Source organism: Anaeromyxobacter sp. K, from assembly GCF_000020805.1.
In the GTDB taxonomy this organism is placed as follows: domain Bacteria; phylum Myxococcota; class Myxococcia; order Myxococcales; family Anaeromyxobacteraceae; genus Anaeromyxobacter; species Anaeromyxobacter dehalogenans.
The window spans coordinates 2,578,862-2,633,348 of the sequence record NC_011145.1 but is presented as its reverse complement, the minus strand read 5'-3'; the positions used below and the strand labels follow the sequence as shown (position 1 = coordinate 2,633,348).

General features: G+C 74.9%; 54 protein-coding genes and 2 tRNA genes (2 of these 56 cut by a window edge). 41 read left to right on the top strand and 15 right to left on the bottom strand.

Annotated elements, in window-relative coordinates; translation table 11 throughout:
• On the top strand, positions 1 to 283 hold the 3' end of the coding sequence (locus ANAEK_RS11810; RefSeq protein WP_012526367.1) for a hypothetical protein. It extends 374 nt beyond the left edge of the window; only the last 283 of its 657 coding nucleotides appear in the window; its start codon lies off the left edge, out of view; the stop codon is at positions 281 to 283.
• A 72-nt stretch (positions 284 to 355) separates the two neighbouring features.
• On the opposite strand, the gene ANAEK_RS11805 is transcribed toward ANAEK_RS11810, so the two are convergent.
• Positions 356 to 1,717, bottom strand: coding sequence for an alpha/beta hydrolase-fold protein (locus ANAEK_RS11805; protein WP_232288195.1), 1,362 nt, complete (start codon positions 1,715 to 1,717; stop codon positions 356 to 358).
• Positions 1,718 to 1,832: 115 nt separating this feature from the next.
• On the opposite strand from ANAEK_RS11805, the gene ispH reads away from it, so the two are divergent.
• The 8 genes from ispH (at position 1,833) to ANAEK_RS11765 (ending at position 10,578) form a co-directional block, all read left to right on the top strand.
• Positions 1,833 to 2,723, top strand: a complete 891-nt coding sequence (gene ispH, locus ANAEK_RS11800; protein ID WP_232288194.1) for a 4-hydroxy-3-methylbut-2-enyl diphosphate reductase — start codon at positions 1,833 to 1,835, stop codon at positions 2,721 to 2,723.
• 221 nt (positions 2,724 to 2,944) lie between these two features.
• The gene (locus tag ANAEK_RS11795) at positions 2,945 to 4,651 is read left to right on the top strand and encodes a 30S ribosomal protein S1 (protein ID WP_011420576.1); all 1,707 of its coding nucleotides are present in this window, start codon (positions 2,945 to 2,947) and stop codon (positions 4,649 to 4,651) included.
• Between the two features lie 105 nt (positions 4,652 to 4,756).
• On the top strand, positions 4,757 to 5,905 hold the full coding sequence (gene sppA, locus ANAEK_RS11790; RefSeq protein WP_012526364.1) for a signal peptide peptidase SppA: 1,149 nt from the start codon (positions 4,757 to 4,759) through the stop codon (positions 5,903 to 5,905).
• Positions 5,906 to 5,930: 25 nt separating this feature from the next.
• Positions 5,931 to 6,428 (top strand): HIT domain-containing protein, encoded by a 498-nt coding sequence (locus tag ANAEK_RS11785; protein ID WP_012526363.1) that lies wholly within the window; start codon positions 5,931 to 5,933, stop codon positions 6,426 to 6,428.
• Positions 6,425 to 7,534, top strand: coding sequence for a lipopolysaccharide assembly protein LapB (locus ANAEK_RS11780; RefSeq protein WP_012526362.1), 1,110 nt, complete (start codon positions 6,425 to 6,427; stop codon positions 7,532 to 7,534). The genes ANAEK_RS11785 and ANAEK_RS11780 overlap by 4 nt, the downstream gene beginning before the upstream one ends.
• Positions 7,535 to 7,606: 72 nt before the next feature.
• Positions 7,607 to 9,403, top strand: coding sequence for an arginine--tRNA ligase (locus ANAEK_RS11775; protein ID WP_012526361.1), 1,797 nt, complete (start codon positions 7,607 to 7,609; stop codon positions 9,401 to 9,403).
• 71 nt (positions 9,404 to 9,474) lie between these two features.
• The gene (locus ANAEK_RS11770; RefSeq protein WP_012526360.1) at positions 9,475 to 10,191 is read left to right on the top strand and encodes an SPOR domain-containing protein; all 717 of its coding nucleotides are present in this window, start codon (positions 9,475 to 9,477) and stop codon (positions 10,189 to 10,191) included.
• Positions 10,192 to 10,221: 30 nt separating this feature from the next.
• Positions 10,222 to 10,578: a cupin domain-containing protein gene (locus ANAEK_RS11765; protein ID WP_011420582.1), complete on the top strand. Its 357-nt coding sequence runs from the start codon at positions 10,222 to 10,224 to the stop codon at positions 10,576 to 10,578.
• A gap of 156 nt (positions 10,579 to 10,734) precedes the next feature.
• Here ANAEK_RS11765 and ANAEK_RS11760 read toward each other — a convergent pair whose 3' ends face one another.
• A complete protein-coding gene (locus tag ANAEK_RS11760) occupies positions 10,735 to 11,013 on the bottom strand; it encodes a hypothetical protein (protein ID WP_041454069.1) in 279 nt (92 codons plus the stop codon).
• Positions 11,010 to 12,602: an NAD(P)/FAD-dependent oxidoreductase gene (locus tag ANAEK_RS11755; protein ID WP_012526358.1), complete on the bottom strand. Its 1,593-nt coding sequence runs from the start codon at positions 12,600 to 12,602 to the stop codon at positions 11,010 to 11,012. The genes ANAEK_RS11760 and ANAEK_RS11755 overlap by 4 nt, the downstream gene beginning before the upstream one ends.
• Before the next feature lie 242 nt (positions 12,603 to 12,844).
• On the opposite strand from ANAEK_RS11755, the gene ANAEK_RS11750 reads away from it, so the two are divergent.
• The 5 genes from ANAEK_RS11750 to secG all read left to right on the top strand — a co-directional run bounded on the left by ANAEK_RS11750 (position 12,845) and on the right by secG (position 16,555).
• Positions 12,845 to 13,063, top strand: a complete 219-nt coding sequence (locus ANAEK_RS11750; RefSeq protein ID WP_232288193.1) for a hypothetical protein — start codon at positions 12,845 to 12,847, stop codon at positions 13,061 to 13,063.
• 162 nt (positions 13,064 to 13,225) lie between these two features.
• Complete coding sequence (gene gap, locus ANAEK_RS11745; RefSeq protein ID WP_012526356.1) at positions 13,226 to 14,227, top strand: type I glyceraldehyde-3-phosphate dehydrogenase; 1,002 nt, start codon at positions 13,226 to 13,228, stop codon at positions 14,225 to 14,227.
• Between the two features lie 8 nt (positions 14,228 to 14,235).
• A complete protein-coding gene (gene pgk, locus ANAEK_RS11740; protein WP_012526355.1) occupies positions 14,236 to 15,426 on the top strand; it encodes a phosphoglycerate kinase in 1,191 nt (396 codons plus the stop codon).
• A gap of 2 nt (positions 15,427 to 15,428) precedes the next feature.
• Positions 15,429 to 16,190 carry a triose-phosphate isomerase gene (gene tpiA, locus ANAEK_RS11735; protein WP_012526354.1) on the top strand — a complete coding sequence of 254 codons (762 nt, stop codon included), beginning with the start codon at positions 15,429 to 15,431 and terminating at the stop codon, positions 16,188 to 16,190.
• Positions 16,187 to 16,555 (top strand): preprotein translocase subunit SecG, encoded by a 369-nt coding sequence (secG, locus tag ANAEK_RS11730; RefSeq protein WP_012526353.1) that lies wholly within the window; start codon positions 16,187 to 16,189, stop codon positions 16,553 to 16,555. The genes tpiA and secG overlap by 4 nt, the downstream gene beginning before the upstream one ends.
• 110 nt (positions 16,556 to 16,665) lie before the next feature.
• Here the strand turns inward: secG and ANAEK_RS11725 are convergent.
• From ANAEK_RS11725 to ANAEK_RS11715, 3 genes are all read right to left on the bottom strand, one after another.
• Positions 16,666 to 16,747 (bottom strand) — tRNA-Leu (locus ANAEK_RS11725).
• A gap of 91 nt (positions 16,748 to 16,838) precedes the next feature.
• A complete protein-coding gene (gene fdxA / locus ANAEK_RS11720) occupies positions 16,839 to 17,162 on the bottom strand; it encodes a ferredoxin FdxA (protein ID WP_011420590.1) in 324 nt (107 codons plus the stop codon).
• A 33-nt stretch (positions 17,163 to 17,195) separates the two neighbouring features.
• Positions 17,196 to 18,512 (bottom strand): inositol-3-phosphate synthase, encoded by a 1,317-nt coding sequence (locus ANAEK_RS11715; RefSeq protein ID WP_012526352.1) that lies wholly within the window; start codon positions 18,510 to 18,512, stop codon positions 17,196 to 17,198.
• A gap of 189 nt (positions 18,513 to 18,701) precedes the next feature.
• Between ANAEK_RS11715 and ANAEK_RS11710 the strand changes: the two genes are divergently transcribed.
• From ANAEK_RS11710 to ANAEK_RS11675, 8 genes are all read left to right on the top strand, one after another.
• The gene (locus tag ANAEK_RS11710; RefSeq protein ID WP_012526351.1) at positions 18,702 to 21,038 is read left to right on the top strand and encodes a TIGR02266 family protein; all 2,337 of its coding nucleotides are present in this window, start codon (positions 18,702 to 18,704) and stop codon (positions 21,036 to 21,038) included.
• 1 nt (position 21,039) lies between these two features.
• Positions 21,040 to 21,414: a hypothetical protein gene (locus ANAEK_RS11705; RefSeq protein ID WP_012526350.1), complete on the top strand. Its 375-nt coding sequence runs from the start codon at positions 21,040 to 21,042 to the stop codon at positions 21,412 to 21,414.
• A 66-nt stretch (positions 21,415 to 21,480) separates the two neighbouring features.
• On the top strand, positions 21,481 to 22,230 hold the full coding sequence (locus tag ANAEK_RS11700; protein ID WP_012526349.1) for a ThiF family adenylyltransferase: 750 nt from the start codon (positions 21,481 to 21,483) through the stop codon (positions 22,228 to 22,230).
• Positions 22,227 to 22,505, top strand: coding sequence for a sulfurtransferase TusA family protein (locus ANAEK_RS11695; RefSeq protein ID WP_012526348.1), 279 nt, complete (start codon positions 22,227 to 22,229; stop codon positions 22,503 to 22,505). The genes ANAEK_RS11700 and ANAEK_RS11695 overlap by 4 nt, the downstream gene beginning before the upstream one ends.
• A gap of 22 nt (positions 22,506 to 22,527) precedes the next feature.
• Positions 22,528 to 23,220, top strand: a complete 693-nt coding sequence (locus tag ANAEK_RS11690) for a ThiF family adenylyltransferase (RefSeq protein WP_012526347.1) — start codon at positions 22,528 to 22,530, stop codon at positions 23,218 to 23,220.
• 309 nt (positions 23,221 to 23,529) lie between these two features.
• On the top strand, positions 23,530 to 24,282 hold the full coding sequence (cysC, locus tag ANAEK_RS11685; protein ID WP_012526346.1) for an adenylyl-sulfate kinase: 753 nt from the start codon (positions 23,530 to 23,532) through the stop codon (positions 24,280 to 24,282).
• Positions 24,283 to 24,318: 36 nt separating this feature from the next.
• Positions 24,319 to 25,173 carry an ATP-dependent sacrificial sulfur transferase LarE gene (gene larE / locus ANAEK_RS11680; RefSeq protein ID WP_012526345.1) on the top strand — a complete coding sequence of 285 codons (855 nt, stop codon included), beginning with the start codon at positions 24,319 to 24,321 and terminating at the stop codon, positions 25,171 to 25,173.
• Positions 25,174 to 25,354: 181 nt separating this feature from the next.
• Positions 25,355 to 25,579 (top strand): ribbon-helix-helix domain-containing protein, encoded by a 225-nt coding sequence (locus ANAEK_RS11675; RefSeq protein ID WP_012526344.1) that lies wholly within the window; start codon positions 25,355 to 25,357, stop codon positions 25,577 to 25,579.
• 105 nt (positions 25,580 to 25,684) lie between these two features.
• On the opposite strand, the gene truA is transcribed toward ANAEK_RS11675, so the two are convergent.
• The gene (truA, locus tag ANAEK_RS11670) at positions 25,685 to 26,503 is read right to left on the bottom strand and encodes a tRNA pseudouridine(38-40) synthase TruA (RefSeq protein WP_012526342.1); all 819 of its coding nucleotides are present in this window, start codon (positions 26,501 to 26,503) and stop codon (positions 25,685 to 25,687) included.
• A gap of 83 nt (positions 26,504 to 26,586) precedes the next feature.
• On the opposite strand from truA, the gene ANAEK_RS11665 reads away from it, so the two are divergent.
• The 4 genes from ANAEK_RS11665 (at position 26,587) to ANAEK_RS11650 (ending at position 31,251) form a co-directional block, all read left to right on the top strand.
• Positions 26,587 to 27,516, top strand: a complete 930-nt coding sequence (locus ANAEK_RS11665; RefSeq protein WP_012526341.1) for an AgmX/PglI C-terminal domain-containing protein — start codon at positions 26,587 to 26,589, stop codon at positions 27,514 to 27,516.
• Positions 27,517 to 27,523: 7 nt separating this feature from the next.
• Complete coding sequence (locus tag ANAEK_RS11660; protein ID WP_012526340.1) at positions 27,524 to 28,138, top strand: hypothetical protein; 615 nt, start codon at positions 27,524 to 27,526, stop codon at positions 28,136 to 28,138.
• Positions 28,139 to 28,249: 111 nt separating this feature from the next.
• Entirely contained in the window at positions 28,250 to 29,533 is a 1,284-nt protein-coding gene (gene clpX / locus ANAEK_RS11655; RefSeq protein WP_012526339.1) for an ATP-dependent Clp protease ATP-binding subunit ClpX, read from the top strand.
• A gap of 296 nt (positions 29,534 to 29,829) precedes the next feature.
• Positions 29,830 to 31,251, top strand: coding sequence for a DUF6600 domain-containing protein (locus ANAEK_RS11650; RefSeq protein WP_012526338.1), 1,422 nt, complete (start codon positions 29,830 to 29,832; stop codon positions 31,249 to 31,251).
• A gap of 77 nt (positions 31,252 to 31,328) precedes the next feature.
• On the opposite strand, the gene ANAEK_RS11645 is transcribed toward ANAEK_RS11650, so the two are convergent.
• Positions 31,329 to 32,858 carry an Hsp70 family protein gene (locus tag ANAEK_RS11645; RefSeq protein ID WP_012526337.1) on the bottom strand — a complete coding sequence of 510 codons (1,530 nt, stop codon included), beginning with the start codon at positions 32,856 to 32,858 and terminating at the stop codon, positions 31,329 to 31,331.
• A gap of 136 nt (positions 32,859 to 32,994) precedes the next feature.
• Between ANAEK_RS11645 and ANAEK_RS11640 the strand changes: the two genes are divergently transcribed.
• Positions 32,995 to 35,256: a PrkA family serine protein kinase gene (locus ANAEK_RS11640; RefSeq protein ID WP_012526336.1), complete on the top strand. Its 2,262-nt coding sequence runs from the start codon at positions 32,995 to 32,997 to the stop codon at positions 35,254 to 35,256.
• A gap of 83 nt (positions 35,257 to 35,339) precedes the next feature.
• The gene (locus tag ANAEK_RS11635; protein WP_012526335.1) at positions 35,340 to 36,191 is read left to right on the top strand and encodes a S1C family serine protease; all 852 of its coding nucleotides are present in this window, start codon (positions 35,340 to 35,342) and stop codon (positions 36,189 to 36,191) included.
• A 40-nt stretch (positions 36,192 to 36,231) separates the two neighbouring features.
• Here ANAEK_RS11635 and ANAEK_RS11630 read toward each other — a convergent pair whose 3' ends face one another.
• Positions 36,232 to 36,870 carry a hypothetical protein gene (locus ANAEK_RS11630; RefSeq protein ID WP_012526334.1) on the bottom strand — a complete coding sequence of 213 codons (639 nt, stop codon included), beginning with the start codon at positions 36,868 to 36,870 and terminating at the stop codon, positions 36,232 to 36,234.
• A 76-nt stretch (positions 36,871 to 36,946) separates the two neighbouring features.
• Here ANAEK_RS11630 and ANAEK_RS11625 point away from each other — a divergent pair, with 76 nt between their 5' ends.
• Positions 36,947 to 37,441 (top strand): dCMP deaminase family protein, encoded by a 495-nt coding sequence (locus ANAEK_RS11625; protein WP_011420608.1) that lies wholly within the window; start codon positions 36,947 to 36,949, stop codon positions 37,439 to 37,441.
• On the opposite strand, the gene ANAEK_RS11620 is transcribed toward ANAEK_RS11625, so the two are convergent.
• The gene (locus ANAEK_RS11620) at positions 37,419 to 38,828 is read right to left on the bottom strand and encodes a CapA family protein (RefSeq protein WP_232288191.1); all 1,410 of its coding nucleotides are present in this window, start codon (positions 38,826 to 38,828) and stop codon (positions 37,419 to 37,421) included. The genes ANAEK_RS11625 and ANAEK_RS11620 overlap by 23 nt on opposite strands.
• 220 nt (positions 38,829 to 39,048) lie before the next feature.
• Between ANAEK_RS11620 and ANAEK_RS11615 the strand changes: the two genes are divergently transcribed.
• Positions 39,049 to 39,921, top strand: a complete 873-nt coding sequence (locus tag ANAEK_RS11615; RefSeq protein WP_232288190.1) for a histidine kinase dimerization/phospho-acceptor domain-containing protein — start codon at positions 39,049 to 39,051, stop codon at positions 39,919 to 39,921.
• Positions 39,918 to 41,327 carry a sigma-54 dependent transcriptional regulator gene (locus tag ANAEK_RS11610; protein WP_012526331.1) on the top strand — a complete coding sequence of 470 codons (1,410 nt, stop codon included), beginning with the start codon at positions 39,918 to 39,920 and terminating at the stop codon, positions 41,325 to 41,327. The genes ANAEK_RS11615 and ANAEK_RS11610 overlap by 4 nt, the downstream gene beginning before the upstream one ends.
• Here the strand turns inward: ANAEK_RS11610 and ANAEK_RS11605 are convergent.
• Entirely contained in the window at positions 41,324 to 42,628 is a 1,305-nt protein-coding gene (locus ANAEK_RS11605) for a diguanylate cyclase (RefSeq protein WP_012526330.1), read from the bottom strand. The two genes, ANAEK_RS11610 and ANAEK_RS11605, sit on opposite strands and share 4 nt — an antisense overlap.
• A gap of 284 nt (positions 42,629 to 42,912) precedes the next feature.
• Between ANAEK_RS11605 and uxx1 the strand changes: the two genes are divergently transcribed.
• The gene (gene uxx1, locus ANAEK_RS11600) at positions 42,913 to 43,128 is read left to right on the top strand and encodes a UXX-star selenoprotein family 1 (protein WP_012526329.1); all 216 of its coding nucleotides are present in this window, start codon (positions 42,913 to 42,915) and stop codon (positions 43,126 to 43,128) included.
• Between the two features lie 55 nt (positions 43,129 to 43,183).
• Here uxx1 and ANAEK_RS11595 read toward each other — a convergent pair whose 3' ends face one another.
• Together ANAEK_RS11595 and ANAEK_RS11590 are read right to left on the bottom strand one after the other, a co-directional pair.
• Positions 43,184 to 43,909 (bottom strand): M48 family metallopeptidase, encoded by a 726-nt coding sequence (locus ANAEK_RS11595; protein WP_012526328.1) that lies wholly within the window; start codon positions 43,907 to 43,909, stop codon positions 43,184 to 43,186.
• A gap of 100 nt (positions 43,910 to 44,009) precedes the next feature.
• A tRNA-Leu gene (locus tag ANAEK_RS11590) sits at positions 44,010 to 44,093 on the bottom strand.
• Positions 44,094 to 44,217: 124 nt separating this feature from the next.
• On the opposite strand from ANAEK_RS11590, the gene ANAEK_RS11585 reads away from it, so the two are divergent.
• The 3 genes from ANAEK_RS11585 to ANAEK_RS11575 are packed head-to-tail and all read left to right on the top strand — an operon-like array spanning position 44,218 to position 47,454.
• The gene (locus tag ANAEK_RS11585; protein WP_012526327.1) at positions 44,218 to 44,580 is read left to right on the top strand and encodes a hypothetical protein; all 363 of its coding nucleotides are present in this window, start codon (positions 44,218 to 44,220) and stop codon (positions 44,578 to 44,580) included.
• 25 nt (positions 44,581 to 44,605) lie between these two features.
• On the top strand, positions 44,606 to 45,883 hold the full coding sequence (locus ANAEK_RS11580) for an ABC transporter substrate-binding protein (protein ID WP_012526326.1): 1,278 nt from the start codon (positions 44,606 to 44,608) through the stop codon (positions 45,881 to 45,883).
• Positions 45,880 to 47,454 (top strand): sensor histidine kinase, encoded by a 1,575-nt coding sequence (locus ANAEK_RS11575; protein WP_012526325.1) that lies wholly within the window; start codon positions 45,880 to 45,882, stop codon positions 47,452 to 47,454. Before ANAEK_RS11580 ends, ANAEK_RS11575 begins: the two co-directional genes overlap by 4 nt.
• A 51-nt stretch (positions 47,455 to 47,505) precedes the next feature.
• On the opposite strand, the gene ANAEK_RS11570 is transcribed toward ANAEK_RS11575, so the two are convergent.
• Positions 47,506 to 47,835 carry an FmdB family zinc ribbon protein gene (locus ANAEK_RS11570; protein WP_012526324.1) on the bottom strand — a complete coding sequence of 110 codons (330 nt, stop codon included), beginning with the start codon at positions 47,833 to 47,835 and terminating at the stop codon, positions 47,506 to 47,508.
• A 40-nt stretch (positions 47,836 to 47,875) separates the two neighbouring features.
• Complete coding sequence (locus ANAEK_RS11565; RefSeq protein WP_012526323.1) at positions 47,876 to 49,543, bottom strand: helix-turn-helix domain-containing protein; 1,668 nt, start codon at positions 49,541 to 49,543, stop codon at positions 47,876 to 47,878.
• 83 nt (positions 49,544 to 49,626) lie between these two features.
• Between ANAEK_RS11565 and ANAEK_RS11560 the strand changes: the two genes are divergently transcribed.
• From ANAEK_RS11560 to ANAEK_RS11535, 6 genes are all read left to right on the top strand, one after another.
• A complete protein-coding gene (locus tag ANAEK_RS11560; RefSeq protein WP_012526322.1) occupies positions 49,627 to 50,235 on the top strand; it encodes a hypothetical protein in 609 nt (202 codons plus the stop codon).
• A 101-nt stretch (positions 50,236 to 50,336) separates the two neighbouring features.
• Positions 50,337 to 50,840: a Fur family transcriptional regulator gene (locus ANAEK_RS11555; RefSeq protein ID WP_012526321.1), complete on the top strand. Its 504-nt coding sequence runs from the start codon at positions 50,337 to 50,339 to the stop codon at positions 50,838 to 50,840.
• Positions 50,837 to 52,903: a ferrous iron transport protein B gene (feoB, locus tag ANAEK_RS11550; RefSeq protein ID WP_012526320.1), complete on the top strand. Its 2,067-nt coding sequence runs from the start codon at positions 50,837 to 50,839 to the stop codon at positions 52,901 to 52,903. The genes ANAEK_RS11555 and feoB overlap by 4 nt, the downstream gene beginning before the upstream one ends.
• Positions 52,904 to 52,914: 11 nt before the next feature.
• Complete coding sequence (locus ANAEK_RS11545) at positions 52,915 to 53,133, top strand: hypothetical protein (RefSeq protein WP_012526319.1); 219 nt, start codon at positions 52,915 to 52,917, stop codon at positions 53,131 to 53,133.
• A complete protein-coding gene (locus ANAEK_RS11540) occupies positions 53,130 to 53,807 on the top strand; it encodes a metal-dependent transcriptional regulator (protein ID WP_012526318.1) in 678 nt (225 codons plus the stop codon). The genes ANAEK_RS11545 and ANAEK_RS11540 overlap by 4 nt, the downstream gene beginning before the upstream one ends.
• A gap of 69 nt (positions 53,808 to 53,876) precedes the next feature.
• Positions 53,877 to 54,487: the 5' end (the start) of a hypothetical protein gene (locus ANAEK_RS11535; RefSeq protein ID WP_012526317.1), read on the top strand. It continues 736 nt past the right edge of the window; 611 of the gene's 1,347 nt are visible here — the first part of the coding sequence; its start codon is at positions 53,877 to 53,879; its stop codon lies beyond the right edge, outside the window.

Genomic DNA, 54,487 nt, shown 5'->3' with positions numbered 1-54,487 from the left:
CGTCCCGCTCGCGCCCAAGTGGGAGGGCGGCACGGTGGTGCTGAAGCCCGGCGATCCCGGCACCGCGCCCAAGGAGATCCCGCTCGACAGCCTGTTCCACAAGATCGTGATGATCCGCGACCGGCTGCGGGTGCTGGAGCAGAAGGTCAACGCCACCGACAAGCTGACGGACGCCGAGAAGGTGGAGCTGCAGCAGTACGTGACGCGGTGCTACGGCTCGCTCACCACGTTCAACGTGCTGTTCAGGGACGAGAAGGACCGCTTCGTCGGCGAGAAGGCCTGACCTCCGCCCGCCGGCGGCGCCGGCCGCTCGCGCCGCCGTCCCGCCGCGCGACGGCGGGACGGCAGGCGCGGCTCAGTTGCCGTGGTGGTGGTGGTCCTCCCAGCCCCGGTCCCCGGCCTTGCCGCAGAGGTTCGGCAGCCCGGGCCAGGTGGGGTTGAGCGGCTCGCGGATCGGCGCGCGCGCGGTCGCGGCCTCGAGGTGGGCGCGGTACGCGGCGGCGTCGGGATCCTTCGCCCGCTCGGCCACCTCGAGCGCGGTCCGGAACGCGCCCTTCGCCTCCTCGAGCCGGTCCGCGCGCACCAGCGCCATGCCGAGCACGTCGTGCGCCGCCGCGCTGGCCGGGTGCCAGGCCGCGTTCTGCCGCAGGGCGCGGATGCCGTCCTCGAGCTTCCCGTCGCGGATGGCCTGGCGGCCGGCGGCGTCCACCACCGGCTCGGGCGGCCGGACCGTCCAGCCGAGTCGCTCCGACAGCCTCGCGTAGTGGCGCTCGACCGCGGGGAGGCCGCCGCCGGGCCCGACCGCGCCGGCCGGGGCGGGCATCGTCCACCCGGCGAACACCTCCTTGAAGCCGCGCGTGGCGCCCTCGAGCACCACCGACCAGTGATCCTCCTCCGGCAGCTCGACCGCCGCGACCTGCAGGCCGCTGGCGCCGCGCACCGTCCGCGCCAGCGCCTGCGCCTGCTTCGCGGCCGCCGGGCCGTCGTTCGGCGAGACGATCACCATCACGCCGCGCGGCCCGCGGCCGCCGGCCAGCGCCTCGCGGGCGCGCCGCACCGGCTCGTCGCCGTTCCAGGTGAGCGTCGGCGCCAGCGCCAGCGTCGCCTGGAACAGGCCGGGGCGCGCCAGCTGCGCGTGCACCGCGAGCAGCCCGCCCAGCGAGTGCCCCACCAGCATGCGAAACGGCTCGGTCCGGTAGGAGCGCTCGACGTGCGGGATGAGCTCGTCCTGCAGGAACGACAGGAACCGGTCGCCGCCGCCGGCGGTCTTGAACGCGGCCGGCTGCGCGCCCTCGAACTTGCCCGGCGACGGCGTGAGGTCGCGCACCCGGTCGGCGTGGTCGATCCCGACCAGGATCACCTCGGGCATGCGCCCGTTCTGCGCGAGGAAGCGCGTGACCGTGGCGAGCAGGGCGAGGCTGGGGCTCCCGTCGGTGAAGTAGACCACCGGGTAGCGCCGGCCGGAGGTGGCGTAGCCGGGCGGCGCGAGCACCACGAAGCTCCGGTCCTCGCCGAGCACCGCCGAGCGGATCCGGAACGCGCCGGAGGGGTCCGGCGCGGCGGGCGCGGCCGCGGCGTCGGGCGGGGCGGACGGGGCGGCGCCAGGGCCGGCGGCAGGGGCAGGCGTGGGGCCGGGCGACGCGGCCGGAGGAGCGGAAGGAGAGGCTGCCTGCGCCGCGGCAGCGCCGGCGAGGGTGAGCGCCGCCAGGGAGGCCACGACTCGTCCGAGGGTTCGCATCGCCAGTCCTCCAGCGGGGGTCCTGTGCCGAGAGGCCCGCCCCGGCAACTTCGTGACTCCGAGTAGAGGGGACAACCCCGGCGGTGCGCCACGGATGGAGGGGGAGGGTGGCTGGCCGTCGCAGGGCGCGCCGTTATATAGAGGCGCCGTGGACGTCAAGATCGCGAAGACCGCCGGGTTCTGCTGGGGTGTGCGCCGCACCGTCGACAAGGTGATGGAGGTGGCCGACCAGCACCGGGCCCCCGTCGTCACCCTCGGGCCCATCATCCACAACCCCCAGGCGGTCGCCCGCTTCAGCGAGAAGGGCGTCGGGACCGTGAACGGGATCGGCGAGGTGACCGACGGGACCACCGTCGTGGTCCGGACCCACGGCGCGGTCCGCGAGGAGCTGGAGCGGGCCGAGGCGCGCGGGCTCGAGGTGGTGGACGGCACCTGCCCGTACGTGAAGTACCCGCAGGCCATGGCCCAGCGCCTCTCGCGCGAGGGCTACCACATCGTCATCGTCGGGGACGCGAACCACGCCGAGATCAAGGGCGTCATCTCGTACTCCGAGCAGCCGTGCACGGTGGTGAAGCCGGGCGGCCCGGTGCCGGAGATCAAGGCGAAGAAGGTCGCGGTGATCGCCCAGACCACCTGCATCGGCGCGGAGTTCGAGCGGGTGGTGGGCGTCCTGGCCCTCCGGCACAAGGAGGTCCGGGCCGTGAACACCATCTGCAACGACACCGAGGAGCGCCAGGCGGACGCCCGGGCGCTCGCCAGCGAGGTCGACGCAGTGGTGGTGGTGGGCGGGAAGAACAGCGCCAACACGCGCCACCTGGCCGAGATCTGCCGCGCCATCCAGCCGCGCACCTGGCACGTCGAGACCGAGGCCGAGCTCGGGGCGGCCTGGTTCGAGGGGTGCCGGGTGGTCGGCCTTTCGGCGGGGGCCTCGACGCCGGACTGGGTGGTCGAGGGGGTGGCGGCCTGGCTGCGGGCGCTCCGCTAGCCGGGGCCCGCCTTGACGCTGCAAATTCGGACGTGTAGCGTGCGCACTCCGTAATCCGGAATGTAGGCCGGGGTACGCTCGGCGCGCGACGGCTCCTCGATCCCCGGGGGCGCGGCGCGAAGCACCAGACCCAGGGGGCAACGCAGTGGCAACGCCGGCACGTTCCAGCCCCGAGATCCGACGGGCGCCGGCGCTTCCCGAAAAAAGGTTGGCCTAACCGAATGGAGAATCAGACTCCCCGCACGCCCGACGTCGAGACCGAGGACTTCGCGACGCTCTTCGCCGCGAGCGAAGCCAGCGCCGGTCCGATCGAGGAGGGCAAGGTCGTCAACGGCACCGTCATCCAGCTGACCAAGGACTACGCCGTCATCGACATCGGCTACAAGTCCGAAGGCCAGGTGCCCATCTCCGAGTTCTCGACCGCCCCCGGCGGCGAGCCCGCGGTGAAGGTGGGCGACAAGGTCGAGGTGCTCGTCGAGTCCCGGGAGAACGACACCGGGATGGTCGTCCTCTCCAAGGAGAAGGCCGACAAGATGCGCATCTGGGACGAGATCTCCGCCGCGTGCGAGCGCGACGAGCTCGTCGAGGGCGTGATCGTCGGGCGCGTGAAGGGCGGCCTCTCCGTCGACATCGGCGTGAAGGCGTTCCTCCCCGGTTCGCAGGTCGACATCCGGCCGGTCCGGAACCTGGACAAGCTGATCGGCGAGAAGTTCAAGTTCAAGGTCATCAAGTTCAACAAGAAGCGCGGGAACATCGTGCTGTCGCGCCGGGTCCTCCTCGAGAAGGAGCGCGAGGAGCTGAAGAAGGAGACCCTGAAGAACCTGAAGGAGGGCGCGATCCTCAAGGGCGTGGTCAAGAACCTCACCGACTACGGCGCGTTCATCGACCTGGGCGGCATCGACGGCCTGCTGCACGTCACCGACATGAGCTGGGGCCGCATCGGCCACCCGTCGGAGATGTTCGAGGTCGGCCAGGAGGTCCGCGTCGTCGTCCTGAAGTTCGACCCGACCTCCGAGCGCGTCAGCCTGGGCCTGAAGCAGATCCAGGAGGATCCGTGGCACCGCGCCGACGAGAAGTATCCGGTCGGCACGCGCGTCAAGGGCAAGGTGGTCTCGCTCACCGACTACGGCGCGTTCATCGAGCTGGAGCAGGGCGTCGAGGGTCTCGTCCACGTCTCCGAGATGAGCTGGACGAAGCGGGTGAAGCACCCCTCGAAGCTGGTCAACGTGGGCGACCAGGTCGAGGCGGTGGTGCTCGACATCGACCCGAAGGCCAAGCGGATCAGCCTCGGCATGAAGCAGATCGAGGCGAACCCCTGGACGCTGCTCGAGGACAAGTATCCGATCGGCACGACGATCCGCGGCGAGGTCCGCAACGTCACCGACTTCGGCATCTTCGTCGGCGTCGAGGAGGGCATCGACGGCCTCGTGCACGTGTCCGACATCTCCTGGACCGAGCGCATCAAGCACCCGGGCGAGAAGTTCAAGAAGGGTGACGTGGTCGAGGCGGTGGTGCTCAACATCGACGTCGAGAACGAGCGCTTCAGCCTCGGCATCAAGCAGGCGCACGTCGACCCGTGGACCACGCTCTCCGAGCGTCACCCGGTGGGCGCCCGCGTGAAGGGCCGCGTCACCAAGGTCACCGACTTCGGCGCGTTCGTGGAGATCGAGCCGGGCATCGAGGGCCTGGTGCACGTGTCCGAGATGAAGGACGAGCGCGTGGAGAACCCGCGCGACGTCGTGCAGGAGGGCCAGGAGGTCGAGGTCAAGGTCATCGACATGGACCTCCAGGACCGCAAGGTCGCCCTCTCCATGAAGGCGGTCAACCGCGACGGCGGCGAGGACGACTACCGCGAGTACCTGCGCCGCCAGGGCGACGGCCGCGCCCGCCTCGGCGACCTGATGGAGAAGTTCAACCGCCGCAAGTAGCCTCGCGGCGGTCCGGAGCACCTGCGGGCGGCCTGCGCGAGCGGGCCGCCCGCTTCATTTTTGCCGGTTGCGACCCCCCCGGCCGCGTGCTTACCTGACCCGACCATGAACCCCAGCGATCCCAACGAGCCCCTCCCCACCACGCCGGTCGGCCCGCAGGAGCCGCAGCCCGGGGCGACCGGGCCGGGATCGCCGGCGCGGCCGGAGCCGCCGCGCTGGGGCGCGCCGCCCCCGCCGCCGCCGAGCTGGGGCCCGCCGCCCGGTCCGCCGCCGCCGCCCGCGGGCTGGGGCGCGCCCCCGCCCGGCATGCCGCCGCAGCCGCCGCCGCGCCGCGACCGGCTGGCGCTCGGCATCGTCGCGTTCATCTTCGGCGGCCTGTTCCTGGTGTTCTTCGGGTTCCTGCTGCTGGCGTTCGGCGCGGTGCGGGGCGAGTCCCCGCGCCTCGGCTCCGGCCCGCGCGTCGGCGTCATCGACGTGAAGGGCACCATCGGCGGCGGCGAGCGCGACGAGACCGAGGACATCCTGAAGCGCATCCGCCGCTTCGCCGAGGACGGCGACCTCAAGGCGGTGGTGATCCGGGTGGACTCTCCCGGCGGCTCGGTGGGCGCCAGCCAGGAGATCCACGACGAGGTGAAGCGCCTCGCGCAGAAGAAGGTCGTGGTCTGCTCGATGGGCAACCTGGCCGCCTCGGGCGGCCTGTACGTGTCGGTGGCCTGCCCGAAGATCGTCGCCAACCCCGGCACGCTCACCGGCTCGATCGGCGTCATCAGCCAGTTCCCGAACGTGAAGGACCTCGCCGAGAAGCTCGGGGTGAAGGTCGAGACGGTGAAGACCGGCAAGCTCAAGGACGCCGGCAACCCGTTCCGCGACATGACGCCGGAGGACCGCGCCTACTGGCAGGGGCTGGTCGAGAACACGCTGGGCCAGTTCGTGAAGGCGGTGGCCGAGGGGCGCAAGCTCGACGAGGCGAAGGTGCGCGCCATCGCCGACGGCCGCGTGCTCACCGGCGCGCAGGCGAAGGAGGCCGGGCTGGTGGACCAGCTCGGCAACTTCTACGACGCGGTCGAGCTGGCGAAGCAGGAGGCGAAGCTGAGCGGCGAGGCGGTGCTGGTCTACCCGCCCGACGAGCACGGCCGGTTCCTCGAGCAGCTCATGGGCGGCGCGGCCGGCGCGGTGGCCGACGCGGTCGCCACCCGGGTGGCGCAGGGCGCGGCCGACGCGCGGCAGCCCGGTGTCTACTTCCTCGCGCGGTAGCGGCGCGCGCCGCAAGGAGACTCCCGTGCAGCAGCCGCTCTGGGCCCCGTGGCGCATGGAGTTCATCCGGTCCGAGAAGCCGGCCGGGTGCATCTTCTGCGACTTCCCCGCGGCGCCGGAGTCGGCCGACCGCGGCAACCTGGTGGTGCACCGCTCGGCGCACGCGTTCACCTGCCTGAACCGGTTCCCGTACAACTCCGGGCACGTGATGGTGATCCCGCGCGCGCACGTCGCCGACCTCGGCGCGCTCGGGCCGGCGGAGTGGGCCGACCTGCAGGAGGAGCTGCGCCGCGCCGCCGCCGTCGTGAAGGCGGTCTACCAGCCGGACGGCATGAACGTCGGCATGAACCTGGGTCGCGCCGCCGGCGCGGGGATCGCCGACCACCTGCACTGGCACGTGGTGCCGCGCTGGATCGGCGACAACAACTTCATGCCGGTGCTGGCCGACAACCGCGTGGTCGTGGAGGCGCTCGACGAGGCCTGGCAGCGGCTGCACGCCGGGTTCGCCGCGCTGGGCCCGTGACGCAGCTCTGGCTCGCGCTCGCCGCCGGCTCGCTCGCCGCGATCGTGGCGATCCTGCTCGCGGAGCGGCTGCGCCGGCGCCGCGACGAGGCGCAGGCCTACCTGAAGGGCGTCCGCTCCATCGTGCAGGGCGACCCGGACGCCGCCATCGAGGCGCTCTCCGACGCCGCGCGCCTGGGCACGCCCGAGGCGGTGGACACCTACCTGGCGCTGGGCGCGCTGTTCCGGCGCGAGGGCGACCTCGCGCGGGCGGTGCGCCTGCACCGGAACATGCTCTTCGGCCGCGGGCTCGACCCGGCCCGGCGCGCCGAGGTGGAGCGCGAGCTGGCCGAGGACTACCGGCGGAGCGGCATGCTCGCCGAGGCCGCCGAGCTGTACGCGCGGCTGGCGGAGCGCGACGGGGATCGCGCCGCGGCCGAGGGGCTGCGCGACGTGAAGGTCGAGCAGGGCGACCTGGCGGGCGCGGTGGCGCTGCAGCGGCGCATCGGCCCGGGCGACGGGGACCCGGTGCTGGCGCACCTGCTCGCGGCGCAGGCGCGCGAGGCGCTGGCCGGCGATCCGGCGCGGGCGGCGGCGCTCGCGCGAGAGGGCCTGGCGGCGCACCCGCGCAGCGCGGACGCCTGGATGGCGCTCGCCGAGGCGGAGGCCGGCGCGGGCGCGACCGCCGCGGCCCTGGACGCCGCGGGCCGCTCGCTCGAGGAGGACCCGCGCGCCGCGCTGCTGGCGTGGCCGGCGCTCGCCGCGGTGCCGGACGCCGCGGCGGCCGAGGCGTTCGCGGCGGCCCGCGCGGCCGCGCGCCCGGACGACGCGGCCCTGCACCTGCTGCACGGCCGCGCGCTGCACCGCTGCGCGCGGAACCCGGAGGCGGTGGCGGCGCTGCGCCTGGCGCTGGAGCGCGACCGGGTGGGCGAGGTGTCGCTGGCGATGCGGGAGCTGCTGCACCAGGCCGGCGCGCCGGGGCCCGACGACCTCGCCGCCCGCCACGACCTGCTGGTCGCGGCGCTGCTCCGCCGCGGCAAGGCCCCGCGGTGCGAGCGCTGCGGCTCCGACGCGCCGTCGCGCGCGTGGCGGTGCCGCCGCTGCGGCGCGTTCGACGCCTATCCCTGACCAGGCGCCGGCCCGCGCGCGCGGCCCGGCGCTTGCTTCCGGCGCGCGCCCCCGGTAGAGAGACCCCTTCCTATGGTCCGTGATCGCGTCATCGAACTCTTCCGCAAGGCGCTCGCCCAGGGCGCCGACGACGGGCGCTGGCCGGCGGCGGGCGCCGGCTTCTCGGTGGAGGCGCCGCGCGACCCGAAGCACGGCGACTTCGCGGTGAACGCCGCCATGGTGCTGGCGAAGCAGGCGGGCAGGCCGCCGCGCGAGCTGGCGCAGGCGATCGTCGAGGCGGTGCGCGCGGCCGACACCGCCGGCGACCTGGCCGGCCTGGAGATCGCCGGCCCCGGCTTCATCAACGTGCGGCTCTCCCCGGACCTGTGGCTGCGCACGCTCGCGCGCGCCGTCGCGGAGGGCCCGGACTACGGCCGGACCGCGGTGGGGCAGGGGAAGAAGGTCATCGTCGAGTACGTGTCGGCCAACCCGACCGGCCCGATGCACGTCGGGCACGGGCGCAACGCGGTGGTGGGCGACGGCGTCCAGGGCCTGCTGCGCTGGGCCGGCTTCGACGTCACCCGCGAGTACTACGTCAACGACTACGGCGCGCAGGTGCAGACGCTGGCGCGCTCGGTCCACCTCCGCTACCAGGAGCTGCACGGGCGGACGGTGACCATGCCGCCCAAGAGCTATCCGGGCGAGTACGTGAAGGACATCGCCGCCGGCCTGAAGGCCGAGTACGGGGCGAGGTTCCTGGACGCGCCCGAGGCCGAGTGGCTCACGCTGTTCCGCGACCACGCGGTCCAGCACGTGCTCGGGATGATCCGCGGGGACCTCGCCGCGGTGAACATCTCGTTCGACCGCTGGTCGTCGGAGAAGGCGCTCTACGAGTCGGGCACGGTGGACCGCTTCCTCCGCTTCCTGGAGGAGAAGGACCTCGTCTACGTCGGCAAGCTGCCGCCGCCGAAGTCGAAGAAGGGCCAGCCCCCGGCGCAGCCGCAGCCCGACGAGGAGGGCGTGACCGCGGCCGAGGACCTCACGCTGTTCCGCTCGTCGGCGTACGGCGACGAGGTGGACCGGCCGGTGAAGAAGGCGGACGGGACGCCCACGTACTTCTGCGCGGACATCGCGTACCACTGGGACAAGCGCCAGCGCGCCGACGCGCTGGTGGACGTGCTCGGCGCCGACCACGGCGGCTACGTGCCGCGGCTCGAGGCGGCCATGGAGGCGCTGGGCGCCTCGCGCAAGGACCTGCACGTCGTGCTGATCCAGATGGTCAGCCTGATGCGCGGGGGCGAGTCGGTGAAGATGTCGAAGCGCGCCGGCACGCTGGTGTCGCTGCGGGAGGTCGTCGACGAGGTGGGGCGCGACGCGACCCGCTTCATCTTCCTCACCCGGCGCTCCGACGCGCCGCTCGACTTCGACGTCGAGCTCGCCAAGCGGCAGACGCTCGACAACCCGGTCTTCTACGTGCAGTACGGGCACGCGCGCCTGGCGGCCATCTTCCAGAAGGCGCGCGAGGCCGGGCACGCGGTGCCCGACTTCGACCTCGAGGCCGCGCGGACGCTCGCCTCGCCGGAGGAGCAGGACCTCATCCGCCGCATCGCCGCGTTCCCGGACATGCTCGCCGCCGCCGCGCTCGCCTACGAGCCGCACCGGGTGGCGTTCTACCTCCAGGAGACCATCGCCGCGTTCCACTCCTGGTACACGCAGGGGAAGAAGAGCGGCGAGAAGGTCATCGGGCCCGACCCGGTCAAGACCGCGGCGCGCCTGTTCCTGTGCCGCGCCCTGAAGCAGGTGCTCGCGAACGGCCTGGCGGTCCTGGGCGTCTCGGCGCCGGATCGGATGGAGAGTCCGGAAACTCGCGATATCGCGGACGACGTCTAGAATCCTGGCTGCCGCGGTTCGCGCCCCCGGTCCTCGCGGCGCGCGCCCGTCTCCGCGGCGGGGTGACGTCCATGCGCGAAGAGAACGCCCGGAGCCGTGAGAAGTTCGAGCTGTCCCTGGACGGCCGCCAGATCGCGTCGATCGTGGTCGGCGCGCTCGTGATCCTGGGCGTCATCTTCGTCCTCGGCCTGAACGTGGGCCGGCAGATGGCCGCCCGGCAGGCGGAGGCGGTCCGCGGCTCCGGCGACCTCGACGCGCTCGACCGCGTCCCGGTGGCGGCCCCGGCCGCCCCGGCCCGGAACGACCTGACCTTCTACGACCAGCTCCCCAAGGGGAAGCCGTCGGCGCCGCCGCCGGTCGAGGCGCGCCCGGCGCCCGCCCCGGCGGCCGCGCCCGCCGCCGCCGCGCCCGCGCCGTCCGCCACGGCCACCGCCGCGGCGCCCTCCGCGCCGCCCGCGGCCGCGCCCGAGAAGCCCGCCGCCGCGCCGCCCGCGCCGTCGCCCAGGCCGGCCGCCGCCCCGGCGCCGTCACCCGCCGCGCCGAAGCCGGCCGCGGCGGGCGCGTTCGTGGTGCAGCTCGCCGCCACCCAGAGCCGGACCGAGGCGGAGCGGATCGCCGCGAAGTACCGGGCGCTCTCGCCGCGCATCGAGGCCGCCGACGTCCCGGGCAAGGGCCGCTTCTTCCGGGTGCGGGCGGGCAGCTTCGGGACCCGCGCGGAGGCGGAGCGCTACCTGCGCGACGCCGAGCGGGAATCGGGGGCCAAGGGATTCGTGACGGCGAGCCGGTGAGCCTAGCTTCACGTCGGGAGCCGGAGAGACATGACCAGCACGTTCGAGAACCCGAAGCGCGTCGAGAAGCCCTGGGGCCACGAGCTCTGGTGGGCCCACACCGAGCGCTACGTCGGCAAGCTCCTGCACGTGAAGGCGGGGACGCAGCTCTCGCTCCAGTACCACGTGAAGAAGGACGAGACGATCCACCTCTGGAGCGGCGAGATGGTGCTCGTCCTCCAGGAGGACGGCCGCCTGGTCGATCACCCGATGCGCCCGGGCGACAGCTACCACGTGCGGCCGGGCACGGTGCACCGCATGCGCGCGGTGACCGACTGCGACGTGCTGGAGGTGTCCACGCCCGAGGTCGAGGACGTGGTGCGCGTCCAGGACGACTACGGGCGCTGAGCGGCGCTGAGCGGCGCCGGGCGGTCGTGCCGCAGGCGACGCCGGGGTTGCCTCGCGCAGGCGCGCCGGCCGCTTCGCACGCGCCCCGGGGCGCGAAGGCGGCCGCGCGCCGGCGGCGGGGCGCGGCAGGACGCGCAGCGGCGAGAGCCGGTCTCGTCAGCGGGAGAGCAGGATCCCGATCGCGGTCGCGACGACCACCAGCGCCGCGACCAGCAGCGCCACCTTGCGCGGGCTCTCGGCGCGGGACTCGCGCACGCCCTGCAGCGCGTGCATCGCCCCGGCGCGCGTCCAGCGGTCGGAGGTCTCCGCGCGGACCAGATCGTCGTCGGCGAGGAAGCCGTGCGCGTAGAGCGCGTGCAGGTCCGCCAGCGACGGGACCACGAGCTCGCGGCCGCTCGCGTCCCGCACGTGGTAGCGCATGGGCTTCCGCCTCATGCCGGCCCCAGCTCCGCGGCGATGGCCTCGGCGACGCGCAGCCCGTCCACCGCCGAGGAGACGATGCCGCCCGCGTAGCCGGCGCCCTCGCCGGCGGGGTAGACGCCGCGGAGCGCCGGGCTCTGCAGGTCGTCGCCGCGCACCAGGCGGCAGGGCGCGCTGGTGCGGGTCTCGACGCCGATGAGCAGCGCCTCGTCGGTGACGAAGCCGTGCATGCGCTTCTCGAAGCTCCGCAGGCCGGCGCGGAGCGCCTCGCGCACCGCCGGCGGGAAGAGCTGCGACAGATCGGCCGGCACCACGCCGGGGCGATACGAGGTGCGGCCGGGCGCGGTCCCGGGCCGGCCGGCGAGGTAGGCCGACAGCCGCTGCGCCGGCGCGTGGTACCCGCCGCCGCCGAGGCGGTACGCGGCGCGCTCCCACTTGCGCTGCCACTCGAGGCCGGCGAGCGGGCCCTCGAAGCCCTCGGCGGCGAAGTCCGCCGGCGAGACTGCGACGACCATCCCCGCGTTCGCGAGCGGCGAGCTGCGGTGCGAGTTGGACATGCCGTTCGTGCACTGCATCTCGGGCTCGGTCGGGGTGGGGACCACCACGCCGCCGGGGCACATGCAGAACGAGAAGACGCCGCGCGCCTCGCCCGCCACCCGCGGGTTGTCGGCCAGCTTGTAGTCCGCGGGCGGGAGCTTCGGGTGGCGCCGCTCGGTGCCGTACTGGATGCGGTCGATGAGCGGCTGCGGGTGCTCCGCGCGGAACCCGACCGCGAACGGCTTCGCCTCGACGGGCCAGCCCCGCCGGGCGAACAGCTCGAACAGCTCCCGCGCGCTGTTCCCCGGGGCGAGCACCAGCCGGTCGGAGTCGACCGTGCGGCCGTCGGCGAGCGTCAGGCCGCGGAAGCGGCCGCCGGCGAGCTCCAGGTCCACGGCGCGCGCGCCCCACAGGAACGTGCAGCCGCCGCGCTCCAGCTCCTCGCGCATGGCGGAGATGGCGCCGGGCAGGAGGTCGGAGCCGACGTGCGGCTTCCCCTCGGCCAGGATCCGCGACACGCCCCCGAACCGCGCGAACAGCTCGACCACCTTGCGCACCGCCGGGTGGTGGATGCGCGTCCCGAGCTTGCCGTCGGTGTACGCGCCCGCGCCCCCCTCGCCGAAGTTCATGTTCGACTCGGGATCGAGCGCGCCGGACCGCATGAGCTCGGCGACGTCGCGCCGGCGTGGCCCGACCGGCTTGCCGCGATCGACCACCACCGAGGGCACCCCGCGCTCCAGCAGCTCCCAGGCGCAGAACAGGCCGGCAGGGCCCGCCCCGAGGATGATGGGCGGGGCGGCCGGCGCGCGCACCCTCGGCGCCGGCGGCTCGGGGGCCGGGGCGGGCGTCACGTCGGCGCCGGCGCCGTGGACCTCGCCGTCGACCGTCGCCTCGAGGTTCACCAGCCACCGCGCGTGGCCCTTCTTCCGCGCATCGAGCGAGCGGCGGATCACCAGCACCTCGCGGAGGTGCGCGGCCGAGACGCCCAGGCGCTCGGCGGCGCGGCGCGTCAGCAGCCCCTCGTCCTCGTCGAGCCAGAGCGGGATGTTCGAGATCCTGTACCGCAAGCGACACCTCTCCGACCGCGAAGCGGGTTACGCGCCGGTCTGTCACGCGGGCAGGGGATGCGAACCGGCCTACGCACCCGCCCTCGGCTCCGGAAAGGGCCTGGAAGGGCACAACTACATGAAAATATTGGTGCGGTCACCTTCGAACGGGTTTGGCCCGCCCCTTGCTGCTTCCGGGGGCCACGGTCGTTTGCGGCGCGGCCAGGTCCGCACCGCGCGGGAGAAACTCAATGGTGCCAGGCATGCTCGACGTCAAGGGAACCCAGATCCTCGCGAAGTCGCTCTTCAAGGAGCTGCGTGGCAACGGCTACTCGCCCAACCAGATCCTGAGCCTCTCGACCGAGCTCATCGACCTCGTCACCCAGGATCTCAAGGGCGAGCACGACGCCGAGGCCCTCCGGGCCACGCCGCCCCAGCTCCTCGGCGAGGACGCCAAGGAAGGCTGGCGGGCCGCCCTCTAGCGCGGCCGCACCCACGGCCTGGGAGCGCGCGGACGGTGCCGGGAGAACCCGGCGCCGTCCTTGCTTTTTTTCCAGCTCCGTCCCACCTCGTTTCCGTTGACTCCCCATGTCGCGGAAAGTAGCTTAGGCCACCTTTTTCAACCCCCAGGAGGAGGGCGGCGCATGGCGCGTATCGCAATCAACGGCTTCGGTCGCATCGGTCGCTGCATCGTTCGCGCTGCCATCGAGCGCGGGGAGAAGGACCTGGAGTTCGTCTCCATCAACGACCTCACCGACACGAAGACCCTGGCGCACCTGCTGAAGTACGACTCCGTGCACGGCGTCCTGAACGCCGACGTGAAGGCCACGGACAAGGGCATCGTGGTGAACGGCAAGGAGATCCAGGTCACGGCCATCAAGTCGCCGGCCGACCTGCCGCACACCGCGAACAAGGTGGACCTGGTGCTGGAGTGCACCGGCCTGTTCACCGAGCGCGCCAAGGCCGAGGGCCACCTCCAGGCCGGCGCGCCGCGGGTGCTGATCTCCGCGCCGGCGAAGGGCCCGGACATCACCATCGCCTACGGCATCAACCACCAGCAGCTCGACCTCGCGAAGCACAAGATCATCTCGAACGCGTCCTGCACCACCAACTGCCTCACGCCGGTGGCGAAGGTCCTGCTCGAGTCGTTCGGCATCAAGCGCGGCCTGATGACGACGATCCACTCGTACACGAACGACCAGAACCTGCTCGACCTGCCGCACAAGGACCTGCGCCGCGCCCGCGCCGCCGCGCTGTCGATGATCCCGTCCACCACCGGCGCCGCCAAGGCGGTCGCCGAGGTGATCCCGGCGCTGAAGGGCAAGCTGCACGGCACCGCGGTGCGCGTGCCCACGCCGAACGTCTCCCTGGTGGACCTCACGGTGGAGCTGGAGAAGAGCGCCACCGCCGAGGAGATCAACGCCGAGTTCAAGAAGGCGGCCGAGGGCGCGCTGAAGGGCGTGCTCGAGTACTCCGAGGCGCCGACCGTCTCGGTGGACTACAACCACAACCCGCACTCGTCGATCTTCGACGCCACCAACACCTTCGTCATCGACGGCAACTTCGCGAAGGTGTTCGCCTGGTACGACAACGAGTGGGGCTTCTCGAACCGCATGGTGGACGTGGCGAAGCTCGTCACGAAGTGAGAGCCGCCATGGCGCTCAGGACCATCGACGCCCTCGATCTCGCGGGCAAGCGGGTCTTCATCCGCGTGGACTTCAACGTCCCGCTCGACCCGCAGGGCAGGGTGACCGACGACGCGCGCATCCGCGCCGCGCTGCCGACCATCCGCCACGCCATCCAGGCCAAGGCCAAGGTGATCCTGGCCTCGCACCTGGGGCGCCCGAAGGGCAAGCCGGACGATCGCCAGAAGCTCACCCTCGAGCCGGCCGCGGTGCGGCTCTCCGAGCTGCTCTCCCAGGACGTGATCCTGGCGGACGACTGCGTCGGCGACGGGGTGAAGAAGCTGGTGCGGGACCTGAAGGACGGGCACGTCCTCCTGCTCGAGAACCTCCGGTTCCACCCCGAGGAGGAGAAGAACGACGAGGCGTTCGCCCGCGAGCTGGCCAGCCTGGCCGACGTGTGGGTGAACGACGCGTTCGGCACCGCGCACCGCGCCCACGCCTCGACCGCGGGCATGGCGAGGTTCGTGAAGGAGAAGGCCGCCGGCTTCCTGGTGCAGAAGGAGGTCGAGTACCTGGGCAAGGCGCTCGGCAGCCCGGCGCGGCCGTTCGTGGCCATCGTCGGCGGCGCCAAGGTGTCGGACAAGATCAAGGTCCTCGAGAACCTCATCGCCAAGGCCGACGCGATCTGCGTCGGCGGCGCCATGGCCTACACGTTCCTGAAGGCGCAGGGCGTGCCGGTGGGGAAGAGCTTGGTCGAGGAGGACAAGCTCGAGCTGGCCCGCCAGATCCTGGAGCGCGCCGAGGCCCGCAAGGTGGACCTGCTGCTCCCGGTGGACCACGTCTGCGGCGCGGAGCCCAAGGAGACCGCCGAGCGCGTGGTCGTGAACGACCGCGCCATCCCCGACGGCCTCATGGGCCTCGACATCGGCCCGAAGACGCTCGACCGCTACCGGCAGCGCATCGCCGCGGCGAAGACCGTCTTCTGGAACGGCCCCATGGGCCTGTTCGAGCAGAAGCCGTGGTCCGAGGGCACCTTCGGCGTCGCGAAGGCGATGGCGGCGAGCCCGGCCGTCACCGTGGTGGGCGGCGGCGACAGCGCCGCGGCCGTCGAGCAGGCCGGTATCGTGGACGCGATGAAGCACGTCTCCACCGGCGGCGGCGCCAGCCTCGAGTTCATCGAGGGGCGGGAGCTGCCCGGCGTGAAGGCGTGCGAGGAGTGACCGTGGCCCGCACCAAGTTCGTCTGCGGCAACTGGAAGATGCACAAGACGGTCGCCGAGGCGGTCCAGCTCGTGAAGGAGCTGGCCGCCGGGCTCGGCGACGCCGCCGGGAAGGTGCAGGTGGCGGTGGCGCCGCCCTTCACCGCCCTCCACGCCGCCGCGCAGGCCGCGGCCGGCTCGGCGGTCGAGGTCGCGGGGCAGGACGTGCACTGGGAGGTCCAGGGCGCGTTCACCGGCGAGGTGTCCGCCGCGATGCTGGCGGAGGCGGGCTGCCGCCACGGCATCGTGGGCCACAGCGAGCGGCGCCAGCTGTTCGGCGAGACCGACGAGGCCGTCCGCAGGAAGGCCGAGGCGCTGCTCGCCGCCGGGCTCGCGCCCATCGTCTGCGTCGGCGAGACGCTCGCCGAGCGCGAGGCCGGCCGGACGCTGGAGGTGGTCGACCGGCAGGTGCGGCAGGGGCTCGCCGGGCTGGACGCCGGCGCGCTGGGCCGGGTGACGGTCGCCTACGAGCCGGTGTGGGCCATCGGTACCGGGAAGACCGCCACCGCCGCCCAGGCGCAGGAGGTCCACGCCGCCATCCGGAAGATCCTCCGCGATCTGGGGGGTTCCGTGTCGGACGCGATCCGGATTCAATACGGCGGCTCGGTGAAGCCCGAGAACGCTCAGGAGCTCATGTCCCAGCCCGACGTCGACGGCGCGCTCGTCGGCGGGGCCAGCCTCAAGGCGAAGGATTTCCTCGCCATCGTGAAAGGTGCACTCCGTTGATCACGCTCGTCACCGTCCTCCACGTCCTCGTCTGCATCTTCCTCATCCTCGTGATCCTGCTCCAGGCCGGTAAGGGCGGGGGCATGGGCGCCGGCCTGGGCGGCGGCGGCTCGCAGACGGTGTTCGGCGGGCGCGGCTCCCAGACGTTCCTCGGCAAGGTGACCAGCGTGTCCGCGGGCATCTTCATGCTCACCTCGGTGACGCTCGCCTACCACGCGTCGCGCACCACCTCGGTGGTCGAGCGCGAGGCCGCCCCGGCCCCGGCGCCGTTCGCGCCGGGCGCCCAGCTCCCCGCGCCGGCGCAGCCCGCCCCGGCCCAGCAGCCGGCCGCGCCGGCCCCGGCGCAGCCCGCGCCCGGCAAGTAGCGGCGAGGGCAGGGCGCTCGCGTGGCGCGGGCGCCCGTCCCCGGGATCGCGACGAGAGGGCAAAGAAAAAGGGGATCCGGTTCGCCGGATCCCCTTTCTGCTGTTCGGAGTGCCCAGGGCGAGATTCGAACTCGCACGCCTTACGGCGCCACCCCCTCAAGATGGTGTGTCTACCAGTTCCACCACCTGGGCGTTCGGAGCGGACGGTTTCTAGCAAAGGCCCGTTCCGGGCGCAACAGCGGAAAACGCGAACGGGTCAGGAAGGCGGAGCTTTCCCGACCGGTCACCGCTCCAGCTTGTCCCGCTTCTCCTCCACGTCCTTCCACTCCTCGGCCTCGGGCAGCGGGTCCTTCTTCTCGGTGATGTTCGGCCAGGCCTTGCTCAGCTCGGAGTTCAGCTGCACGTACTCGTTCCACTTCGCCGGCAGGCTCTCCTCCGGGAAGATGGCCTTGGTCGGGCAGGCAGGCTCGCAGGCGCCGCAGTCGATGCACTCGTCCGGATGGATGACGAGGAAGTTCGGCCCCTCGTAGAAGCAGTCCACCGGACAGACCTCGACGCAATCGGTGTACTTGCACTTGATGCAGGGCTCGGCGACGACGTAGGCCATGGCGCGTCCTCCAGAAGGGGACGGGTTCCTAATCTAGGGCTCGTAATAGTCGAGCCCGAGGTGGGTGATGAGCTCCTCGCCCGCCAGGTGGCGGAGCGTGTTCTTCAGCTTGGTGAGCTGGATGAACAGGTCGTGCTCGGGGTAGAGGCCCTCGGCGACCATGGGGCTCTTGAAGTAGAACGAGAGCCACTCCTGGATCCCGGACATCCCGGCGCGCTGCGCCAGGTCCAGGAACAGCGCCACGTCGAGCGCGACGGGGGCCGCCAGGATCGAGTCCCGGCAGAGGAAGTTCACCTTGATCTGCATCGGGTAGCCGAGCCAGCCCTCGATGTCGACGTTGTCCCACCCCTCCTTGTTGTCGCCGCGCGGCTTGTAGTACTCGATGTGAACCTGGTGGTCGAAGTGGCCGTAGAGGTCGGGGTACAGCTCCGGCTGCAGGATGTACTGGAGCGCGGAGAGCTTCGAGACCGCCTTGGTCTTGAAGCTGCCGGGATCGTCGAGCACCTCGCCGTCGCGGTTGCCCAGGATGTTCGTCGAGAACCAGCCGTTCAGGGCGAGCAGCCGCGCCTTGAGCATGGGCGCGAGCACGGTCTTCATCATGGTCTGGCCGGTCTTGAAGTCCTTGCCCGCGAGCGGCACCCCCTGCTTCCGCGCGAGCTGCTGCAGCGCGGGGACGTCCACGGTCAGGTTCGGCGCGCCGTTCGCGAACGCCACGCCCTCCTTCAGCGCCGCCCAGGCGTAGATCATCGAGGGCGCGATGGCCGGGTCGCTCGCCGCCATGGCCTTCTCGAACCGGCCCAGCTCGGCGTGGACCGCCGACGGCTCCAGGTACACCTCGGTGGAGGCGCACCAGACCATCACCGCGCGGGCGCAGTCGTTCTCGCGCACGAAGCGGCGGATGTCCTCGCGCAGCGCCTCGCCCAGCTCCAGCTTGCTCGGCGCCTTCTTCACGTTCGGCCCGTCGAGGCGGCGCACGTACTCCGGCGAGAACACCGCCGGCATGGGCCGGACCGCGGACAGCGGGACGCGGAGCTGCTCCAGCAGCGCGTGGTCGAGCACCGCGGCGTGCGTCGCGGAGGCGTAGGCGTCGTCCGGGAACGGGTCCCACGCGCCGAAGCGCACGTCCTCGAGCGCGGCGATGGGCACCAGCTCGCGGATGAGCGGCGCCCGCTTCTCGGTGCGCTTTCCGAGCCGGACCGTGCCCATCTGCGTGAGCGAGCCGATCGGCTTGCCCATCCCGCGCTTCACCGCCTCGACCCCCGCGATGAGGGTGGTGGCGACGGCGCCCAGTCCGGGCACGAGCACGGCCAGCCGGCCCTTCGCCGGCGCGATCGAGCGTGGCTTCCTCACGGTGGCTTCCTCCCGGCGCGGTGCGCGACCGCTCCCAACAAGGTTTCGGGCCGCCGCCGCCGCCGCAAGGCCTGACGCGTGGCCGGGCGGGCGGCCGGTCACCGGAAGCGTAGGCCACCGGCCGCCGCGAAGGGGCCGCCATTGGGCTCGGGCTGGCGGGGCGGCCCGTCGGGGGTACAATCCGCCGAAATGCCGCAGGAACGCCGCGACCCCCGTGTCCCCGTCTTGCTCCGCATCCGGCTGGCCTACGGATCGGTGGACGAGTTCGTCGATCGCTTCGCGCTGAACGTCTCGCGCGGCGGCCTGTTCGTGCGGACGCTCGAGCCGCAGCCGCCGGGGACCCCGCTGCGGCTGGACGTGGTGCTCGAGTCCGGCGACCAGGTCATCCACGGCAGCGGCGTGGTGCGCTGGAGCACGCCCCCGTCCGCGCCCGGCGAGCCGGCGCGCGTCCCGGGGATGGGCATCAAGTTCGTGGACCTCTCGCCCGAGAGCCGGGCGCTGGTGGACCGGCTGGTGGCGGGCCGCGGCGCCGCGGCGCAGAGCGACGAGCCGCCCCGCCCGGCGGCCCCGCCGGCGCGACCGCCCGCCGCAGCGCCGGCGCCGGCTGCCGGACGTCCGCCCGGCGCGCCCGCGCCCGCGACGCGCGCGGCCGCGCCGCCCCCGGGACGTCCCCCCGGCGTGCCCGGGCCCGCGATGCGCGCCTCCGCTTCGCCGCCGGGGCACCCGCCCGGCGCGCCCGCGCCCCGCCCGGCCCCGGCCGCCGCGCCCGCGTCGGCGCCCCCGCCGGCCGCCGCGCCCGCCGCGCCCGCGTCGGCGCCCCCGGCGTCCGCAGCGTCCCCGGCGCCTCCGACGAAGGCGCGCGGTCCGGTGATCGGCATCGATCTCGGCACCACCAACTCCTGCGTGGCGGTGGTGCGGGGAGGCAAGCCCGAGGTGCTCGCCTCGCGCCAGGGCTACCGCACGCTCCCGTCGGTGGTCGCCTACGACGCGCAGGGGCGGCTGCTGGTCGCGCACGCCGCCAAGGCGCAGATGGTGGTGAACCCGCGCAACACCGTCTACGGCTCGAAGCGGCTGGTGGGGCGCCCGTTCGCCTCGCCCACGGTGCAGGCGTGCCGCGACCGCTTCCACTACGAGATCGTGCCGGGCCCCGACGGCGCCGCGGCGGTGCGCTTCGCCGGCCGCGACTTCTCGCTGCAGCAGATCGCGGCGCTGATCCTGCGCGAGATGCGCGAGACCGCCGCCCAGGCGCTGGGCGCGCCGGTCGAGCACGCGGTGATCACCGTGCCCGCCTACTACAACGACCACCAGCGCAACGCGGTCCGCGAGGCGGGGCGCCTGGCCGGCCTGGCCGTGGACCGCATCGTGAACGAGCCCACCGCCGCGGCGCTCGCGTTCGGCTTCGGCAAGGGGCTCGACAAGCGGGTGCTGGTGTACGACCTGGGCGGCGGCACCTTCGACGCCTCGGTGCTGGAGATCCAGGGCGACGTCTACGAGGTGATCTCCACCGGCGGCGACACGTTCCTCGGCGGCGTGGACTTCGACGCGCAGCTCCTCGACCACCTGGTCTGGCGCTTCATGGAGGAGCACGGGTTCGCGCCGCCCGAGGACCGGGTGGTGTGGCAGCGCATCCGCGACGCCGCGGAGGAGACGAAGGTCGCGCTCTCCACCCGCGAGGTGGCGGTGGCCCAGGTGCCGTACCTGTGCAAGGACCGGGGCGGCAAGGACGTGGGCCTGGAGGTGACGGTCACGCGGGCCGAGCTGGAGGCGCTCACCGAGCGGCTGGTGGACCGCACCCTCGAGGTCTGTCGCGAGGTGCTCGGCGCGAAGGGCCTCGGGCCCGGCGACGTGGACGAGGTGCTGCTGGTGGGCGGCCAGAGCCGGATGCCGCTCGTCTGGCGCAAGATCCAGGAGGCGCTGGGGCGCGAGCCGAACCGCAGCGTCCACCCGGACGAGGCGGTGGCGCTCGGCGCGGCGCTGCTGGCCGACTCGGCGCACCGCATCGACTCGGTGGTGCTGATCGACGCGCTGGCCATGGGCATCGGGGTGGGGCTGCCCGGCGGCCGGATGGCGCCGGTGTTCCCGCGCAACACGCGCCTGCCCGCGAGGAAGGCGCACGAGCACGCCACCACGCGCGACGGCCAGACGGAGCTCGAGCTGCAGGTGTTCCAGGGCGACTCGGAGAAGGCGTCCGAGTGCGAGTACCTCGGCACCGTGCGCGTGGAGGGGCTGCCGGCGCGGCCGCGCGGCGAGGTCCGGGTGGCGGTGGAGTTCGCGCTCGGGGCCGAGGGCATCCTCACCGTCACCGCGCGCGACCTCGCCACCGGCCAGGTCACCGCCATGCAGCTCGCCACGCTCGACACCCCCGAGTCGCTCCGCCAGAAGCTCGACCTGCCGGAGCCGCAGACCGCGCCCCGCGGCGCCCGCCCGCTGGAGCGCGCCCCCCACCCGCGCCCGCCCGCGCCCGCGTCGCCGTCCGCCGCGCCGAGGCAGGGCCTGTTCGGCCGCATGTTCGGCTCGAGGAAGTGACATGGCCGGTCCGCTGGTCGTCTTCCTTCACCGCGGCGCCTGGGAGGATCGCTACCAGGCGGCCACGCTCGCCGTGACCGCGGCCGCCTTCGGCGAGCAGGTCACGGTGGCGCTCTTCTTCGAGGCGCTGCGGCTCTGGGTCGACGGGCGCTTCGACGAGGGGGCGCCGCCGTCCGCGGCGGAGGCGCGGGTGACGCCGCTCGCGGAGGCGCTGGAGGAGGCCCGGCGCGAGCTGGGGCTGCGCGTGGTGGCGTGCGACACCGCGGTGCGGCTCGCCGGCCTCGATCCGGACGAGGTCCGCGGGCGGCTCGACGCCATCGAGACGCTGCCCTCGCTGTGGCGCGCCGCGCGCGCGGGCAGGGCGCTCACCTTCTGACCGCGGCCGACGCGCCCCGGCGCTGTTGCCGGGGAGGCGGGGGCGGGATATAGGCGAACGCGTCCCATGACCAGCCTCTCCGGCAAGCGCGTCCTCGTCATCGGCGCCGGCGGCCTCGGCGCCCCGGCCCTCCTCACGCTGGCGGCGGCCGGGGTGGGGCAGCTCGTCCTGGTCGAGGACGACGCCGTCGAGACCTCGAACCTGAACCGGCAGCCGCTGTTCCAGGAGGCCGACGTGGGCCGGCGGAAGGCGGCGGTCGCGGCCGCGCGGCTGCGGGCGATCTTCCCGTCGGTCGCGGTGGACGCGCGCGACGAGCGGTTCGACCCCGGCAACGCCGAGGCGCTGGCCGGCGGCGCCGACGTGATCGTGGACGGGTCGGACAACTTCGAGACCAAGTTCCTCGCGAACGACGCCGCCACGCGGGTGAAGCGCCCGCTGGTGCACGCCGGCGTGCTCCGGACCACCGTCCAGCTCCTCACCGTGGCCCCCTCCGGCCTGGGCGGCTGCCTGCGCTGCCTGTTCGAGGCGCCGCCGCCGCCGGGATCGGTCGCGTCCTGCTCGCAGGCCGGGATCCTCGGCCCGGTGGCCGGGTTCGCCGGCGCGCTCCTCGCCGCCGAGGCGCTGCGCCTGCTCGCCGGCGAGCGCGGGACGTACGAGGGGCGGCTGTTCACCTACGAGCTGCGCAGCGGCCGGTCGCGGCTGGTGCTGGTCCGGAAGCGCCCCGGGTGCCTGGCCTGCGCCGGGCGCCAGGTGCTGGGGAGCAGCGCGCCCGCCGCCTGCGACGCGCCGGCGGCGCCGGCGGGGGGCGCGGCGTGAGCGGCCCCGAGCGCGCCCCGAGCCGGATCGACATCCGTGCCTACGCCTGCCCCATGACCTGGGTGAAGACGCGGATCGCGCTGGAGCGGCTCGCGGAGGGCGAGCGGCTCGAGGTGTGGCTGCGCGCCGGCGAGCCGCTGGAGAGCGTCCCGCGCAGCGCCGAGGAGGATGGGCACCGCGTGCTCGCGGTGGAGCCGCTGCCGGGAGCGGGCGACGGCGCGTTCCGCCTGGTCCTCGAGAAGCGCCGTCCCGCCGACGCGCCGGTGCTCCCGTGAGCCGCGTCCGCCCGGAGGAACCATGTCGCTGAGCGACGATCGGATCGCGCGCTGGGCCCGGCAGCTCCTGGTGCCCGGCTTCGGGGAGGACGTGCAGGAGCGGCTGCTCGGCGCCCGCGTGCGGGTGGTCGGGGTGGACGCGGTCGCGTCGGCGGCGCTCGTGTACCTGGTCCAGGCGGGCGTCGGCCGGCTCTGGCTCGACGATCCCGAGGACGTGTCGCCCGCGGATCTCTCCGGGTGGCTGTTCCCGCCGTCGGCGGTCGGCTCCTCGCGGGTCGACGCGGCCCGGAGCGCGCTCGCGCCGCTGTCCGCCTTCGTCCAGGTGGACCGGTATCCGACCGGCGGCGTGCCCGGCGCGGCGCTCGTCTGCGCGCCGTCGGTGGTGCAGGCGGTCACGGCGGCCGAGGCGGCGCGCCGGGCCGGCATCCCGCACGTGGTGGTCGAGCCCGACGGCGACGGCGGCGCGGTGATCTCGGTGCCGCCGGGGGCGCCGTGCTACTCGTGCGCGCGGTCCACCGCAGGCGCGGGCCGGCCGCCGGAGCCGGGGGTCGCGGCGCTCGCCGCGCTCGGCGCGGCGGAGCTGCTCCACCTGATGGCCCAGCCGGGCACCGTCGCCGGGCGCCGCGTCGAGCTGGTCCGCGGCGTGGCGACGGCCCGCCCCACCGCGCGGCTCGCCGGCTGCGCCTGCGCCGGCGCGCAGCCGGCCGAAGCCTGAGGAAAGCCCAGCGATCCCGCGCCCGGGGGAGGCCGCCGGCGCCGCGCCACGCCCGGCGCCGGGCGGCGGCGAGCGCCCGCGGCGGCGTTCTCCCACCGTGAACGCCGGGCCGGCCGCCGGCGCCAGATTGACCCAGGGAGAACGGGTCCACCGATATCGGATTGCGCAAACGCCTGGAAAGACAGCGCGAACGTGGATTTGGCGCGATGCGGTCCGATTTTGAGAACCGAGGTGCGAGAGGGTATACTCCACCGACCAAACCGCTCGTTCGCCGCCGGTGACCCCGTTGCGGCGCGTCCGGAGGACGGCATGGAGACGCAACACGGCGCCGGGTTCGTGGTCTGGCTCACCGGGATGAACCGGGCGGGCAAGAGCACCCTGGCTTCCCACCTGGTCGCGCGGCTCGCGGCCGCGGGCCGTCCCGCGACGCTGCTCGACGAGGACGGCGAGGCGGCGCTGCTGCTGGAGGGGCTGGGCACGCTCAAGGACGACCGGGCCAAGGTGGTCGCCCGGCTCGGGTTCGTCGCGAAGGCGGTGATGCGCTCGGGGGGGATCGCGGTCTGCGCCGCGCTCTCGCCGAACCGCGACGCGCGCGAGCAGCTCCGCCGCGAGGCGCGCCGCTTCGTCGAGGTCTTCGTGGACTGCTCCATGGAGAAGCTGCGGGAGCGCGATCCCGAGGGCCTCTACGCGAAGGCGCTCGCCGGCGAGCTGAAGGGTGTGCCCGGGGTGGACGTGCCCTACGAGCCGCCCGCGCGCCCGGAGGTGGTCGTGCACACCGACCAGCTCTCGGTGGACGAGTGCGTGCTGCGCGTGCTCCAGGCGATGGTGGACGCGAAGGTCATCGGCCCGGCCGAGTTCGGCCGGCTCACCGGAGGCCAGCGCCCGCGCCGCGCGCGCCCCGAGGCCGCCGCGAAGCCCAGGGCGGCGAAGCCGGCGAAGGCGGCCCCGAAGGCCGCGTCCGCCGGCGGCGCGCGCCGGAAGCTCGACGCGCGCCAGGCCGCCCGGCGGCCCCCGCGGAAGGCGGCGGCGAGCCCGGCCAAGGGCGCGAAGCGGCGCCGGTAGCGGCCCCGGGCGCGCGCCGGGTATAAGACCGGCGCCATGCGCCCCGACGACCTCGACGCGATCCGCCGGGCCTCCGAGCCCAAGCTCGCCCGGCTGAGATCGGACGTCGCCGCCTGCGGGAGCGCCCTGGTCGCGTTCTCGGCCGGCGTGGACTCCACGTTCGTGCTCGCGGTCGCGCGCGAGGTGCTGGGTCCCGGCGCGGTGGCCCTCACCGCGCACTCGCCGTCGGTGTCGCTGGCGGAGCGCGCCGAGGCGCGCGCGCTCGCGGCCCGGCTCGGGGCGCGCCACCTCGAGGTGGACAGCCACGAGCAGGACGACCCGCGCTACCTCGCGAACGGCGCCGACCGCTGCTACTTCTGCAAGTCCGAGCTGTACCGGCTCTGCGAGCAGGCGGCGCGCGAGGCGGGGCTCGCCGCGATCCTCGACGGCTTCAACGCCGACGACCGCCGCGACCACCGGCCGGGCCACCAGGCCGCCCTGGAGCGCCGGATCCGCTCGCCGCTGGCGGAGGCCGGCCTCGGCAAGGACGAGGTGCGGGCCTGGAGCGCGGCCTACGGGCTGCCGACCTGGGACAAGCCGCAGATGGCGTGCCTCGCCTCCCGGATCCCCTACGGCACGCCGGTCACGCCGGAGCGCCTGGCCCAGGTGGAGCGGGCGGAGGCGGGGCTGCGGGCGCTCGGGCTTCGCGAGTTCCGGGTGCGCCACCACGGCGAGATCGGGCGCGTGGAGGTGGGGGAGGGTGAGCTGGAGGCCGCGTTCGCGTGCCGCGCCGCCCTGGTCGAGGCGGTGAAGGCGGCCGGCTTCCGGCTCGCGGTGCTCGATCTGGAGCCGTTCCGCTCCGGGCGGCTGAACGCGCTCGCCGGCATCGCGCTGCCCGTCGTCGACGGCTGATCACCCCGGCAGGTCGATCGCGGTCGTGGACGCACCCGGAGGGCTTCGGCCCCGTCCGTGGCGCGTCGGCGCGGTTCCCGCTCGTTCTGTCAAGTTTCCGGCCAGTTGGCGGTTTTCTTGATGGCCGGATACCGGGTGGTAGCGTGTAGGTGCAAGTCAGCCCATGTCGCAAGGAGCGCACATGCACCCCGCCGATATCGCACCCGAGTCCCTGGAGAGCAGCGCCGTCGAAGGCAACCCGAACCGGCTCGAGCCCATGCTGGTGCGCCTGCCGCCGGCGCTCGCCGCCGAGCTGCGCAACCTGGCGCGGAAGACGCGCGTGCGCCAGTCGGACTACCTCCGGGAGGCGGTCGCCGACCTGCTCGCGAAGTACGGCCACCTGCCGGACCAGCGGAGCGCGATGTGATCGCGCGCGAGCGCGCCGAGTCGGCCCGCCCGCCGCCGCTGCCGGTCCGGACCCTGGCCCGCCTGCGCCTGGTCCGCGTCGCGGTGGTGCGCCGCGCCGACGGGGTCATCGAGGCGCTGCCGGGTCCGGCGGCGCCGCGCGCGACGGCCACGTACCGTCCGGATAGCGCACCGCTGCGAGCGTGAGCCCCCAGCCCGGCGCGCGGACGCCGCGGTAGCGGCCGCGCGTCGCGAGCAGGGTGCGAATCACGTCCGGCGGCGCGCGGCCGAGGCCGGCCGCGACCGCGGTGCCCACCAGGTTCCGCACCATCGCGCGCAGGAACCCCTTGCCCTCCAGCACCACCGCCACGAGCGGCGCCCAGCCCGCCTCGATCACCTCGGCGCGGAGCAGGGTCCGCACCGTGCCGCGCTGCTCGCCGGGGCGGGCGAAGCCGACGAAGTCGTGCTCGCCGACCGCGTGCCCGAGCGCCTCGCGCATGGCCGCGGCGTCGAGGGGCGGGACCTCCGCGAGGTCCGGGAACGCGCGCGCGTCCGGCAGCGTCCACGCGTACGGGCGCAGCCCCTCCGGCGGCGGAGCGCCCACGAGGTAGACGTAGGTGCGCGCGATCGCCGAGCCGCGCGCGTGGAACGACGGGCCGACCCGCGCCGCGTCCAGCACCAGGATCCCCTCGGGCAGGCCCTCGTTCAGCCCGCGCCGCAGCGCCGCCGGGTCGAGCGCGGCGCGCGCCGAGAAGCTGACGACCTGCGCGAGCGCGTGCACGCCGGCGTCGGTGCGGGCCGCGACGTGGAGCTGGGCCCGCAGCCCGAGCCGCTCCAGCGCCTCCTCCAGCGCCTGCTGCACGGTCGGCAGCCCGGGCTGCCGCTGGAATCCCCGGAACCGGCCGCCGTCGTAGGCGAGCCGCAGTGCGTAGGAGCGCCGTTCCATGCCGACGTGCTAAGTTCCCACGCCCGCCGCGCCGGCGCGAGCCGGCCGCGCGCCTCCGACCTCACCCCACGTCCCCGCACCGCATGGCGCCAGGCACCGAACCGAACCCCATCAACGACGACCCGGCCCTCGAGGGCGGCGAGTGGCTGTTCCGCCGCGCCGGCGAGGTGTTCGGGCCGGTGGACTCCCGCACGCTCGCCGCGATGCTGTACCGGGGCGAGCTCGAGCCGACCACGCCGGTGTCCTCCGGCGACGGCCACTGGACGCCGGTGGGCGAGCTCCCGCCGTTCGTGGTCCACGCCAAGAAGGCGCAGGCCGCCCTGCGCGTCGAGCGCGAGGTGACCGGGGCGCGGCTGCTCCGGCAGCGGCGCGGCCGGCGCAAGGCCCTGGCGGTCGCGGCCGCCGCGCTCCTGCTCGTCGCCGGCGCGATCGGCGGCGCGTTCCTGATGGCCCGCCGGAGCGCCGGGACCAACCCGCTGCTCGAGGACTTCGGCGCGGGCATCCGCATCGCCTCGGTGGCGCGGGTCGGCGTCTCCAGCCGCGCGGCGCCGGACGACGAGATCGAGGTCCCGCTCGACGGCGGCCCCGGCGAGGGGACGCCGGGCGCGGGGCCCGGCGGCGGCGGGGCGCGGGGCGCGCTGCGGCGCGAGCCGGGCCTGGCCGGGCGCGGCGGTCCGGCGGGGCGCGCGGCGAGCGGCGACGTGAGCGGCGGCGAGCTGGTCGCGGCGCAGTTCGACGAGCGGAAGATCCAGTCGGTGGTGGCGCGCGAGCAGCGCACGCTCGTCCCGTGCTTCCGCGCCGAGGCGGCCCGCTCGCCCGAGTTCCGCGGCGACGTGCCCATCGAGTTCGCCATCGGGAACGACGGCCGCGTGGCCGCGCTCTGGGTGGACGACCCGCGCTTCAAGCAGGGCGCGCTGCGCGATTGCCTGCTGCAGGCGCTCCACGGCTGGCGCTTCGACCCGTTCCCGGGGCAGCGCCCGACCGTGTCGCTCGCGTTCCGCATCGGCCAGTGAGCCCCACATGACCGCCACCGCCGAGAAGCTGGCCGCCCGCGCCGAGGACCTCCCGGAGGGCTCGATGCGCCGGAAGGTGCTCGAGGGCGCGCAGCGCTTCAAGTCGGCCTGGGTCGAGCTGGGGCGGCTCCTCTCCGAGGTGCGGCGCAAGGAGCTGTGGCGCGGGTGGGGATACCCGAGCTTCGAGCGGTACTGCACGAAGGAGCTGTTCATCCGCGGCGCGACCGCGGACAAGCTCACCGCCAGCTACGGGTTCCTCGAGCGGCACGAGCCGGAGCTGGCGAAGGCCCGGGGCGAGACGCGCGCTCCGCCGTTCGAGGTGATCGAGGTGCTCTCCCGCGCCGAGGCCGCCGGCCGGCTCTCCGACTCGGGCTGGCGCGAGCTGCGGGACGAGGTGATCGAGCGGCCTCCCACCCCGGCGGCCATGAACCGCAAGATCGCGGAGCGCTTCGGTCCGCCTCCGCCGACGCCGGCGCCGCCCAGGTCGGAGCGGGTGGAGCGGCTCGCGGCCGCGGCGCGGCGCCTCGCCTCGGCCTGCCGGGACGAGGACGCGATCCCTCGGTCCGTGGCGCAAAAGGCCGATGCCCTCGCCGGGGAGATCGAGGCCCTCCTCGATCGCTAGCCGCGGGGTTTGGGGGAGCGGCCACGCGGCACCCTGGCTATATTCGAAGCCGGGCTCCGAATTCCGGGGACTCCCAGTTTGGTGGTAACATCCGATGCGTCGAGGGAACGCGTGAGCCGGAAAGAGCATCACCACGGAAACCTGTCCTGCTCGTTCTGCGGCAAGGGCCAGCGGGAGGTCCGCAAGCTCATCGCGGGGCCCACGGTCTACATCTGCGACGAGTGCATCCGGCTCTGCAACGACATCATCGCGGAGGAGGCCGAGCGGGACGAGGGCCGTCCGGCCGTCTCGCTGCCCACCCCGGCCGAGATCAAGAGCTTCCTCGACGATTACGTGGTCGGCCAGGACCGCGCCAAGAAGGTCCTCTCGGTCGCGGTCTACAACCACTACAAGCGCGTCTACTCCCGCAAGCCCGCCCGGCCGGCGCGCCCGGGGCAGGCGCGCGCGGCGCAGGACGACGTCGAGCTGCAGAAGTCGAACATCCTGCTCATCGGGCCCACCGGCTCGGGCAAGACGCTGCTGGCGCAGTCGCTGGCGCGCTTCCTCAACGTCCCGTTCACCATCGCCGACGCGACCAGCCTCACCGAGGCGGGCTACGTGGGCGAGGACGTCGAGAACATCATCCAGAACCTGCTGCACAACGCCGACTACGACGTGGAGAAGGCGTCGCGCGGCATCGTCTACGTCGACGAGATCGACAAGATCGCGCGCAAGGGCGACACGCCCTCGCCGACCCGCGACGTGGGCGGGGAGGGCGTCCAGCAGGCGCTCCTCAAGATCATCGAGGGCACGCGCGCCAACGTCACCCCGCGCGGCGGCAAGAAGTACAACCAGCAGGAGTACATCCAGGTCGACACCTCGAACGTGCTCTTCATCGTGGGCGGCGCGTTCTGCGGGCTGGAGCAGGTGATCCGCCGGCGCGTGGGCGTGAAGGGGCTCGGCTTCGGGGCCAAGATCGAGCGCAAGGAGGAGGCCAGCCTGGGCGAGCTGCTCGCGCGGGTGGAGCCCGGCGACCTGGTGCGCTTCGGGATGATCCCCGAGTTCGTCGGCCGCCTGCCCATCATCGCGACGCTGTCCGACCTGAGCGAGGACGACCTCGTCACCATCCTCACGCAGCCGAAGAACGCGCTGACCAAGCAGTACATCAAGCTCTTCGACCTGGAGAAGGTGAAGCTCTCCTTCACCAAGGAGTCGCTGCGGGCGACCGCCCGCGAGGCGATGCGGCGCAAGTCGGGCGCGCGCGGCCTGCGCGCCATCCTCGAGCAGGCCATGCTCGACATCATGTACGACGTGCCGTACCGGGAAGGCGTGAAGGAGTGCAAGATCACCGAGGGTGTGATCGTCAACCGGGAGCCGCCGCTCCTGAGCTTCGAGAAGGAGAAGCGGACCGCCTGAGCGCGTCCGCCTCGCCGGCACCCCCGAGCGGCCGCCTCCGGGCGGCCGCTCGCACGTCCGGGACCCGATCCTGCGGCGGGGCGCCACCCCGCGCACGGAGCCCGCGCGGCGGGGGGGGGCCGCGCCGGCACGGTGAAGCCGGCGCACACTGTGCCCCGGCGGACCCGCGAGCAGCCGGCAACTGGGCGTCAGAACGGTGGAATTGCGCGGCACCGCACTTGCTTGTAGGACGGGAGAAGGCTCAGGGCGATCGCCCGTCCAGCCAGCAGAAGCCACCGCATCGCCAGGAGGCTGCCATGCTCCGCCGCACGCTCACCCTCGTCGCCCTCGCGGCCCTCGCCGCGCCGGCCCTGCCGCGCGCCGACGACCGGGAGTGGGAGGAGGACTACACCGACCAGTGGTCGGACGAGCGCCCCGCCGACTACGACGTCTCGGTGGACCTGAACGACGCCCCGGGCGCCGTCACGTTCGACACCTTCCAGGGCGCGCTCTCGCCGTACGGCCAGTGGGTCGTGGTGGGCGGGTACGGCCGCGTGTGGCGGCCGTACGTCGCCGCCGGGTGGCGCCCGTACTACTACGGCCGCTGGGAGTGGACGAGCGAAGGCTGGCTGTGGGTCTCCGACGAGCCGTTCGGCTGGGCCGCGTACCACTACGGCCGCTGGACGTTCGACCCCGGTTACGGCTGGGTCTGGATCCCCGGCTACCAGTGGGCGCCGGCGTGGGTGGCCTGGCGCTACTCGGGCGACGTGGTCGGCTGGGCGCCCCTCGGGCCGGGCGTCTCGATCTACGTCTCGAGCTATCCGTTCGTGGACACCTGGTGGACGTTCGTGCCGTGCGGCAGCTTCGTCTCCTATCCGGTGTACCGGGTGGCGTACGGGCCGCGCTACACGCGCCAGTACTTCTACGCCACCGCGCCGGCGCCGCCGATGGGCGGCGGACGCGCGGTGCCCGGGCGGCCCGGTGGCGTGCGCCCGGCTCCTGGCCGGCCGGCGTGGGGCGGCCCGGCGCGAGGCGTGATCGAGCAGCGGCTCGGTCGTCCGGTCACGCCGGTGCGCGTGGTCGCGGCGCCCGCACCCGGACCGGCCCGTGCGCGGCCCGGCGAGGTCTCCATCTACCGGCCCGACGCGCGGCCCGCGCCCGGCGCGCGCTCCGACGGCGGCCGGGTCGCCCCCGGCAGCGCGCCCTCCCGCGGCGACGGCCGCGGCGCGCCGGGGTACGCGCCCCCGTCGCCCGGCGAGACCCGCGGCGCCCCGGGCTCCGCACCACCGTCCGGCGGCGCGACCCGCGGCGCCCCCGGCTACGCGCCGCCCCGCGGCGGCGAGACCCGCGGCACCCCGGGCTACGCGCCGCGCGGTGGCGGCCCCTCCGCCGCGCCGCCGGCCCGCGGTCCCTCCGCGGCGCCGCCCGCGCGCGGTGGCCGCGCGCCCGACGCGGGCCCGCGCGGCGAGGTGCCGCGCGCCGCCCCCGGCTACGCGCGCCAGGACCGCGGCGGCGACGCCGGCGCCTACGGCGGCTCGTACGGCTCCTACGGCGCCCCCGCCCGCGCCGCGCCGCCGGTTCGCCGCGCCCCGGCGTACTCGGCCCCCGCGGCCCGCAGCGCGCCGGCGTACTCGGCGCCCGCCCGCGCCGCCTCGCCGCGCGCGGCCCCGCCCGCCGCATCGCACGGCGGCGGGCGCGCGGCGCCGGCCGCGCCCGGCAGGGGCGGCGACCGGCGCTAGCCGGAGTCAGCGTGCCGTGCTCGCGGCCCCCGGCGCACCGGCGCCCGGGGGCCGCGCCGTCTCCGGCGGCGCCCGGCTCAGCTCGACGTGACGCGCACCGTGGTGCGCATCTGCCGGCCGGTGTCGAGGTCGCGGGCGCTCATGGAGAGGATCCCCTCGACGTTCACCTCGAACGCGATCTCCAGCCGCACCTCCCCGGCGCGGCAGGGCCGGACCCCGCTGAAGGTGAACTCGCCGAGTAGCTCGTTCTGCGCGGTGAGCCCGTGGTCGCCCTGGAAGATCCGCACCACCAGCTCGCGCTGGCCGTCCACCGCGTTCGTCGCGGCGATGGTCCGCGCGTTCGGGATCGAGGCGTTGCGCGGGAACACGACGTGCATCGTCCCGCCCGCCTGCTCGATGCCGATGGCCATCGGGATCACGTCGAGGAGCTGGATGCGGAGATCCGAGGTCTCGCGCAGCGACCAGCCGTAGAGCGCCGCGCCGATGGCGACCGCCTCGTCCGGGTGGACGCCCTTGGACGGCGGGCGGCCGAAGTAGCGGGTGAGCCGGTCCTGGATGATGGGCATGCGGGTCTGCCCGCCGACCAGCATCACCTCGTCGATGTCGGCGGCGCCGACGCCGGCGTCCACCATCACCCCGGCCATGATCTCGATCGACCGGTCCACGAGGTGATGCGTGAGCGCCTCGAGCAGCGTGCGATCGAAGCGCAGGTCCATGTTGAGCGGCTGGCCCTGCGCGGTCATGGTGATGAACGGGATCGAGAACGGCGCCTCGGTGCGGGCCGACAGGTCGATCTTGGTCCGCTCGGCCAGGTCCTTGATCCGCTGCATCGCGACCGGGTCCGACGACAGGTCGATGCCGTGCTTGCGGCGGAAGTCGTCGAGCACGTGCCCGATGACCGCGTTGTCGAAGTCGAGCCCGCCCAGGAAGATGTCGCCGCCGGTGGCCTTCACCTCGAACACGCGGTCGCGGATCTCGATGATCGAGACGTCGAACGTGCCGCCGCCCAGGTCGTAGACCAGCACCCGCTGGTCGAGCCGCTTCCCGATGCCGTAGGCGAGCGCGGCGGCGGTCGGCTCGTTGATGATCCGCACCACCTCGAGATCCACCAGCGTGCCCGCCTCCTTCACCGCCTGGCGCTGGCGGTCGGTGAAGTACGCCGGCACGGTCACCACCGCGCGCTTCACCGGGATGCCCAGGTGGTCGGAGGCGACGTCGCGGATCTTGCCGAGGATCTTCGCGCTCACCTCGGGCACGTGGAAGCTGCGGCCGTGGCAGTCGAGCGCCACGTCGTTCAGGTCGCCGGCGTGGACCCGGTACTGCACCGAGCGCTGCACCGACTCGACCACGTCGTCCTTGGGCGCGCGCCCGATGAGGCGCTTGGTGGCGTAGAGCGTGTTGCGCGGGTTCAGCTGCCACTGCCGCTTGGCCTCCTGGCCGATGAGCTCGTGGCCCTTGTCGTCGATCGCGAAGATCGACGGGATCGTGTACTCGCCGCCCTTGTACGGGATGAGCTTGACCTGGCCGTCCCCGACGGCCAGCGCGGCGCACGAGTTCGTGGTGCCGAGGTCGATCCCGATGATGACGTCGCTGGGCAGCCGCTCCATGGGTGCCGGAGGGTACTACGGAGGGGACCCAGCGTGGAGTGCCCGCCGTGCGTGCACGCACACACGCGCCCGCCCGCCCGGCCGTTGGCGCGGCGGTCGCCCCGTGCCACGGTTAGGAACCGCTGGGAGGCCACCCATGGAGGCGCAGCGCTGGCTGGCGAACGTCGGGTCGGGCGTGAAGGGCGCGTTCGTGGCGAACCGCTCGATCCTGTCCTACCCGGAGTACCTGCAGGCCTTCCTCGAGGCGCCCCGGGCCCACGCGCGCTCCGCCGCCCAGTACCTGCGCGACGTCCTCGATCACTTCGGGTCCGAGGAGCGGGAGACGCCGGTCGGGCGGGTGCGCCGCTTCAGGCTGTTCGACCTCCCGTTCGATCCGGACGGCCGGCAGCACCGCGTCGCCGGGCAGGAGGAGGTCCAGGCCGCGATCTACCGCGCGCTCGGCGCGTTCGTCCGCAGCGGCCGGGTGAACAAGCTGGTGCTGCTGCACGGGCCGAACGGCTCGGCGAAGTCGTCGATCGTCGCGGCGCTGATCCGCGGGATGGAGGCGTACTCGCGCACGCCGGAGGGGACGCTCTACCGGTTCCACTGGGTGTTCCCGAGCGGCCGCGCCGGCCGCGGCGGGGGCCTCGGGTTCGGCGGCGGGCGCGGCGACGAGCCGGAGCTGCCCAGCTTCGCGCACCTGGAGGGCGACGCGCTGGACGCGCGGCTCTCCTGCCCGATGAAGGACCACCCGCTGCTGCTGGTGCCGCGCGCCGAGCGGCGGGCGCTGCTCGAGGAGCGCTGCCGGCCCAGCGCGCGCGAGGGGGCGGGGGAGCGCGACTTCGTGCTCTCCGACTACCTGCTCGACGGCGAGGTCTGCCAGTACTGCCGGCAGGTGCACGACGCGCTGCTCGCCGCGTACCGTGGCGACTGGCTCAAGGTGCTGCGCCACGTGCAGGTCGAGCGCCTCTACGTGTCGGCGCGCTACCAGCAGGCGGCGGTCACGCTCGAGCCGCAGCTGTCGGTGGACGCCGGCTACCGGCAGGTCACGGTGGACCGCAGCGCCGCCGCGCTGCCGCCCGCGCTCCACGCGCTGACGCTGCTCGAGCCGGCCGGGCCGCTGGTGGCGGGGAACCGCGGGCTGGTGGAGTACTCCGACCTGCTGAAGCGCCCGCCGGAGGCGTTCAAGTACCTGCTCGGCATGGCGGAGACGGGCCGGGTCGCGCTCGATCAGGTCCTGCTGCAGCTCGACGCGGTGCTCATCGCGAGCGCGAACGAGAAGCAGCTCTCCGCGTTCAAGGAGTCGCCCGACTTCGCCTCGTACAAGGGCCGGCTGGAGCTGGTGCGCGTGCCGTACCTGCGCCGCGCGTCGGTGGAGCGCGAGGTGTACGACCAGCAGATCACCTCGGCCGCGGTCGGCCGCCACGTGGCCCCGCACGCCACCGAGGTGGCCGCGCGCTGGGCGGTGCTGACGCGGCTGAAGCGGCCGCTCCCGGAGCGCTACGATGGCGAGCTGCGCGGCCTGGTGGAGGAGCTGGCGCCGCTGGAGAAGCTGCGCCTGTACGACGCCGGCGCGGCGCCGGACCGACTCTCGCTCGCGCAGGGCAAGGTGCTGCGCAAGCACGCCCCCGACCTCTACCGCGAGTCGGAGTCGTACCCGAACTACGAGGGGCGCATGGGCGCCTCGGCGCGCGAGGTCAAGACCGCGCTCCTGAACGCGGCCCAGTCCCCCGCCACGCGCTGCCTCACCCCGCGCGCCGTGCTGGACGAGCTGCGGGCGATCTGCCGCGACCGCACCGTGCACGACTTCCTCCAGCAGGAGGTGGTGGACGGCTACCACGACCACGAGGCGTTCGTGCGCGTGGTCGAGGCGGAGGTGCTCGACGCGGTGGACGAGGAGATCCGCGAGTCGATGGGCCTCGTCTCCGAGGCGCAGTACCGCGAGCTGTTCGGCCGCTACGTCGCGCTCGTCTCGCACTGGGTGCGCGGCGAGAAGCTCCGCAACGCCGTCACCGGCGAGTACGCCCCGGCCGACGAGGGGCGGATGGTCGAGCTGGAGAAGGTCGTGATGCCCGAGGGCGAGGACCGCACCGCGTTCCGCCGCGGCCTCATCGCCGCGGTCGGCGCGTACCGCCTCGACCACCCCGACGCCGCCGAGATCGACTACGTGGCGATCTTCCCGGATCTGTTCCGGCGGCTGCGCGAGCACACGTACGAGGAGCGCCGGCGGGAGCTGGGACGGGCGACCGACGGCCTGCTCCGCTACCTCTCCGACGAGCGCGCGTCGCTCGACGAGAAGGCGCAGCGGCAGGTCGAGCGCACGCTCGCCGCCCTGCGCGACCGCTACGGCTACTGCGAGGAGTGCGCGCGCGACGCGATCCTGTTCCTGACGCGGCGGCGGTACGACGCGCCCGCCTGACGGCCGTGCGGGCGCACGCCGTTGACGCGTGGTCGCCCGCACGCCGGGGGAATTGCCTGTTCGGGTCCGCCGTTCCGGATTTCGTGCCCCGCTATCGACTCCTCTCCAGCCTTGGCGGCGCGGCCCTGGTCGCCGGCCTCTTCCTCCTCGCCTCCCCGCTGCTGGGGCTCACCACGCCGCGCGCGGGCAACCCGCGCGCCGAGACCGTGCACAAGGTCTTCCCCTCGGCGGTCCGGCTCCAGATCGTCGCCGGCGAGCAGGTGGTGCGGAGCGCCTCCGGCATCGCGTTCGCGCACGACGGCGGCCGCACGTACGTGCTCACGAACGCGCACGTGGTCGAGCCGGCCCGCGAGTGGCCGGAGGGCGCGGCGCTGCGGGTGCTCCCCTCCGATGGCTCCGCCGGCGTGGCGGCGACCGTGGTCGCGCGCGGGCGGGTGCCCGAGGCCGACCTGGCCGTCCTCGAGGTGCAGGCGACGCTGCCGGTGACGCCGCTCGCCGGCGACGACCGGATGGAGCTCGGCGACGACCTGGTCGTGATCGGCGCGCCGTTCGGGAAGGGGCTGTCGGTGGCGGCCGGGATCGTGTCGCAGGTCGAGTACGAGCTCGCCGAGAACGCCGCCGCCCCGCGCCGCGCCCGGGCGCTCAAGACCGACGCGGCCATCGGCTACGGCAGCTCGGGCGGCGGCGTCTTCGACGTGCCGGGCGGCCGCCTCATCGGGCTGGTCGAGGGGTACCGCACCGCGCGCGTCGCGTTCGGCAAGGACGCCGAGCAGTACGCGTTCGACGTGCCCATGCCCGGCGAGACCTTCGTCGCGCCGGCGGCGAAGATCCGCCGCTTCCTGGTCGAGAAGGGCCTCGGCCGCCTCGCGCCGGCGGAGGCCGTGGCCGGCGCGCAGGGGCCGGTGGCGACGCCGGCCGCGGCGAAGCAGTTCTAGCGGGCGCGCGCCGGGCTCCCGGCGCGTCGTGCACGTGCCCTCAGCGCCCGGGGCCGCCGGGCGGCGGGGAGGGCGGACCGGGCGAGGTGCTGCCCGGGGCCGGACCCGGGGGCGGGGCGGTCGGGCCGGGCGCGCTGCCCTCGCCGGCCGGGGGTGGGCCGCCGCCGCCCGGACCGGTGCCCTGCGCCGGCGTGGATGGCGGCCGCTGCGGCCCGCGCACCGTGACCCAGTAGGCCAGGTCGTCCGCGTTGCGCCCGGCGCGCACCGATGCGCCGGCGACGACGTCGAGCACCGTGGTGAGCCCGGCCGGCCCGTACACCAGCGTGTTGCGATCGATCGTCAGCGTGACCGGCCCGGCGGCGGCGTCGATGGTCAGGCGGTGGTGGGCGCGGTCCACCTCCTTCACCGTCCCGACGACCTCCTCCAGCACCGAGGCGCGCGGCAGCGGCTTCGCCGGCTTGGCGTCCTTGCCGTCCTTGGCCTTCGCGCCGGCCTTCTCGCCAGCCTTCTCGCCGGCCGCGGGCGTGGGATCCGGGATGGCGCGGGGGGGCGGCAGCTGGCCGACCGGCTCGGAGGCCGGCGCGGCGGGCGCGGCCGGCGGCGGCCCGGCCTCCTGCGGGGAGGCGACGGTGGGCACGAGCAGGGCGGCGGCGAGCAGCGCCAGGGAGGGGCGGACCATGCGACATGGTATGCCGCGGCGGGCGCCCGGCGTCGGCCCCGTGGGGTAGGATGACCGACCGCACCAGGGAGGACGGATGGACAACCGCGTGAGCTGGGACGAGTACTTCATGAACGTGGCGCGCGTCGTCGCCACCCGCGCCACCTGCGATCGCAAGCACGTCGGTGCGGTGCTGGTGCGCGACAAGACCATCCTCTCGACCGGCTACAACGGCTCGATCCGCGGCCTGCCCCACTGCAGCGAGGCCGGCCACATGATGGAGGACGGCCACTGCGTGGCGACGGTCCACGCCGAGGCGAACGCGATCATCCAGGCGGCCAAGAACGGCGTCGCCATCGAGGGCGCCAGCATCTACACCACCGCCTCGCCCTGCTGGCCCTGCTTCAAGCTCATCGCGAACGCCGGCTGCCGCCGCATCGTGTTCGGCGAGTTCTACCGGGACGCGCGCATCTTCGAGTTCGCGCAGCGGCTCGGGATCGAGCTCGTCGAGCTGAAGGTGCCGGCGCGGCCCGACGTGCAGCCGCCGGACACCGGCGTCCCGCACCCGGTCACGGCGCGGCGGACGGAGTAGCCGGCGCGGGGTCCGCCGCGCGGGGCGACGGCGCGGGCGCTGGCGCGGGCGGCGCCGGCGCGTCCGGGCCGGCCAGCTCGGCCGGGCCGAGCGTGCGGAGCAGGTCTTCTCCCATCACCCCGGCCACCGCGGCGCGCCGGGCGAGGTACAGCTCCTCGCGGCGGCGGAGCGCCACGTACCGGGCGCGCTCCGCGTCGGGCAGCGGGTCCGGGAGCGCGGCGAGCTCGGCGCGGACCGACGCCAGCGCCCGGTCCACGGCCACCACCCGGATGGCCGGGCGGCGGGCGGGCTCCTTGCGCCGGTCGATCTCCACCGTGTCGTTCTCGGTCCAGAGCGGCAGGTAGTCGGCCCCGGCGACCTCCACCTCCTCCACGCCGCGGCCGTAGTCGCGGCGCGCGAGGGACACGCGCAGCAATGCGCCGTCGCGGGTGGCGGCCACGGCGTCGGGCGTCACCCCGGCGACGTAGTTGCGCGACTGGTTGGAGACGAAGTTCCCGAGCGAGTAGGCGATCACGGCGGTGCGGCCGTCGGCGCGCCGGTACAGCTCCACCGGCTGGAGCACGTGGGGGTGGTGGCCGAGCACCACCAGCGCGCCCGCGTCGGCGAGCCGGTGCGCCAGGTCCACCTCGTCGGCGCGCGGCGCCTGCTGGTACTCGACGCCCCAGTGCACCGACACGATCACCGCGTCGGCGGAGGCCGCGGCGGCGCGCACGTCCTCCACCATGCGGGCGCGGTCGACCTCGGCCACCTGCTCGCAGCGGGCGGCCGCGGGCGGGCAGGCGTTGCCGTCCTGGTTCAGGCCATAGGTGTAGCCGAGGAACGCGAGCGCGAGGCCGTTGCGCTCGACGCGCACCGGGCCCGCCGCGCGCGGCGCGGGCCCGGCGCCCACGTACGGGAGGCCGGCGGCGCGGAGCCAGCGCAGGGTCTCCTCGAAGCCGCGGCGGCCCTGGTCCATGGCGTGGTTGTTCGCGACCGAGACGAGGTCCACGCCGGCGCGCTGCAGCGCGGCGATCACCGCGGGCGGCGCGTTGAACACGAAGGCGCGCGACCCCTGCGACGCCTGCGGCGCGATGGGCGTCTCCAGGTTCGCGAAGGTGAGGTCGGCGGCGCCGAGCAGGTCGGCCACCGGCGCGAACAGCCACGCGTAGCCCGCGTCCGGCGCGTCGGCGCGGCGCGCCTCGGCCGCCCGCTTCACCGCGTCGTGCATGAGCACGTCGCCCACCGCGGCGAGCGTGACGCGCGCCCCGCTCCGGACCGGTGGAGCGACCGCTGGCGCGACGGCGACCGCGTGGGGGGTGGAAGGCAGCGCGCCCGCGACCGGCGCGCCGCCCGCCGCCGCGGAGGACGCCGCCGCCGGGGACGGGCCGGTGGCCGAGGGGCGCGGCACCGCGGCACATCCCGCGAGTAAACAGAGGGTTACGACCGGCGCGGCGCGCCGGAGGCCGACAGTCGAGGTCACGCAACCTCCGTTAGCAGGCTATCCTCCCAGCAGGCTTGAAAAAAGCGGAGTTCGTACGCATCTCACGCCCACCCGTGGGGCCGCAGCAAGCGAGCGTATGCACACCTACCTTTCAGCAGGCGCAGCCTTCGTCGACCCGGACGGAACGGTGATCGCGGCCGATCCCGGATTCCTGGCGGGGCTCGGGCTGGACGGCGGCGACCCCACCGGCGCGCTGCGGGCGCGGGCGGAGGGCAGCCCGGCGCTGCGCGCGCTCCTCGCGGGCGAGGGGCCGTCGCGGGCGCGCCTGGAGGGGGCGGACGGCGCGCGCGCCGTGGAGCTGGAGCGCGTCCCGGCGAAGGCGGGGGTGCTGCTGCTGGTCCGGCCGGCGGACGGTCAGGAGTGGCTGGAGCACGCGGCGCGCTCGGAGGGGCTGACCCGGATCGCGGCCGGCGTGGCGCACGACATCAAGAACCCGCTCAACGCGATGGCGCTGCAGCTCGCGCTGCTCGCCGAGAAGCTCTCTGCCTCGCCGGAGGCGAGCGGGGCCGCGGCCTCGCACCTCGGCGCGCTGCGCGACCAGGTGGTCCGGGTGAACGAGGTGCTAAGGCGCCTGGTGGACGTCGCCGATCCGTCCGCGCCGCTCGGCTACACCGACGTGGGCGCGCTGCTCGCCGACGCGGCCAGCCTGCTCGGCCACGACGCCCGCCGGCGGCGCGTCGCGCTCACGGTGGACGCCCACGGCGGCGCGGTGCGCACCGTGGCCGACGCCGCGCGCGTGGGGCGGCTGCTGCTCGGGGCGCTCGCGCGCGCGGTGGCCACGACGCCGGAGGGCGGCCGCCTGGTCGTCCGGGCTGCCGCGGAGGGGGAGTGGGCGGTGGTGCGCCTGGAGCAGGCCCCGGGTGATCCCGCGCCCGAGGGCGGGTATTACAGCGAGGTGGCCGCCGCCGCGGCGGAGGCGCTGGGCGGCCGCCAGGAAGTCATCCGCGAGGGCGGCGAGCAGCGCACGGTGCTGCGCCTGCCGAGGAACGATCGCTCATGAGATACCGCGTCCTCATCGTGGACGACGAGACCGACAGCCGCGAGGCGCTGGCGGAGCTCACCCAGCGCTGGGGCTACGACGTCCAGACCGCCAGCGACGGCACCGAGGCGCTCCGCCGCGCCATCGAGGGCCACCCCGACGTCATCCTCACCGACCTGGTGATGCCGAACATGGACGGCCTGTGGCTCCTGCGCGCCCTGCGCGCCGAGCTGCCCGACTGCCCGGTGGTGCTGCTCACCGGTCGCGGCACCATCCAGACCGCGGTGCAGGCCATCCGCGAGGGCGCGTTCGACTTCATCGAGAAGCCGCTGGAGGTGCCGAGGCTGCGCCTCGTGCTGGAGCGGGCGCTCGAGAAGAAGGAGACGATGCGCGAGGTGCAGCTGCTCCGCAGGCGCATCGCCGCGCTCGCCCCGGGCACCGACATGATCGGCTCCGGGCCCGCCATGCAGCGGGTGTTCGAGCTGGTGAAGAAGGTGTCCCCCTCGAACGCCAGCGTGGTGATCGCGGGGGAGAGCGGCACCGGCAAGGAGGTGGTGGCGCGCGCCATCCACAACCTGTCGCCGCGCAAGGACAAGCCGTTCGTGGCGCTGAACTGCTCGGCCATCCCGGCCACGCTGATCGAGTCCGAGCTGTTCGGCTACGAGCGCGGCGCGTTCACCGGCGCCGACCAGCGGCGGCTCGGGAACTTCGAGCTGGCCCACAACGGGACGCTGTTCCTGGACGAGATCGGCGAGCTGCCGCTCGAGCTGCAGGCGAAGTTCCTGCGGGTGCTGGAGGAGCGGAAGATCCGGCGGCTGGGCGGGCGCTCCGAGGTCGAGGTGGACGTGCGGGTGATCTGCGCCACCAACCGCGACCTGAAGGAGGAGATCCGCCGCGGCCGCTTCCGCGAGGATCTCTACTTCCGGCTGCACGTCTTCAGCATCCTGCTCCCCACGCTGAAGGAGCGGCGCGAGGACGTCCCGCTGCTCGTCCACCACTTCATCGAGAAGTTCAACGCCGAGACCGGCAAGCACGTGCAGGGCGTCTCGCCCGCCGCCATGGCCGTCCTGCAGGGCTACGCCTGGCCCGGCAACATCCGCGAGCTCCGGAACACGGTCGAGCGGGCGATGATCCTGGTGGACGGCGAGGTGATCGGCGAGGAGCAGCTCCCGCCCGACATGCAGGCCAGCCGCCCGGAGGCGGCCACGCTGCGCGTGCCGCTCGGCCTGCACATCGACAAGGTCGAGAAGGAGTACATCCTCGCCTCGCTGCAGCGGAACGGCGGGAACAAGGCGCGCACCGCCGAGATCCTCGGGATCAGCGAGAAGACGCTCTACAACAAGCTGAACCGCTACGCGGCCGAGGCCCGGTCGCGCGGCGAGGCGTCGGAGGGCGATCCCGCCGCGGCGGTAGGCGCGAAGGCCTAGCCGGCGCTGGCCGAGGCGTGCGGCTCGGTGGCCGCGAGCGCCACCCGGCCGCGCCCGGCCCGCTTCGCCACGTACAGCGCCGCGTCGGCCGCGCGCACCAGGGCCTCCGCGCCCCCGTCGTCGCCGTCCTCGTCCGGCAGGCAGGCCACGCCGAAGGAGGCGCCCAGCGGGACCCGCTCCCCGGACACCTCCAGCACGGTCTCGTGCAGGCGCGTGCAGACGCGCTCGGCGAACACGTGCCCCTCCTCGCCGGTGGTGTGCGGGAGCAGGAGCACGAACTCGTCGCCGCCGTAGCGCGCGCCGAAGTCGGTCTCGCGCAGCTCCTCGCGGATCACCGCCGCCACCGCGGCGATGGCGCGGTCGCCGGCGGCGTGGCCCAGCGCGTCGTTGATGGGCTTCAGGTTGTCCATGTCCGCCATGACGCAGGTGAGCGGCGTCCGGTAGCGGCGGGCCCGCTTCACCTCCTCGTCCACCCGGGCGCGGAACGCGCGCAGGTTCGCGAGGCCGGTGAGCGCGTCGGTCTGGGCGAGCTCCCGGAGCGCGATCTGGGAGCGGACCAGGCGCAGCGTCCGCTCCACCCGCGCGCGCAGCTCGCGCTCGGAGAACGGCTTCTGGAGGTAATCCACCGCGCCGAGATCGAGGCTGCGCACCTTCACCGCGTCGTCGCCGCGCCCCGACACGAAGATCACCGGGATGTCGGCCGTGGCCGGGTCCTGGCGGAGCCGCTGCAGCACCTCGAAGCCGTCCAGCCGCGGCATGCCGATGTCGAGCAGCACCAGGTCCGGGTGCTCGGCGCGGGCGAGGTCCAGCGCCTCCTGGCCGTCGGAGGCGGACGCGACCTCGTACTCGGGCGCGAGCACCTGCGACAGCACCTCGCGGGCGTCGGGCTCGTCGTCGGCCACCAGCAGGAGCGGGCGCTCGCCGCGGCGCCGCGGGGTCGCGTGGCCCTCGGCGCCCTCGGGCGAGCGGGCGCGATCCAGCTCGTCGGCGAGCTCGAGCAGCCGGCGCACCTGCTCGGCGCGGGCGGGCCCGCCGTCGGGCTCGAGCAGGCGGGCCGCGGCCCGAAGCTCGTCCGCGGCGGTGGCCACGAGCGCGTCGCGGCGCGCCGCCGACTCGGCCAGGTGGCGCTGGGCGTCGGCGAGCTCGGCCACCGCGGCGGGCAGCGCGGCCCGGAGCGCGCGCGCGATCTCGGCGGGCGCGCCACCTCCCGCCGCCGCGAGCGCGTCCGCGAGGCGCGCCAGCGCGTCGGAGGCGGGGACGTCGGAGGGCGGGCCCTCGGGGTGTCCGTTCACGGAGCTCATCCGGCAACCGGGGATCCCCTTGAATCTAGGGGGGCCGCCGTCGCCCAGCAGTCGGCCTTCCGGGCAGCCTTCGGGCGCTCGCCCGGGCAGCAGCCCCGCCCGAGGCCATCCGGCGCCCGCCCGCCCGTCCCGCCGCGGCGCACCCCCGCCGGCCAGCGTACTGCGCCCGGCGCACGTCGGCCACGCGCGCCCCCCGCAGGGGCTGCGCAGGCGAGCGCATCGCACGGCGGCGCGGGCCCGCTGCGCCGGGAGGAGGACTATCCTCCGGGGACGGAGGCGCGGCGATGGCGGACGTGGTCGAGATCTACGGCAAGGACGCGTGCCCCTACACGGCGGCGGCGCGGCGGGAGTACGCCGCGCGCGGGCTCGAGGTGCGGTACTTCGACGTGCTGCGGGATCGCGCCGCGATGGCCCGCTTCCTCGAGCTCTCCGGCGGTGAGCGCCAGGTGCCGCTCATCGTGGAGCGGGGGCGGGTGAGCAGCGGCTTCGGCGGGAGCTGAGGCGTGTGAAGGCTCCCGGTCGGGAGCCCGGAGCGGCCGGAGCGCCGGCCGTCCTTCACCGTCCGTAGATGGCGCGGCGTCCGCCGCGGAAGCCCGGGCCGGCGAACTGCGGGGGCGGGGCCTCCAGGTGGAACTGGAACCACTGCTCCTCGTACAGCTTGCCGAGCTTCAGCTTCTTCCCGTTCTGCAGCGCCTGCAGCGAGGACTTCAGCTTCTCGTCCGACGCGTTCGCCGCCACCGCGCGCCCCAGCACCGCGATGGCCTGCGCGTGGTCCCCCTCCTTCTCGAGGATCCAGGCCCACGCCGACCAGAGGACGCCCTCCTTCTTGCTCACCTTGGTGGCGTCCTGGAACACCTTCTTCATGCCGTCGAGGTCGCGCTTGCGATAGAGCGCGACCGCCAGCATGCCGCGCGCGATCCAGTTGCGCGAGAAGCTCTTCCTGAGGTGGGGCAGCGCCGCGTCGAAGTCGCGCCGCAGGTAGTGGAGGATCCCGATGTTCGAGTGCAGCTGGGAGGCGACCAGGAACTGCCACGGCGCCAGCGCGAACCCGGCCTCCAGCGTCTGGATGGCCTTGTCGAACTTCTGCGCCTGCACCTCGCGCTGCATGGCGTCGAAGAGCGCCTCGAGCCGCTTCCACGTCCGGCGGGCGAGCACGAGGTAGGCGGCGGTCGCGACGACCATGCCGGGCAGGATGGCGGCCGCCCAGCCGAACTCCGTGCCGAAGCGGATCGCCGCGGCGACGGCGACGCCGAGCGCCAGGCTGATGACGAGGTTCCACATTGCGGAGATCCCTGGGGATTGGGTGCCGCTACCCGATACACGCGCGCGGCCCCCCGCCGCAAGCGAAAACGGGCCGGCGGCGGGGAGCGGCGCGACGGTTTGGCCCTCCCCGGACTCGAACCGGGACGGGGGGTCGCCCCGCTCGATTTTGAGTCGAGCGCGTCTACCATTCCGCCAGAGGGCCGCGAACTGGGGGCAAGCTATCAGAAAACTGGAATTGGCGCATGCCGTGGCGGCTATACTGGATGCACCCCCCAGATTGAGCTCGGCGCAAACCCGAGCAATCGATCGCCACAAGGAGACGCAACATGGCCCGCCGTCCAGCCCAGGATTCGATCGACAGCATCGTGCGCGAGGCGATGGACGGCGTGGTCCGCCGCGCCTCGGTCGCCATCGCGCGCGCGGTGGCGGATCTCGCGGCCGCGCAGCTCTCCGAGCAGCTCGAGGTCGGCGTGGCGAGGGCCGGCCGCCGGCGGCCGCGCGCCGCGATCGCCGCCCGCACCACGCGCCCGCGCGGCGACATCTCGCGGTGGGCCGCGGATCGCCGCGCGCGCCGGGTCCCCAACTTCGTCATCGAGCTGACCGGGTTGAAGACGAAGAAGCAGATCGTGCAGAAGTATGGCGATGGCGTGGTGTTCGAGAAGGGCAAGCCCGCGCCCAAGCCCCGGTAGCGGCCCGGCGGCTCCCCGGCGCGCGGTGCGCGGCGCGCTCGCCATCCTCGTGGCCGCGCTCGCGGCGGCCTGCGCGCCGCCGGCGCCGGAGCGCCCGTTCGTGCTGCGGCTCGCGGTGGTCGGGCGCTTCTCGCCGCTCGATCCGCTCGGGAGCGAGGGGCACGCCATGCTGGCCCATGACCTCGTGTACCAGGGCGCGCTCGCGCCCGGGGCGGACGGCACGCCGCGGCCCGGCGTGGCGCGGGTGGTGGAGCGGCGCGGTGCGCGGCGCTGCCGGTTGCGGGTCGAGCCGGCGGCGGCGTTCTCCGACGGCGCGCCGGTGACGCCGGAGGACCTGGCCCGCTCGGCGCGCGCCGCGGGGCTCGAGGCCGAGGTCGCGCCGGACGGCAGCGTCACGGTCTCGTCCGGGCGGCGGCCGGTGGAGGGCGCGCTGCTCTTCACCGCGGTGTTCCGCGCCGGCGCGCGGGGCGCGCTCGGCACCGGCCCGTACCGGATGGTGGAGCAGTCCGCGGATCGCATGGTCCTCGAGCGCGTGCGGCCGTCGCCGCGCCGCATCGCGCGGGTGGAGGTCCTCGGCTTCCCCAGCGAGCGCGACGCGCTCGCGCGCCTGCTGCGCGGCGACGTGAACGCGATGATCGGGCTGGACCGGCGCTCCATGGACCTGCTGCAGGACGTCCCGGGGCTGCGGCCGGTCCGCTCGCCAGGCCCGCACGCGTGGACGGTGATCCTGAACGAGCGGCGGCTGGGCGGCGCGCAGCGGCGGCGGCTGCAGGCGGCGCTGCCGGTCGCGGAGCTGGCCGCCGCGGTGTGCGGCGCGGACGCGGCCGCCGGCGCGCCGCCGGCCGCCGAGCGGCCGGCGCAGGAGATCCCGCCGGGCGCGCCGCTCCGGATCCTGGTCGTGGGCGAGGGCGTGGGCGAGCGCCGCGGCGCCCTGGCGCTGCGGCGGGCGCTCGGCCGCCGCGGGGGCGAGATCGTCCCGTTCGATCCGGGCGTCGGCGTGGAGGAGCAGATCGCCGGGGCGGACCTGGTGCTGACGCGCCAGGTGGTGTGGCCGCCCATCGCGGTGGCCCAGGTGTGGGCGGCGGGCGCGCCGTTCGCGGCCGCCGGGTACCGCGACGCGGAGCTCGAGGGCGCCATCGCGCGGGGCGACGCCGACGCCGCCGTCCGCCGCCTGCGCGAGGACGGCCCGGCCGTGAGCCTGTGCCGGACCACGCGCGCCGGCGCGGTGGACGCGCGGATCCGCGGGGCGGTCTTCGGCTGGGGCGCGCTCGACACGCTGCCGGACTGGGAGGTCGCGCCGTGACGCGCGCGAAGGTGGCGGCGCGCCTGAGCGTCATGCTGGCGCTCACCGGCGTCGCGCCGATCGTGGCGCTCGGGGCGGTCGGGATCGAGGCCATGCGCCGGCACACCGAGGCGTCCACCATCGCGACCATGCAGGAGCTGGCGCGCCAGGCCGCCGAGCGGATCGACGCGTACCTCGCGGCGCAGGAGGAGGCGCTGCGGGTCGGCGCCGCCGCGTCGGTCGCCGACGCGCACTCGGGCCAGCGGCTGGAGGAGCTGGTGCTGGAGGCGCCCGGCCTGGGCCGGGTGGTGCGCGTGGGGCCGGAGACGCCGCCGTCGGCGCTGCCCGAGCGGATCACGCCGGCGCTGGCCGCCCGCGCGCGGGCCGGGTCGCCGGTGCGCTCCGCCTTCTACCTGGCGCGCGATCTCACCCCGGCCCAGGACCTGTGCGTGCCGGCGCCGAGCCAGCCGGACGTGGCGGTCTGCGCCAGCCTGGATCTGCTGGAGCTGTGGCGCTTCGTGGGGCGCGTCCACGGCGGCGGCGCGGGGACCGTGCTCGCGTTCGACGAGTCGGGCCGGCTGGTCGCGTCCGGCGCAGGCGCGCTGCGCGCGGCCGTGCTCACCGGCGAGCGGGTGCCGGAGGCCGAGGTGGCGGTGCGGGTCGCCCGCGGCGAAGGCACCGCGCCGACGCACTGGGTGGGGCTGGACGGGGACGAGCTGCTGGGCGGCTGGGCGCGGCTGCCGCGCTCCGGCTGGGCGGTGGCGGTCGCGCGGCCCGCCGGCGAGGCGGCGCGGGCCGCCCGGACCGCGCAGTGGGCGCTCGCCGCCGTGGTCCTGGCGGCGCTCGCGCTCTCGCTCGCGGTGGGGCTCGCGCAGTCGAAGCGCGTGCTCGCCGAGCTCGAGCGCGAGGAGCGCTGGCGCACCGCCGGCCGCATCGCCGCGGGCGTGACGCACGACCTCGGGCACCGGGTCGCCATCCTGCAGCAGCTCGCCGGCCTCGCCGAGGAAGGGCGCAGCGAGGCGCTGCCGCGGCTGCGGGACGGGCTGCGCGCGGAGGTGGCGGCGCTGCGCGCGTTCGTGGCCGACTTCTCCGACCTCTCGCGCGACGTGCGCGCGGCGGAGCGCCTCCCGCTGGAGCTCGGCGCCTTCGCGGCCAGCCTGGTCCGCACCGCGGGGCCGCACGCCGGCCGCGACGGGCTGACGCTCGCGCTCGACGCGGGCGCGCAGGCCTGGATCCGCGCCGACCGGCACCTGCTGGAGCGCGCCGCGCTCAACCTCGTCTGGAACGCCTGCGAGGCGTCGCCGGCCGGGGCCGAGGTGCGGCTGCGCGCGGCGGTCGAAGGCGGGCGCGGGCTGCTGTCGGTGGCGGATCGCGGCGCCGGCATGCCCCCGGAGCGGCTCGCCTCGCTGTTCGACCTCGGCTCGACCAAGCGCGGGGCCGGCCACCTCGGACTCGGGCTCGCGAACGTGAAGCGGATCGTGGAGGGGCTCGGCGGGGCGGTGGAGGTGGCGAGCGCCGAGGGCGCCGGGACCACGTTCACGCTTTCCTTCCCGGCGATCGCGCCGCCACCGCCGCTCGACGAGGAAGGCTAGCCGGCCAGCCGGACGCCCATCACGGAACGTGAATCCCGGGCGGGCGCCGGCTCAGGACGTCGCGCCGCCCTTGCCTGCGCCGGGTGCCGCGGGTGCCGCGGGCGCCGCGGACGGCGCCGCCTTGGCCGGGGCCGCCGCCGGGGCCGCGCCGCCGTCGGCGCCGGGCGCCGCCTGGCCGGCGGGCGCCGGCTTCGATTTCGCCGACGCGTACAGATCGGAGTACCAGCCGCCGCCCTTGAGCTGGAACGTGGTGCGCGAGACCAGGCGGGCCAGCTTGCCGGCGCCGCACTCCGGGCAGGCGGCGGGCGCCGGGTCCGACATCTTCTGCATGACCTCGGTGATCCGGCCGCACGCCTCGCAGACGAACTCGTAGATGGGCACGCCGGGATCCTAGCGGCGCCGAGCGGCGGCGGTCAAAGCGTCAGCGGCTGTGCCGCCCGCCGCCGCCGGGGCGCGGGCCGCGCGGGGGCCGGGAGGTGCCGGCGCCGGGCTTGCGGGGTCCGGGCCGGGCGGGCCCACCGGGCCGGCCGGAGCCGCCGGGCCGGCCGGAGCCGGCAGGGCGGCCGAAACCGCCGGGCCGGCCGGAGCCGGCAGGGCGGCCGAAGCCGCCGGGCCGGCCGGAGCCGCTGGGCCCGCCGGGGCCGCCGGGCCGGCCGGGGCCGCCGGGGCCGCCGGAGCCACCGGGGCGGCCGGAGCCGCCGGGGCGGCCGGAGCCACCGGAGCGTTCGAAGCCACCGCGCCGCTCGAGACCGGAGCGGGCAGGGCGGGGGCTCGCGCCGGCCGCCGGCGAGCGCTCGACGCCGCCTGCGCCGGGGCGCGCGGGGCCGCGACCCGGGCCGGCGCCGTGGCGATCCGGGGTCCGCGGGCGCCAGGGCTGGGGACTCGCCGGGCGCCCGGCGCCGGTGCGAGGGGGGCGGTCGCCGGTCCGGGGCGGCCGCCCGCCACGCTCCGGCGGGCGGCCGGCGCCGGGCGTACGGCGGCGCGGGGGCCGCTCGCCGCCGGCCCCGCGCGGCGCGCGGTCGGCGCGCTCGGGTCGGGCGAAGCGGCGACCGGGCCACTCCGGGGCCGACGCGTCGCCGGCCGGTCCGAGCTCGAGACCGAGGCGCGCTCCCAGCGCGTCCACCCCGGCGCGATCCAGCGAGAGGCTGGCGCCGAGCGCTGGCCGGAGCGGTCCGCCCGAGGCGCGCAGCGCGCGCAGGTGCTCCGGAAGCCGGGCCCGCAGGTCGTCCTCGAACTCGGGCAGCAGCCCGAGGTCGGCCAGCCGCGGCTCGTCGGAGAGCAGCAGGCGCACGCGCTCGGTGAGCGTGGCCCGGGCGCGCAGCTCGGCGCGGCGCTCGTCGCGCACGCGCTCCGCCTCGCGCTCCGCGCCGGCGCGCGCCAGGGCGGTGCGCAGCCCGGCCGCGTCGAGGCCGAGGCGCTCGGCGGCGCGGGCGAGCACGCCGCCGGCGGCGCGGACCGCGTGGAGCAGCTCGTCCCGCTCGCGGCGGGCGAACGCGTTCGCCAGGCCGTGAAGGTCGAGCAGGGCGCCGAGGTCGGCGTCGGTCACCGGCGCGCCGTCGGCACGGCGCCATCCGGCGGCGAGGGCTCCGACGATGGCGTGGCGGCGCGCTCCGTGCCGGCGCACCAGGCGCTCCAGCTCGGTCCGGCCGGCCGGGAGCTGCAGCTCGTCGAGGAGCGGCAGGGCGGGGGCGGGGGCGGCCTCGGGCTCGGCGGCGCGATCGCGCGCGCGGCGCACCACCATCTTCGCCTTCTTCGCGGCGCCCTTGCGGCGCGCGGTCGCCGCGGGCGCGCGGCCGGGCTCCGCGCCGGCGGGCGCGCTGGCCGGCGGCTCCTCATCGCGCCGGTACATCCCGCCGCGGTCGCGTTCCGCCGCGACGTCGGCGGGGGTCCCGCGGGCCAGGTCCGCGAGGGCCTGCGGCCCCAGCGGCCGCGCGGGGGGTGGATCGGCGAGCAGCGCCTTCACCATGAGCAGCTCGTCCCAGCTCAGCGCGCCCAGCGCACGGCGGATCTCCGCCGGGCCCGCCTGCCGCCCGGCCTCCGCGCACCAGCGCGCCACCCGCTCCAGCAGCTCGTCGTCGAGGTCGGCCATCGCGACGCGGAACGTTGCCGACGGGGCCTCCGGAGTCAAGGATCACGTTGCCGGGGGCACGTCCGCGTGGTTCACTCCGGCGCATGTCACCTGCTGCGCCGAACGGCGCGCGCGTCCCGGCGTTCGTGCGCGCCCTCCGGTGGATCCTCTACGCGCTGCTGCTCGCCGCCGCCGCCCTCACGCTGGCGGGCCTCCCCGAGCTGCAGCGCGCGGTGGCGGCCGGGCACTGGCCGCGCGCCACCCTCGCCATCCCGCCCGCGCTGGTGGCGGTGTTCATCGCCGGCTACGCCACCTACCGCTTCGCGCTGGTCCGCGCCGGCCGGTACCCGGCCGGCAAGGCGCTGGTGCAGCTGGGACTGATGGTGCTGATGGTCGCGGTCATCGCCGGGATCGCGCTGGAGCGCGGGCAGGCGGCGCCGGACGCGCCGGTGGATCTGTCCCGCGCGCTCGCCTCGGCCGACCCGGATGCCCGCGCCATGGCGGCGGAGCTGGCGCGGCACCGCCCGCGCGAGGTCTCCGAGCGCCTGGTGCCGGGGCTGGTGGACCTGGCGGCGGATCCGGTGCCGGAGGTTCGGCGGCAGGCGCGCGCCAGCCTCGCGGCGCTGGCGGGTGAGGACGTCGGCGGGGACGGCCCGGACGCGCCGGCGCGCTGGCGGGCGTTCTGGCGCGCGCGGGGGCTGATCCGGCGCTAGGCGCGCGGTCCGGAGCAGGCACACGGTCTGGGGCTTGTGTCCGGCGCCGTGGTCTGATATTGAGAACCATTATCAACATGAACACCGAACGGGACGACAGGATGAAGGGCTCGAGCAGGCCGCGGGAGGGCAGCGGGTCGGCGCAGGTGTCCGGTCCCACGGCCACGCTCGCCGCGTACATCCAGGAGCGCGGCCTCAAGCAGTCGCGGCAGCGCGAGCGCATCGCCCAGTCGTTCTTCGCCATGGGTGGCCACGTCACCGTCGAGCAGCTGGTCGCGCGCGTGCGGCGGGACGACCCGCGGGTCAGCGTCGCCACCGTGTACCGCACCATGAAGCTGCTGGCCGAGTGCGGCCTGGCGGTGGCGCGGCAGTTCGGTGACGGGCAGACGCGCTACGAGGCGTCGGCCGGGCGCGACCACCACGATCACCTGATCTGCACCGCCTGCGGCGAGATCATCGAGTTCGCGAACGAGCGGATCGAGAGCCTGCAGGAGGTGGTGGCGCGCCGCCACGGGTTCGAGGTCGAGAGCCACCGCCTCGAGCTGTACGGCCGCTGCGCCCGGTGCCGCCCGCCGGGCCGCGCCCGCCCGGAGGCGCGCCCGTGACGCCTCCTCCCCCGGAGGCCGCCGCGCGCCATGAGGCCGACCTCGATCGCAAGCAGGTGGTCTCGGCCGCGCGGTCCGTGATCCTGGTCGGCAACCCGAACGTCGGCAAGAGCGTGCTGTTCGGCGCGCTCACCGGCAAGTACGTCACCGTCTCCAACTACCCCGGCACCACCGTCGAGGTGACCCGCGGCTCGGCCACCATCGAGGGCCGGCCCTGGCACGTGATGGACACGCCGGGGACGAACAACCTGCTCCCGATGTCCGAGGACGAGCAGGTGACGCGCGACATCCTGCTGGTGGAGCGCGACTACGTCTGCCTGCAGGTCTGCGACGCGAAGAACCTCCGGCGTGGCCTGCTCCTCTCGGCGCAGCTCGCCGAGGCGGAGATCCCGTTCGCGCTGGCGCTCAACATGGCCGACGAGGCCGAGGGGCGCGGCATCCGCATCGACGAGGCGGCCCTCTCGAAGGCGCTGCAGATCGACGTGGTGCGGACGGTGGCGGTGCAGCGCAAGGGCCTCGCCACCCTGCAGGCCCGGCTCGCCTCGGCCCGGCCGTCGCCGTGGCGCCCGACCTACGACGCCGCCATCGAGGCCGCCATCGCCCGGGTGCAGCCGTCCATGCCCCGCGGCGGCATCGGCCCGCGCGCGCTGGCGGTGATGGCGCTGGTGGGCGACGACTCGCTCCGCGCGCACGTCGCCGGCAAGCTCTCCGCGGTCGAGCTGGCACGGATCGACGAGACGCGCCGGGCGCTGGCGGCGCGCTACCCGGAGTCGCTGCGCTTCGTGATCGCCCGGCAGCGCCTGGCCGCGGTCGATCGGCTGCACGACGCGGTGCTCACGAAGGGCGACGCCTCGGCCGCGAGCGGCTTCGCGCGCCGGCTCGGCGCCTGGTCCACGCACCCGCTGTGGGGCCTGCCCATCCTCGCGGTGGTGCTCGCGGTCGCCTACCTGTTCGTGGGCGACTTCGGCGCCGGCACGGCGGTGGACTTCCTCGAGAACACCGTCTTCCACGAGTACCTGATCCCCTGGACCGACCACCTGGTGCGCTGGATCGTCCCGGCCGGCGCGGTGCAGACGTTCCTGGTCGGGCCGCCGGGCGTGCCGCCGCTGGAGCACGGCGGGTTCCTCATCGGCAAGTACGGCCTGGTGTCGATGGGGCTCTCGTACGGCGTCGCCATCGTCCTGCCCATCGTCACCACGTTCTTCATCGCGTTCAGCATCCTCGAGGACTCCGGCTACCTGCCGCGGCTCGCGGTGATGGTGAACAAGGTCTTCAAGCGGATGGGGCTGAACGGCAAGGCCGTGCTGCCCATGGTGCTCGGCCTCGGCTGCGACACCATGGCCACCATGACCGCCCGCATCATGGAGACCCGGAAGGAGCGGGTGATCGTCACGCTGCTGCTGGCGCTGGCGGTGCCGTGCTCCGCGCAGATGGCCGTGATCCTGGCGATGACCGCCGGGCTGTCCGCCGCCGCCACCGCCTGGTTCGTCGGGACGCTGCTGCTCGTCATCTTCCTGGTGGGCTGGCTCGCGGCCAAGGTGCTCCCGGGGCGCGGCTCGGACTTCATCCTGGAGCTGCCGCCGCTCCGGCTCCCGCAGGCGTCCAACATCGCGGTGAAGACCTCGGCGCGCATCGAGTGGTACCTGCGCGAGGCGCTGCCGCTGTTCGTGCTCGGGACGCTCATCCTGTGGGTGCTGGATCGGTTCCACGGGCTGGCGGTGCTGGAGCGGGCCGCGGCGCCGGTGGTGGTCGGCATGCTCGACCTGCCCCCCGAGGCCGCCACCGCGTTCATCCTCGGCTTCCTGCGGCGCGACTACGCCGCCGCCGGGCTGTTCCGCCACTTCCAGCCGTACATGCAGGCCGGCACCATGACCTGGAGCATGGAGATCCAGGTGGTGGTGGCGCTGGTGACGATCACGCTGTTCGTCCCGTGCATCGCGAACTTCTTCATGATCCTGAAGGAGCGGGGCTGGAAGACCGGCCTCGCCATCATGGGCTTCATCGTCCCGTTCGCGTTCGGCGTGGGTGCGGCGGTCAACCAGCTGATGCGCCTGGTGCACTGAGAGGAGCGCGCGTGCCGGCCGTGGTCTCGAGGAGCGAGCGGTGCCCGCTGTGCGGGACCGAGTTCGACGCGGAGGGGCAGGGCTGCCGCCCGAGCTGCCCGATGGCGAAGGGCTGCAAGGTGATCTGCTGCCCGTCCTGCGGCTACTCGTTCCCGCAGGAGTCCGGGGTCGCCGGCGGCCTGCGCAAGCTGTTCGATCGCCTGAAGGAGAAGAGGGGACACGCACCGTGAATCACCGCACCACGCACCGCAACGAGGAGATCCTGGAGGCGGTCTTCACCGAGCGCGAGGCGGGCCGCGACGCCGCCGCGGGCATCCTGGCGCAGGCCGCGCCGGATCACGCGCCCGGCGCCGACGCGTCCGACCTCGAGGCGCTCGCGGCCGAGGGGTTGCTGCGCCTCGACGGCACGCGGGTGGCGCTCACCGAGGCGGGCGAGCGGCAGGCGCAGGACGTGGTCCGCCGGCACCGCCTCACCGAGCGGCTGTTCCGGGACCTGCTCGACCTGGGCGAGGAGCCCATGGAGAAGCAGGCCTGCGAGTTCGAGCACATCCTCTCGCCCGAGGCCACCGACTCCGTCTGCACGCTGCTGGGCCACCCGCCCACCTGCCCGCACGGCAAGCCCATCCCGCCGGGCCCGTGCTGCGGCACGTTCCAGCGCACGGTGCGCCCGCTCGTCACCGGCCTCGCCGCCTTCGACCTCGGCGCCACCGGCCGGATCGTCTTCATCGCGCCCAAGTTCCACGACCGCATGGACCGGCTCGCCGCGCTGGGGGTGATCCCCGGCTCGACGCTCCGCCTGCACCAGCGCTCGCCCTCGTACGTCATCGAGGTCGGCGAGACCACCATCGCCCTCGATCCGGAGATCGCGGGCGAGATCTACGTGAAGCCGGTCGAGGCGCGGTAGCGCCCCGGCCATCGCAGTCCACCCGGAAGCCACACCGGAGGCGGGCTCCTGCGCGGGCCCAAGATGAGAATGACAATCAACATCACGACCAGCACCCTGCTCCTCGCCCTGTCCCTCGCCACCCCCGCCGCGCGCGCGGCCGAGCCCGCCGCGGCCCCGGCGCCCCAGCCCGCGGCGTCCACCCAGCCCGCCTCCGGCGGCGAGAAGGGCGGCGCGGCCGCGAAGGACGACGACGCCCCCGCCACGCAGGCCCAGGTCCGCACGCTCGCGGAGGAGGTGCGCCGCCTGAAGCTCGAGCTGGGGCTGCGCGACGTCGAGTACCAGTCGTACGGCGGCATGGGCCCGGCCGCGTCCAAGGTCTACTTCGCGCCCAAGGGGCTCTCCATCGGCGGGTACGGCGAGCTGACCTACCGGAACATGACCGACGGCCCCACCGGCGACCAGAGCGACCTGCTCCGGGCGGTGCTGTACGTCGGCTACCGCTTCGACGAGCGCATCGTCTTCAACTCGGAGATCGAGTTCGAGCACGCCGGCCACGAGGTGGGCGTCGAGTTCGCCTACCTCGACTTCCTGCTCTCCGACGCGGTGCGCCTCCGGGTCGGGAACGTGCTCGTCCCCATGGGCTTCGTGAACGAGATGCACGAGCCGGCCTTCTTCAACGGCGTGTTCCGCCCCGACGT

Excerpts from the sequence above, each read along its gene's own strand:
- fdxA (WP_011420590.1), bottom strand. The coding sequence starts at position 17,162 with ATGGCCTACGTCGTCGCCGAGCCCTGCATCAAGTGCAAGTACACCGAT.
- ANAEK_RS11750 (WP_232288193.1), top strand. The coding sequence starts at position 12,845 with ATGCTCGACGTCAAGGGAACCCAGATCCTCGCGAAGTCGCTCTTCAAG.
- ANAEK_RS11710 (WP_012526351.1), top strand. The coding sequence starts at position 18,702 with ATGCCGCAGGAACGCCGCGACCCCCGTGTCCCCGTCTTGCTCCGCATC.
- ANAEK_RS11560 (WP_012526322.1), top strand. The coding sequence starts at position 49,627 with ATGTCACCTGCTGCGCCGAACGGCGCGCGCGTCCCGGCGTTCGTGCGC.
- pgk (WP_012526355.1), top strand. The coding sequence starts at position 14,236 with ATGGCGCTCAGGACCATCGACGCCCTCGATCTCGCGGGCAAGCGGGTC.
- ANAEK_RS11660 (WP_012526340.1), top strand. The coding sequence starts at position 27,524 with ATGACCGCCACCGCCGAGAAGCTGGCCGCCCGCGCCGAGGACCTCCCG.
- ANAEK_RS11795 (WP_011420576.1), top strand. The coding sequence starts at position 2,945 with ATGGAGAATCAGACTCCCCGCACGCCCGACGTCGAGACCGAGGACTTC.
- ANAEK_RS11630 (WP_012526334.1), bottom strand. The coding sequence starts at position 36,870 with ATGGTCCGCCCCTCCCTGGCGCTGCTCGCCGCCGCCCTGCTCGTGCCC.
- ANAEK_RS11585 (WP_012526327.1), top strand. The coding sequence starts at position 44,218 with ATGGCCCGCCGTCCAGCCCAGGATTCGATCGACAGCATCGTGCGCGAG.
- ANAEK_RS11775 (WP_012526361.1), top strand. The coding sequence starts at position 7,607 with ATGGTCCGTGATCGCGTCATCGAACTCTTCCGCAAGGCGCTCGCCCAG.
- sppA (WP_012526364.1), top strand. The coding sequence starts at position 4,757 with ATGAACCCCAGCGATCCCAACGAGCCCCTCCCCACCACGCCGGTCGGC.
- larE (WP_012526345.1), top strand. The coding sequence starts at position 24,319 with ATGCGCCCCGACGACCTCGACGCGATCCGCCGGGCCTCCGAGCCCAAG.
- ANAEK_RS11765 (WP_011420582.1), top strand. The coding sequence starts at position 10,222 with ATGACCAGCACGTTCGAGAACCCGAAGCGCGTCGAGAAGCCCTGGGGC.
- ANAEK_RS11675 (WP_012526344.1), top strand. The coding sequence starts at position 25,355 with ATGCACCCCGCCGATATCGCACCCGAGTCCCTGGAGAGCAGCGCCGTC.
- cysC (WP_012526346.1), top strand. The coding sequence starts at position 23,530 with ATGGAGACGCAACACGGCGCCGGGTTCGTGGTCTGGCTCACCGGGATG.
- uxx1 (WP_012526329.1), top strand. The coding sequence starts at position 42,913 with ATGGCGGACGTGGTCGAGATCTACGGCAAGGACGCGTGCCCCTACACG.
- ANAEK_RS11610 (WP_012526331.1), top strand. The coding sequence starts at position 39,918 with ATGAGATACCGCGTCCTCATCGTGGACGACGAGACCGACAGCCGCGAG.
- ANAEK_RS11705 (WP_012526350.1), top strand. The coding sequence starts at position 21,040 with ATGGCCGGTCCGCTGGTCGTCTTCCTTCACCGCGGCGCCTGGGAGGAT.
- ANAEK_RS11605 (WP_012526330.1), bottom strand. The coding sequence starts at position 42,628 with ATGAGCTCCGTGAACGGACACCCCGAGGGCCCGCCCTCCGACGTCCCC.
- ANAEK_RS11645 (WP_012526337.1), bottom strand. The coding sequence starts at position 32,858 with ATGGAGCGGCTGCCCAGCGACGTCATCATCGGGATCGACCTCGGCACC.
- ANAEK_RS11760 (WP_041454069.1), bottom strand. The coding sequence starts at position 11,013 with ATGAGGCGGAAGCCCATGCGCTACCACGTGCGGGACGCGAGCGGCCGC.
- ANAEK_RS11650 (WP_012526338.1), top strand. The coding sequence starts at position 29,830 with ATGCTCCGCCGCACGCTCACCCTCGTCGCCCTCGCGGCCCTCGCCGCG.
- gap (WP_012526356.1), top strand. The coding sequence starts at position 13,226 with ATGGCGCGTATCGCAATCAACGGCTTCGGTCGCATCGGTCGCTGCATC.
- ANAEK_RS11665 (WP_012526341.1), top strand. The coding sequence starts at position 26,587 with ATGGCGCCAGGCACCGAACCGAACCCCATCAACGACGACCCGGCCCTC.
- ANAEK_RS11625 (WP_011420608.1), top strand. The coding sequence starts at position 36,947 with ATGGACAACCGCGTGAGCTGGGACGAGTACTTCATGAACGTGGCGCGC.
- truA (WP_012526342.1), bottom strand. The coding sequence starts at position 26,503 with ATGGAACGGCGCTCCTACGCACTGCGGCTCGCCTACGACGGCGGCCGG.
- ANAEK_RS11640 (WP_012526336.1), top strand. The coding sequence starts at position 32,995 with ATGGAGGCGCAGCGCTGGCTGGCGAACGTCGGGTCGGGCGTGAAGGGC.
- ANAEK_RS11690 (WP_012526347.1), top strand. The coding sequence starts at position 22,528 with ATGTCGCTGAGCGACGATCGGATCGCGCGCTGGGCCCGGCAGCTCCTG.
- ANAEK_RS11555 (WP_012526321.1), top strand. The coding sequence starts at position 50,337 with ATGAAGGGCTCGAGCAGGCCGCGGGAGGGCAGCGGGTCGGCGCAGGTG.
- ANAEK_RS11700 (WP_012526349.1), top strand. The coding sequence starts at position 21,481 with ATGACCAGCCTCTCCGGCAAGCGCGTCCTCGTCATCGGCGCCGGCGGC.
- ispH (WP_232288194.1), top strand. The coding sequence starts at position 1,833 with ATGGAGGGGGAGGGTGGCTGGCCGTCGCAGGGCGCGCCGTTATATAGA.
- ANAEK_RS11565 (WP_012526323.1), bottom strand. The coding sequence starts at position 49,543 with ATGGCCGACCTCGACGACGAGCTGCTGGAGCGGGTGGCGCGCTGGTGC.
- ANAEK_RS11595 (WP_012526328.1), bottom strand. The coding sequence starts at position 43,909 with ATGTGGAACCTCGTCATCAGCCTGGCGCTCGGCGTCGCCGTCGCCGCG.
- ANAEK_RS11770 (WP_012526360.1), top strand. The coding sequence starts at position 9,475 with ATGCGCGAAGAGAACGCCCGGAGCCGTGAGAAGTTCGAGCTGTCCCTG.